This is a genomic window from Clostridium sp. SM-530-WT-3G, assembly GCF_012843905.1.
In the GTDB taxonomy this organism is placed as follows: Bacteria; Bacillota; Clostridia; order Clostridiales; family Clostridiaceae; genus Clostridium.
Genome location: NZ_JABAGC010000005.1, coordinates 1 through 57,671 on the forward strand (window position 1 = coordinate 1; position 57,671 = coordinate 57,671).

The 57,671-nt window shown below is 28.4% G+C and carries 58 protein-coding genes and 1 other annotated feature (1 of these 59 running past the window's edge); of the genes, 53 read left to right on the forward strand and 5 right to left on the reverse strand.

Annotated features, from left to right (window positions below; all coding sequences use genetic code 11):
* Positions 1 to 287: 287 nt before the first annotated feature.
* From HF850_RS03310 to HF850_RS03375, 14 genes are all read left to right on the forward strand, one after another.
* A complete protein-coding gene (locus tag HF850_RS03310) occupies positions 288 to 761 on the forward strand; it encodes a hypothetical protein (RefSeq protein WP_169104063.1) in 474 nt (157 codons plus the stop codon).
* Positions 762 to 804: 43 nt separating this feature from the next.
* Positions 805 to 1,659, forward strand: coding sequence for a site-2 protease family protein (locus HF850_RS03315; RefSeq protein WP_169104064.1), 855 nt, complete (start codon positions 805 to 807; stop codon positions 1,657 to 1,659).
* A gap of 252 nt (positions 1,660 to 1,911) precedes the next feature.
* Positions 1,912 to 3,777, forward strand: coding sequence for a TIGR03960 family B12-binding radical SAM protein (locus HF850_RS03320; protein ID WP_169104065.1), 1,866 nt, complete (start codon positions 1,912 to 1,914; stop codon positions 3,775 to 3,777).
* Positions 3,752 to 4,453 (forward strand): TIGR03936 family radical SAM-associated protein, encoded by a 702-nt coding sequence (locus HF850_RS03325; RefSeq protein ID WP_169104164.1) that lies wholly within the window; start codon positions 3,752 to 3,754, stop codon positions 4,451 to 4,453. Before HF850_RS03320 ends, HF850_RS03325 begins: the two co-directional genes overlap by 26 nt.
* 155 nt (positions 4,454 to 4,608) lie before the next feature.
* Entirely contained in the window at positions 4,609 to 6,057 is a 1,449-nt protein-coding gene (locus HF850_RS03330; RefSeq protein ID WP_169104066.1) for an Rne/Rng family ribonuclease, read from the forward strand.
* 149 nt (positions 6,058 to 6,206) lie between these two features.
* Positions 6,207 to 6,518 (forward strand): 50S ribosomal protein L21, encoded by a 312-nt coding sequence (gene rplU / locus HF850_RS03335; protein WP_169104067.1) that lies wholly within the window; start codon positions 6,207 to 6,209, stop codon positions 6,516 to 6,518.
* Positions 6,519 to 6,522: 4 nt separating this feature from the next.
* Positions 6,523 to 6,909, forward strand: a complete 387-nt coding sequence (locus HF850_RS03340; RefSeq protein WP_169104068.1) for a ribosomal-processing cysteine protease Prp — start codon at positions 6,523 to 6,525, stop codon at positions 6,907 to 6,909.
* Between the two features lie 4 nt (positions 6,910 to 6,913).
* Complete coding sequence (gene rpmA, locus HF850_RS03345) at positions 6,914 to 7,213, forward strand: 50S ribosomal protein L27 (RefSeq protein ID WP_169104069.1); 300 nt, start codon at positions 6,914 to 6,916, stop codon at positions 7,211 to 7,213.
* A gap of 485 nt (positions 7,214 to 7,698) precedes the next feature.
* Positions 7,699 to 8,988, forward strand: a complete 1,290-nt coding sequence (obgE, locus tag HF850_RS03350; RefSeq protein ID WP_169104070.1) for a GTPase ObgE — start codon at positions 7,699 to 7,701, stop codon at positions 8,986 to 8,988.
* A 91-nt stretch (positions 8,989 to 9,079) separates the two neighbouring features.
* Positions 9,080 to 9,382: a ribosome assembly RNA-binding protein YhbY gene (gene yhbY / locus HF850_RS03355; RefSeq protein ID WP_169104071.1), complete on the forward strand. Its 303-nt coding sequence runs from the start codon at positions 9,080 to 9,082 to the stop codon at positions 9,380 to 9,382.
* A gap of 256 nt (positions 9,383 to 9,638) precedes the next feature.
* Entirely contained in the window at positions 9,639 to 10,241 is a 603-nt protein-coding gene (gene nadD / locus HF850_RS03360) for a nicotinate-nucleotide adenylyltransferase (RefSeq protein ID WP_169104072.1), read from the forward strand.
* 17 nt (positions 10,242 to 10,258) lie between these two features.
* A complete protein-coding gene (gene yqeK, locus HF850_RS03365) occupies positions 10,259 to 10,834 on the forward strand; it encodes a bis(5'-nucleosyl)-tetraphosphatase (symmetrical) YqeK (protein WP_169104073.1) in 576 nt (191 codons plus the stop codon).
* 176 nt (positions 10,835 to 11,010) lie between these two features.
* Positions 11,011 to 12,273, forward strand: coding sequence for an LCP family protein (locus tag HF850_RS03370; protein WP_169104074.1), 1,263 nt, complete (start codon positions 11,011 to 11,013; stop codon positions 12,271 to 12,273).
* Positions 12,274 to 12,363: 90 nt separating this feature from the next.
* A complete protein-coding gene (locus tag HF850_RS03375; RefSeq protein WP_169104075.1) occupies positions 12,364 to 13,266 on the forward strand; it encodes an RluA family pseudouridine synthase in 903 nt (300 codons plus the stop codon).
* A 17-nt stretch (positions 13,267 to 13,283) separates the two neighbouring features.
* Here the strand turns inward: HF850_RS03375 and HF850_RS03380 are convergent, their stop codons facing one another.
* A complete protein-coding gene (locus tag HF850_RS03380) occupies positions 13,284 to 14,531 on the reverse strand; it encodes a D-alanyl-D-alanine carboxypeptidase family protein (protein ID WP_169104076.1) in 1,248 nt (415 codons plus the stop codon).
* Between the two features lie 452 nt (positions 14,532 to 14,983).
* Between HF850_RS03380 and HF850_RS16105 the strand changes: the two genes are divergently transcribed.
* The 12 genes from HF850_RS16105 to HF850_RS03440 all read left to right on the forward strand — a co-directional run bounded on the left by HF850_RS16105 (position 14,984) and on the right by HF850_RS03440 (position 23,812).
* Entirely contained in the window at positions 14,984 to 15,406 is a 423-nt protein-coding gene (locus HF850_RS16105) for a helix-hairpin-helix domain-containing protein (RefSeq protein ID WP_347564398.1), read from the forward strand.
* 300 nt (positions 15,407 to 15,706) lie between these two features.
* A complete protein-coding gene (locus HF850_RS03390; protein ID WP_169104077.1) occupies positions 15,707 to 16,414 on the forward strand; it encodes a hypothetical protein in 708 nt (235 codons plus the stop codon).
* A gap of 21 nt (positions 16,415 to 16,435) precedes the next feature.
* Positions 16,436 to 16,813 carry an RDD family protein gene (locus tag HF850_RS03395; protein WP_206151579.1) on the forward strand — a complete coding sequence of 126 codons (378 nt, stop codon included), beginning with the start codon at positions 16,436 to 16,438 and terminating at the stop codon, positions 16,811 to 16,813.
* Positions 16,814 to 16,941: 128 nt separating this feature from the next.
* A complete protein-coding gene (rlmD, locus tag HF850_RS03400; RefSeq protein ID WP_169104078.1) occupies positions 16,942 to 18,309 on the forward strand; it encodes a 23S rRNA (uracil(1939)-C(5))-methyltransferase RlmD in 1,368 nt (455 codons plus the stop codon).
* A gap of 520 nt (positions 18,310 to 18,829) precedes the next feature.
* The gene (locus HF850_RS03405) at positions 18,830 to 19,909 is read left to right on the forward strand and encodes a glycosyltransferase (protein ID WP_169104079.1); all 1,080 of its coding nucleotides are present in this window, start codon (positions 18,830 to 18,832) and stop codon (positions 19,907 to 19,909) included.
* Between the two features lie 80 nt (positions 19,910 to 19,989).
* Positions 19,990 to 20,583, forward strand: a complete 594-nt coding sequence (locus HF850_RS03410; RefSeq protein ID WP_243159390.1) for a polysaccharide deacetylase family protein — start codon at positions 19,990 to 19,992, stop codon at positions 20,581 to 20,583.
* Positions 20,584 to 20,682: 99 nt separating this feature from the next.
* Positions 20,683 to 21,381 (forward strand): iron-sulfur cluster repair di-iron protein, encoded by a 699-nt coding sequence (ric, locus tag HF850_RS03415; RefSeq protein WP_169104080.1) that lies wholly within the window; start codon positions 20,683 to 20,685, stop codon positions 21,379 to 21,381.
* A 35-nt stretch (positions 21,382 to 21,416) separates the two neighbouring features.
* The gene (locus HF850_RS03420; RefSeq protein ID WP_169104081.1) at positions 21,417 to 22,223 is read left to right on the forward strand and encodes a DUF438 domain-containing protein; all 807 of its coding nucleotides are present in this window, start codon (positions 21,417 to 21,419) and stop codon (positions 22,221 to 22,223) included.
* A 386-nt stretch (positions 22,224 to 22,609) separates the two neighbouring features.
* Positions 22,610 to 22,783 carry a hypothetical protein gene (locus HF850_RS03425; protein WP_169104082.1) on the forward strand — a complete coding sequence of 58 codons (174 nt, stop codon included), beginning with the start codon at positions 22,610 to 22,612 and terminating at the stop codon, positions 22,781 to 22,783.
* A 13-nt stretch (positions 22,784 to 22,796) separates the two neighbouring features.
* Positions 22,797 to 22,940: a spore coat associated protein CotJA gene (locus tag HF850_RS03430; RefSeq protein ID WP_243159391.1), complete on the forward strand. Its 144-nt coding sequence runs from the start codon at positions 22,797 to 22,799 to the stop codon at positions 22,938 to 22,940.
* Positions 22,941 to 22,967: 27 nt separating this feature from the next.
* Positions 22,968 to 23,219 carry a spore coat protein CotJB gene (locus tag HF850_RS03435; RefSeq protein WP_169104083.1) on the forward strand — a complete coding sequence of 84 codons (252 nt, stop codon included), beginning with the start codon at positions 22,968 to 22,970 and terminating at the stop codon, positions 23,217 to 23,219.
* 14 nt (positions 23,220 to 23,233) lie between these two features.
* Positions 23,234 to 23,812 carry a manganese catalase family protein gene (locus HF850_RS03440; protein WP_169104084.1) on the forward strand — a complete coding sequence of 193 codons (579 nt, stop codon included), beginning with the start codon at positions 23,234 to 23,236 and terminating at the stop codon, positions 23,810 to 23,812.
* 65 nt (positions 23,813 to 23,877) lie between these two features.
* Here HF850_RS03440 and HF850_RS03445 read toward each other — a convergent pair whose 3' ends face one another.
* A complete protein-coding gene (locus HF850_RS03445) occupies positions 23,878 to 24,051 on the reverse strand; it encodes a hypothetical protein (RefSeq protein WP_169104085.1) in 174 nt (57 codons plus the stop codon).
* A 340-nt stretch (positions 24,052 to 24,391) separates the two neighbouring features.
* Between HF850_RS03445 and HF850_RS03450 the strand changes: the two genes are divergently transcribed.
* From HF850_RS03450 to HF850_RS03480, 7 genes are all read left to right on the forward strand, one after another.
* Complete coding sequence (locus HF850_RS03450; protein WP_169104086.1) at positions 24,392 to 25,054, forward strand: peptidylprolyl isomerase; 663 nt, start codon at positions 24,392 to 24,394, stop codon at positions 25,052 to 25,054.
* A 273-nt stretch (positions 25,055 to 25,327) separates the two neighbouring features.
* Positions 25,328 to 27,250 carry a PrkA family serine protein kinase gene (locus HF850_RS03455; RefSeq protein WP_169104169.1) on the forward strand — a complete coding sequence of 641 codons (1,923 nt, stop codon included), beginning with the start codon at positions 25,328 to 25,330 and terminating at the stop codon, positions 27,248 to 27,250.
* 6 nt (positions 27,251 to 27,256) lie between these two features.
* Positions 27,257 to 28,432: a sporulation protein YhbH gene (gene yhbH / locus HF850_RS03460; protein ID WP_169104087.1), complete on the forward strand. Its 1,176-nt coding sequence runs from the start codon at positions 27,257 to 27,259 to the stop codon at positions 28,430 to 28,432.
* A complete protein-coding gene (locus HF850_RS03465; protein WP_169104088.1) occupies positions 28,433 to 29,803 on the forward strand; it encodes a SpoVR family protein in 1,371 nt (456 codons plus the stop codon).
* Positions 29,804 to 30,060: 257 nt separating this feature from the next.
* Positions 30,061 to 30,603: a rubrerythrin family protein gene (locus HF850_RS03470; RefSeq protein ID WP_169104089.1), complete on the forward strand. Its 543-nt coding sequence runs from the start codon at positions 30,061 to 30,063 to the stop codon at positions 30,601 to 30,603.
* 15 nt (positions 30,604 to 30,618) lie between these two features.
* Entirely contained in the window at positions 30,619 to 30,948 is a 330-nt protein-coding gene (locus HF850_RS03475) for a hypothetical protein (protein ID WP_169104090.1), read from the forward strand.
* Positions 30,949 to 31,016: 68 nt separating this feature from the next.
* The gene (locus tag HF850_RS03480; RefSeq protein WP_169104091.1) at positions 31,017 to 31,382 is read left to right on the forward strand and encodes a hypothetical protein; all 366 of its coding nucleotides are present in this window, start codon (positions 31,017 to 31,019) and stop codon (positions 31,380 to 31,382) included.
* A 64-nt stretch (positions 31,383 to 31,446) separates the two neighbouring features.
* Here the strand turns inward: HF850_RS03480 and pssA are convergent, their stop codons facing one another.
* The gene (gene pssA / locus HF850_RS03485) at positions 31,447 to 31,974 is read right to left on the reverse strand and encodes a CDP-diacylglycerol--serine O-phosphatidyltransferase (protein ID WP_169104093.1); all 528 of its coding nucleotides are present in this window, start codon (positions 31,972 to 31,974) and stop codon (positions 31,447 to 31,449) included.
* 319 nt (positions 31,975 to 32,293) lie between these two features.
* On the opposite strand from pssA, the gene HF850_RS03490 reads away from it, so the two are divergent.
* Positions 32,294 to 33,175 (forward strand): YegS/Rv2252/BmrU family lipid kinase, encoded by an 882-nt coding sequence (locus HF850_RS03490; protein WP_169104094.1) that lies wholly within the window; start codon positions 32,294 to 32,296, stop codon positions 33,173 to 33,175.
* 50 nt (positions 33,176 to 33,225) lie between these two features.
* Positions 33,226 to 33,882 (forward strand): hypothetical protein, encoded by a 657-nt coding sequence (locus HF850_RS03495; protein WP_169104095.1) that lies wholly within the window; start codon positions 33,226 to 33,228, stop codon positions 33,880 to 33,882.
* A 76-nt stretch (positions 33,883 to 33,958) separates the two neighbouring features.
* Here HF850_RS03495 and HF850_RS03500 read toward each other — a convergent pair whose 3' ends face one another.
* Together HF850_RS03500 and HF850_RS03505 are read right to left on the reverse strand one after the other, a co-directional pair.
* Complete coding sequence (locus tag HF850_RS03500; RefSeq protein WP_243159392.1) at positions 33,959 to 34,468, reverse strand: hypothetical protein; 510 nt, start codon at positions 34,466 to 34,468, stop codon at positions 33,959 to 33,961.
* A gap of 265 nt (positions 34,469 to 34,733) precedes the next feature.
* The gene (locus HF850_RS03505; RefSeq protein WP_169104096.1) at positions 34,734 to 36,716 is read right to left on the reverse strand and encodes a YgiQ family radical SAM protein; all 1,983 of its coding nucleotides are present in this window, start codon (positions 36,714 to 36,716) and stop codon (positions 34,734 to 34,736) included.
* 598 nt (positions 36,717 to 37,314) lie between these two features.
* Here HF850_RS03505 and HF850_RS03510 point away from each other — a divergent pair.
* From HF850_RS03510 to gpmI, 18 genes are all read left to right on the forward strand, one after another.
* On the forward strand, positions 37,315 to 38,565 hold the full coding sequence (locus tag HF850_RS03510; protein WP_169104097.1) for a CBS domain-containing protein: 1,251 nt from the start codon (positions 37,315 to 37,317) through the stop codon (positions 38,563 to 38,565).
* Positions 38,566 to 38,664: 99 nt separating this feature from the next.
* Positions 38,665 to 38,897: a binding site (T-box leader), on the forward strand.
* 204 nt (positions 38,898 to 39,101) lie between these two features.
* Positions 39,102 to 40,013: a cysteine synthase A gene (gene cysK, locus HF850_RS03515; protein WP_169104098.1), complete on the forward strand. Its 912-nt coding sequence runs from the start codon at positions 39,102 to 39,104 to the stop codon at positions 40,011 to 40,013.
* A gap of 41 nt (positions 40,014 to 40,054) precedes the next feature.
* The gene (gene epsC, locus HF850_RS03520) at positions 40,055 to 40,645 is read left to right on the forward strand and encodes a serine O-acetyltransferase EpsC (protein WP_169104099.1); all 591 of its coding nucleotides are present in this window, start codon (positions 40,055 to 40,057) and stop codon (positions 40,643 to 40,645) included.
* An 11-nt stretch (positions 40,646 to 40,656) separates the two neighbouring features.
* Positions 40,657 to 41,646, forward strand: coding sequence for a tRNA epoxyqueuosine(34) reductase QueG (gene queG / locus HF850_RS03525; protein ID WP_169104100.1), 990 nt, complete (start codon positions 40,657 to 40,659; stop codon positions 41,644 to 41,646).
* A 255-nt stretch (positions 41,647 to 41,901) separates the two neighbouring features.
* Complete coding sequence (locus HF850_RS03530) at positions 41,902 to 42,606, forward strand: lysophospholipid acyltransferase family protein (RefSeq protein ID WP_169104101.1); 705 nt, start codon at positions 41,902 to 41,904, stop codon at positions 42,604 to 42,606.
* 10 nt (positions 42,607 to 42,616) lie between these two features.
* Positions 42,617 to 43,252, forward strand: a complete 636-nt coding sequence (gene nth / locus HF850_RS03535; RefSeq protein WP_169104102.1) for an endonuclease III — start codon at positions 42,617 to 42,619, stop codon at positions 43,250 to 43,252.
* Positions 43,253 to 43,388: 136 nt separating this feature from the next.
* On the forward strand, positions 43,389 to 44,294 hold the full coding sequence (locus HF850_RS03540; protein WP_169104103.1) for a D-alanine--D-alanine ligase: 906 nt from the start codon (positions 43,389 to 43,391) through the stop codon (positions 44,292 to 44,294).
* 122 nt (positions 44,295 to 44,416) lie between these two features.
* Entirely contained in the window at positions 44,417 to 45,355 is a 939-nt protein-coding gene (locus HF850_RS03545) for a glycoside hydrolase family 25 protein (RefSeq protein WP_169104104.1), read from the forward strand.
* A 162-nt stretch (positions 45,356 to 45,517) separates the two neighbouring features.
* Positions 45,518 to 47,080, forward strand: coding sequence for a VanW family protein (locus tag HF850_RS03550; RefSeq protein WP_347564396.1), 1,563 nt, complete (start codon positions 45,518 to 45,520; stop codon positions 47,078 to 47,080).
* Between the two features lie 200 nt (positions 47,081 to 47,280).
* Complete coding sequence (locus HF850_RS03555) at positions 47,281 to 47,745, forward strand: tRNA (cytidine(34)-2'-O)-methyltransferase (RefSeq protein ID WP_169104105.1); 465 nt, start codon at positions 47,281 to 47,283, stop codon at positions 47,743 to 47,745.
* A 19-nt stretch (positions 47,746 to 47,764) separates the two neighbouring features.
* Positions 47,765 to 48,601, forward strand: coding sequence for a DegV family protein (locus HF850_RS03560; protein ID WP_169104172.1), 837 nt, complete (start codon positions 47,765 to 47,767; stop codon positions 48,599 to 48,601).
* A gap of 191 nt (positions 48,602 to 48,792) precedes the next feature.
* A complete protein-coding gene (rpoN, locus tag HF850_RS03565; protein ID WP_169104106.1) occupies positions 48,793 to 50,160 on the forward strand; it encodes an RNA polymerase factor sigma-54 in 1,368 nt (455 codons plus the stop codon).
* Positions 50,161 to 50,389: 229 nt separating this feature from the next.
* The gene (locus HF850_RS03570) at positions 50,390 to 51,451 is read left to right on the forward strand and encodes a sugar-binding domain-containing protein (protein WP_169104107.1); all 1,062 of its coding nucleotides are present in this window, start codon (positions 50,390 to 50,392) and stop codon (positions 51,449 to 51,451) included.
* Between the two features lie 64 nt (positions 51,452 to 51,515).
* Positions 51,516 to 52,520 (forward strand): type I glyceraldehyde-3-phosphate dehydrogenase, encoded by a 1,005-nt coding sequence (gene gap / locus HF850_RS03575; RefSeq protein WP_169104108.1) that lies wholly within the window; start codon positions 51,516 to 51,518, stop codon positions 52,518 to 52,520.
* A gap of 137 nt (positions 52,521 to 52,657) precedes the next feature.
* Entirely contained in the window at positions 52,658 to 53,848 is a 1,191-nt protein-coding gene (locus tag HF850_RS03580; protein ID WP_169104109.1) for a phosphoglycerate kinase, read from the forward strand.
* Between the two features lie 350 nt (positions 53,849 to 54,198).
* Positions 54,199 to 54,945: a triose-phosphate isomerase gene (tpiA, locus tag HF850_RS03585; protein ID WP_169104110.1), complete on the forward strand. Its 747-nt coding sequence runs from the start codon at positions 54,199 to 54,201 to the stop codon at positions 54,943 to 54,945.
* Between the two features lie 337 nt (positions 54,946 to 55,282).
* On the forward strand, positions 55,283 to 56,812 hold the full coding sequence (locus HF850_RS03590; RefSeq protein ID WP_169104111.1) for a methyl-accepting chemotaxis protein: 1,530 nt from the start codon (positions 55,283 to 55,285) through the stop codon (positions 56,810 to 56,812).
* A gap of 151 nt (positions 56,813 to 56,963) precedes the next feature.
* Positions 56,964 to 57,671, forward strand: the 5' end (the start) of a protein-coding gene (gene gpmI, locus HF850_RS03595) for a 2,3-bisphosphoglycerate-independent phosphoglycerate mutase (protein ID WP_169104112.1). It continues 831 nt past the right edge of the window; 708 of the gene's 1,539 nt are visible here — the first part of the coding sequence; the start codon lies at positions 56,964 to 56,966; the stop codon falls past the right edge of the window.

Genomic DNA, 57,671 nt, shown 5'->3' on the forward strand with positions numbered 1-57,671 from the left:
TTACAGGATTTTAAGTGCATTTTTTATCTGTAAATATTGGTAATTTAGTTGTCAAGCGCAGTTTTTAGTGTTGAGCCGTTTTTTTATTTTATATATTTTTAATCAGTATTTGAATTTATATTATTTTGTGTAAGGAAATTTTTGATTAATAATTAATAAGTACAACTTTAAAATGTTTTGTATTTTAAATAGCTTAATCTTAAAAATAAGGACATAAAATTATTTTCATAAATGCTAAAAATTGTTAATATAATCTAATAGGGATAAATATAAACAAGGAGGATATGATGAGTAACTATATGTCTGAGTATGAAGAATACTATAAAAATATAAATAAAAAAAATAACGATAATCAGAAATCAAGGTATCTTCCTTTACATCAAAAAAATAGTAGGAGTATTTATTCAATTGGAAGAAGTAATGAACAAGTACGATATTTTTCAAAAGAGTATTGGGTTAGAAGAATAATAAGGGAACTTTCATGTGCTCTTGTTATATTGACTATATTTATATGCCTTAAATATATTAAAAATGATTATATACAAAAAGCATATATATGGTCAAAAGGAATTATAACAAGTAGTTTTAATTATGATGAAATGATTGAAGCATTTAATAATTATGAATTTGGTACATTTAGAATAAAAGAATTAAACATTGGAGGGTTTACTGTAGAAGATTTAAAGTCAGATAAGATAAATAGAAGAATAAGTAATACTATAAATTATCTAAAAAGCTTAATAAATACACAAAGGGTATAGTATGAATTTAATTATTAGTTCAGTAATAATATAGGGGTTAAAAATGAGAAAATGGCTTAAAGTATTGATGATTGAATTACTAGTTCTGATTTGGATTTCTGATTTTAATGCATCAATATTAATCAGCTTTTTATGGATAATATTACATGAGGTAACTCATATATTAGTAGCATGTAGATTTGGATGTAAATTTAACAGTATAAATATTGGTGTACTGGGAGCAAAAGCAGAATTGATAGATATTGATGAACAAAGTGAAAGAAATAAGCTTTTAATATACTTATCTGGGCCATGTTTTAATTTATTTATTTCCGTATGTATGTATTGCATATATCAATATTTTAATTATGATTTTTTTTATAAGTGCATAATTATTAATTTGTGTTTAGGAGCATTTAATTTGTTACCTGCCTATCCTCTTGATGGATCAAGAATTTTTGAAATATTATTGGTTAAAAAATACCTATATAAAAAATCGAAAAAAATAACTGAAATTATCAGTTTTAGCATTTCGGGAGTATTATTTTTATTATTTAATATAATGCTTTTATTACATAAGGTAAACATAACACTGTTCTTAGCATCTATACTTATGGCATATACAACCTTTTTAGAGAAAGAAAAGACAATGTATATTATCATGGGAGATATGTTCAAAAAGGTTAGAAAATTAAAAAATCATAACTATATGGAGAATAAATCTATTTCTATTTATTATAAGAATGGGCTTGTTAATGTTCTGACTCTAGTTGATAAAAATAAATTTAATAGTTTTTATGTGTTAAATGAAGATATGAAATTTCTTGGAATAATTCATGAAGATGAACTTATAATGGCATTAAAGGAATATGGAAATATAACTTTAGAAGATTATATAAAAATAAGAAAAAAGCACTGATATTAGAATCAAAAAGTTCAATAGAATTCTAATTATTAGTGCTTTTCTTTTATAAATTTTGAATTAATTATGACTTATTGTGGGAACAATAAGAATATTCCCATGAGGAGTTAATTGTGTTAGAATAGGGATATCAATTAAGAAGTATAATAGAGTGTTTTATACTTCTTTTATTTTTGAAAATAGGAAAATGAAGTACATGATTTACGCGTAATTAAGCTAGGCTTAATTATTTAAGGAGGAAATATATTAATGAACAGAGTTTCAGATGATATTTTATTTAAAGTTGAGAAACCAAGTAGATATACTGGTGGAGAAATGAATGAAATAATAAAAGATCCTAAAGAAGTTGATATTAGATTTGCATTTTGTTTCCCAGATGTCTATGAAGTTGGTATGTCACATTTAGGAAGTAGAATTTTATATCATACTATAAATTTAAGAGAAGATACATATTGTGAAAGAGCATTTGCACCATGGCCAGATATGGAAGAATTAATGAGAAAAAATAATATTCCATTATTTACATTAGAAACTAAGGATGCTTTAAATGAATTTGATATGCTTGGATTTACACTTCAATATGAAATGAGTTATACAAATGTTTTAAATATGCTTGATATGTGTAATATCCCTATAAGAGCATCACAAAGAGGAGAAGATGATCCTATAGTTATGGCTGGAGGCCCATGTGCATATAATCCAGAACCATTATATGATATCGTTGATTTCTTTGAAATTGGTGAAGGTGAAGAAATGATGAACGATGTCCTTGATGTTTATAAGAAGTATAAGGGCAAAGGAAAGAAAAAAGAATTCTTAAGAGAAATATCTAAAATAGATGGTATCTACGTACCTTCATTATATGATGTTACTTATAATGAAGATGGAACTATAAAAGAGTTTAAGCCTAAATATGATGATGTTCCAGCAGTAGTTAAGAAGAGAATAGTAAATAACTTTACTAAAGTTCCATTCCCAACTAATATAATAGTTCCTTACACTGAAATAGTACATGACAGAATAGTTTTAGAACTTTTCAGAGGATGTACAAATGGATGTAGATTCTGTCAAGCAGGGATGATTTACAGACCAGTAAGAGAAAAAACTAAAGAAGAATTATTAGAATTATCTAGAGAATTAGTTAAGAATACAGGATACGAAGAAATTTCACTTTCATCATTAAGTACATGTGACTATTCAGATATAAAAGGGTTAGTTCATGATTTAATGGATGAAAATCAAGAGAAAAAAGTTGGAGTTGCACTTCCTTCCATAAGAGTAGATGCATTTTCAGTTGACCTTCTTAATGAAATTCAAAAGGTTAGAAAAAGTGGATTAACTTTTGCACCTGAAGCTGGTTCTCAAAGAATGAGAGATATTATAAATAAAGGTCTTACAGAAGAAAAAATATTAGAGGCTGCAACAAATGCATTTGAAGCAGGATGGAAGACACTTAAGTTATACTTTATGGTAGGACTTCCATATGAAGAATTAGATGATTGTAAAGCAATTGGTGAGCTTGCAGAAAAAATAGTTTATAGATATAAACAAGTTCCAAAAACAAAAGGAAATAATAAGGGATTAAAACTTACAGTAAGTACATCAATATTAGTTCCAAAGCCATTTACACCATTCCAATGGGCTCCAATGGCTAGAATTGAAGATGTTAATAAGAAGATTAATGCCGTAAAGAGCTCAATTAAGAGTGGATGCATAACTTATAATTATCATGAACAAAAGACATCAGTTATGGAATCTGTGTTTGCTAGAGGAGACAGAAGATTATGTGATGTTCTTGTAAAAGCATTTGAAAATGGTGCTAAATTTGATGGATGGGGTCAATACTTTAAATATTATGTATGGTTAGATGCATTAAAAGAATGTAATTTAGATGTTGATTTCTATGCTTATAGAGAAAGACAATATGATGAAATACTTCCTTGGGATTTCATAGATATTGGAGTAAACAGAAGATATCTTGAAATTGAAAATGAGAAAGCTAAGAAAGTACAATTAACTAAAAACTGTAGAGAAGGCTGTACAGGATGCGGAATTGATGTAAACTTTAAAGAAGGAGAGTGTTTTGAAGGTGCGATACTTACTAAAATTCACTAAAGAAGAAAATATTAAATTTATATCACATTTAGATGTGTTAAAAACAATTCAAAAAAATATAAGAAGAGCAGAACTTCCAATAGAATACTCAAAGGGATTTAATCCACATATGAGTACATCAATAGCTCAGCCATTATCAGTTGGAGTATATTCAAGTGGAGAATATATGGATATGGTTTTAGAAAGAGAAATGGATGAGAATGAAATTATAGATAGATTAAATAAAACTGCACCAAGTGGAATTAAATACATAAGCGCTTTGGCTATTCCTTATGTTGAAGGTGAAAAGAAAGTACCACAAGCAATGGCTATGATTGATGCAGCAAGATATACTATAAAAATAAAATATTCTGATGTTTCTAATTTAGAAAATGAAATGAATGAATTACTTTCTAAACCAGAATGGAACACTATAAAGAAGAGTAAAAAAGGTGAAAAAGAAGTAAATTTAAAGAACTTTATAAAAGAATTAAATTTCTGGATTAAGGATGAAGTACTAGTGTTAAACACATTAATAAGTACAGGAAGCAGAGAACATTTAAGTGCAGACTTATTAGTTAAGTACATTCAAGAAAATACATCAAATGCACTTGTGGATTCATTTGTAGCGATAAAAAGAGAAGAAATGTACTTTTATAAGGGAGATAAACTAGTTCCATTATATAAGTGCGTATAAGATGCAAATACAAATATATAAATGCATATAGGATATAAGTACAGATAAACTAAGAAAAAATAAGAAACCCAAAGATTCAGTTAACAGTTAACAGTTACTTGTTAACTGACAACTGTTTTTGTCCATTGTAAATTGGGATGGAGATGTATTAAAGTATGAAAGAGATTTTTATAGAAAGAAGAGAGAAAATTCTAAGAATAGCTGTAAAATCTAATAATGAGCTTGTTGAAAGTATAGTGGAAGAAAAGGCAAATCAACCTATTATAGGAGAGATTTATAAAGGTAGAATAAAAAATATTATACCTGGAATGAATTCAATATTTGTTGACCTTGGATTAGAAAAAGAGGGCTATATGTATTATAGCGAAGAACTAAAAAGTATGAATGTTAAAAAAGGTGATGAGATTTTAGTTGAAGTCATTAAAGAACCTATTAATGACAAAGGGGCTAAATTGACTCATAAAGCATGTATTCCGGGTAAATATGTAGTTCTTAACTGTTATAGAGAGGGGATAGATTTTTCTAGGAGAATAACTGATAATAATGTTAAAAAATTCATTCTAGACAATGTAGAGCCTTTACAGAATGCAGGGATTACAGTGAGAACCGAAGGCGCAGATGTTGAAATAGATGTACTTAAGCGAGAAATAAATAAGCTATACGATGAATTTAAAAAGATAGATAAGCAGATGAAATATTCATCAAATCTTAAAAAGCTTTATGGTGAAAATCTAACTTTAAATAAAGTACTTATGAATTCAAGCTTAAATGAAAATATAAAAATTTATGTGGATAATGAAGAAGATTTTCAATATGTATCTGATTTTGTAAAAGGTGAAGAAAATTTTAAGGTTAATTTATATGATGGATATAGAAATTTATTTGATTTTTATGGAATAGAAAAAGAATTGCTAAAGCTTAGACATAATAAAGTGAATCTTCATTGTGGTGGTTCTATTGTAATTGATAGAACAGAAGCTATGTATGTAATAGACGTTAATAGTGGGAAAAACATTAAGGAAAGAAACTTTAACAAAACAATATTAGAAACAAATCTGGAAGCTGCAAGAGAAATTGGTAAGCAGATAAGACTTAGAAATTTAAGTGGAATAATTGTAATAGACTTTATAGATATGAGAGATAGAAGCCAAAGGACAGAAGTTATGGCTGTACTTACAGAAAGTCTGAAAGATGATAAAGGAAATGTTAAAATATTTCCGTTTACCGAGCTTGACCTTGTTCAAATAGCTAGAAAGAGACAAGGAAAGAGTGTATATGAATATATGGAAGAAAAATGTGATTTATGTAAAGGTAGAGGAATTATTCTGAAGTTATCATATATAGAAGGATTAATTAAAAGTGAAATAGTTAGAATGAAAGAAGAAAATTCTATAGATTGTTTCAAAATAGAAATTGATAGTGTTTATAAGGATAGAATTCAAGAAGATATATTTACTTTCATGAAAGAAATAGATGGTATTGATAAGGAAATATACTTAATGTATGTAGATGGAATAGAAGGCTATAGAATAGAACCACTATTGTTTCAAGCTCAAAAAGATAATTTAGAAAAGTATAAAGTTACTGCAATTGAAAAAGCTTAAATTGTGATTTAAAATAAATTAATTTTGCTTTACAAGTAGAGAATAATATGATATCATGGCATTTGTAAACCGCACACGTAAGGTTTTTTGTAAAACAAAGTTAAATCTTTGTACCAAAAGTGGCGAGACCGTTATGAGGAGGTGTTTTAATGTACGCAGTATTAAAAACAGGTGGAAAACAATACAGAGTTCAAGAAGGAGACGTAATATTCGTTGAAAAATTAAACGCTGAAGTTGATTCTACAGTTGAATTAAACGAAGTTTTAGCAGTAGGAACTGATGCAGGTATCAAAGTTGGTACTCCAGTTGTTGAAGGAGCTAAAGTTGTAGCTAAAGTTGCAGCTCAAGGTAAGGCTAAGAAGGTTATAGTTTTCAAGTATAAAGCTAAGAAAGACTATAGAAGAAAGAATGGACACAGACAACCTTACACTAAGTTAGTTATCGAAAAGATCGAAGCATAATATTATGATTACGGTTAAGATTAACGAAAAACAAAGTAAGATTGTTGGTTTCGTAATGGATGGCCATGCGTTATCTGATGGTAGAGATTTTTCAAGTGATTCTGCACTTGTTGGAGAGGCATTTGATTTAATCTGTAACAGTGTATCTGTTCTATCTCAAAGTGTAATAATTGGCTTGGATGAAGTTTTAAAACTAAATTCAACTTACGAAATTAAAGATGGATACCTAAAATTAGATCTTCAGGATTTTAATGCTGAAGAGCTAGACGAAGCACAAGTTTTGCTAAGAACTTTTGAAAAGAGCCTAGAAAGTGTTATTTTAGGATTTGATCAAATAGTAGGTAAAAAGAAACGTAGGGAATATATAACTTTAATTAAAGAGGAGGTGTAGTCACATGCTAATTATGAACCTTCAATTATTCGCTCATAAAAAAGGGGTAGGTAGTTCTAAGAATGGTAGAGACTCTGAATCAAAGAGATTAGGAGTTAAATCTGCTGACGGACAATTTGTTCTTGCTGGAAACATCCTTGTAAGACAAAGAGGAACTAAGATTCATCCAGGTGAAAATGTTGGAAAAGGTAAAGACGATACTTTATTCGCTAAGATCGATGGAGTTGTTAGATTCGAAAGACTTGGTAGAGATAAGAAGAAAGCAAGTGTTTACCCAGTAGACGTTGAAGCAATAGCTGAATAATTTTATTTAAAATAAAGCACTCTTAGTTTTAAGAGTGCTTTTTTAAATGTAAGTATAAACTTTTTTAAAGTGGATAAAGTTTATAGTGTATAAGTGTAATGCATAAGCTTAAGAATAGACAATGTACAATTGACAATTTATTTGTAATAATTAGATTAAATTATAAATTCAATAAGTCTAATATTAAAAGACTTATTGTGAATTGTGCATTGTAGACATAAATCATTTAGTGGTAAAGTAAAATTAAGTTGAGCATTACTTAAGTTGTGATATAATATATTATATTTTTTATAGAATATTCACTACAGATTAAAAGAACATAAGTTATTTTATTAAAAAAACAGACTATCTAAAAATTGAAAAATTTTAATAATTATTCACACTTATAATTAGAGTTATCAACAGAAGTGTTAAGTATAAAAATAAGGTCTGTGCATAAAGTAACAAAAAGAAATAAAAAAATATGTTTAGGAGAGGTGAAAAGTATGTTTATAGATAAGGTCAAGATTTTTGTAAAATCAGGAAATGGTGGAGACGGAGCTATTACATTTAGAAGAGAAAAGTACGTTCCACTTGGAGGACCAGATGGTGGAGATGGAGGAAAAGGTGGAAGCATCATTTTCAAAGTTGATACAGGAATAACTACATTATTGGATTTTAAATATAAAAAGAAATTTGTAGCAGAATGCGGTGGTAATGGAAGCGGTTCTAAATGCTATGGAAAAGATGGAGAAGATCTTATAATAAAAGTACCAATGGGTACAATTATAAGAGAAGCTGAAAGTAATAAGATAATTGCTGACCTTTCTCATAAAGATGATGAACTTGTATTATTAAAAGGTGGTAAAGGTGGTAAAGGAAATACTAAATTTGCTACAGCTACTAAGCAAGCACCACATTATGCTGAACCAGGTATGCCTGGAGATGAATTAAATGTTATTTTAGAATTAAAATTACTTGCTGATGTAGGATTATTAGGATTCCCTAATGTAGGTAAGTCAACTTTACTTTCAATGACTACAAAAGCTAAACCAAAGATAGCTAACTATCACTTTACAACATTGAAACCAAATTTAGGAGTAGTTGCTGTTAAAGGTATAGAACCATTTGTAATGGCAGATATTCCAGGAATAATAGAAGGTGCAGCAGATGGTGTTGGACTTGGAATTCAGTTCTTAAGACACATTGAAAGAACTAGACTTTTAATACATATAGTTGATATTTCAGGAGTAGAAGGAAGAGATCCTTTTGAAGATTTCGTTAAGATTAATGAAGAATTAAAGAAATATTCAGTTAAACTTTGGGATAGACCACAAATAGTTGTTGCTAACAAGGCAGATATGCTTTATGATGACAGCATATATGAAGATTTCAAGAAAAAGGTTGAAGAACTTGGATATACTAAGGTATTCAAGATGTCAGCAGCTACAAATGAAGGTGTTGATGCTGTAATGAAGGAAGCATCAAGAATGCTTAAGGAAATTCCAGTTACTGAATTAGAAATATCTGAAGAAGAAAGATATATACCACCAGAAAAGAGATTTACTTATGAAATTTCTGTTGAAGATAATGAAGAAGGAACTAAGACATATGTTATAGAAGGATCATTTGTTGATAGATTATTACATGCAGTAAATATCCATGATGCAGACTCATTAAGATACTTCCATAAGGTTCTTAGAAATAAGGGAATCTTTGATGAAGTAAGAGAATTAGGAATCAAAGATGGAGACTTTATGAGATTAAATGACTTCGAATTTGAATATGTACTTTAATCAGTGAATTTAGCCAGTTAACAGTTTTCGATTAACAGTTAACTGTTCCTTGTTAACTGTTAACTGAAAATGGGTTTTAGGAGGAAATGAAATGATTACAACAAAACAAAGAGCTTATTTAAGAGGATTAGGAAGTACTTTAACACCAATATTTCAAATAGGTAAAGGTGGAATTGAAGAAAACTTCTTAATACAAGTTTCTCAAGCGTTAGAAGCCAGAGAATTAATAAAAATAAAAGTTTTAGAAAACAGTGGGTTAGATACTAGAGAAGCTTCAGATGCAATCTGTAAAGCACTTAAGTGTGAAGGAGTTCAAGCAATCGGAAATAAGATGGTACTTTACAAACAATCTAGTAACGTTAAAAAGAGAAAAATAGAATTACCTACAAAATAATTGTAAGTAAGATTAAAAATAGAGTCATAGTATAATCTATGGCTCTATTTTTATGTAGTATATTATATAGTAATTCTACTATTAATCAATAAATATATAATATATTTCTCATGGGAAGCAACAATATTGGTATAGAGTCTATTATATTACAGAAATTTTTTATATTTAGTATATGATGATATAATATGATTAGCAAATTAAATAGTTATGGATGGTTAAAACCAAGTAATTGTTTTTACTATGGGAGGACAGAATTATGAAACGTTATGGAATAATAGGAGGAACATTTGACCCAATTCATAATGCACATTTATATATAGCCTATGAAGCAAAGGAACAACTGAATTTAGATAAAGTAATATTTATGCCTGCAGGTCAGCAGCCATTAAAAACCGAAAAAAAGGTAACACCAGCATGGTTAAGATATGAGATGGTAAGAGAAGCTATTAAGCCGTATGAGGATTTTTCTATATCTGATTATGAAATACAAAATGAAGGATTAAGCTATACATATAAGACACTAGAGCATTTTAAAAAGCTTTATAAGGATTCAGAATTATTTTTTATAACAGGTGCAGATTGTCTTATAGATATAGATAAATGGACAGAAGTATCAAAAATATTTAAAGTATGTACTTTTGTTGTCTTTTCTAGAGGTGGAATTGACACAGAATTATTACATGTACATAAGAAAAAAGCAGAAGAAAAATATGGTGGAAAAATAATTATTTTAGAACTTAAAGACCTTGAAATATCATCAACTGATATAAGGAATAGAATAAAATTAGGAAAAAAGGCTGAGTTTTTTGTTCCTGAAAAAGTTAATGAATTTATAAAGAAAAATAACTTATATAGATAGACAAGGAGAGAATTAATTTGTTATCAATAAATGAAATAAAAGAATATCTTAAAGAAAATTTAAAGCCATCACGTTATGAACATACTTTAGGAGTTGCAGAAACAGCTAAAAAACTGGCTAAATTAAATAATGTTGATGAAAAAAAAGCAGAAGTAGCTGGTCTTTCGCATGATGTTGCGAAAAACTTAAGTAAAGAAGAAATGCTTAAAATCATAAAAGAAAATAATATTAAGTTATCGTTGGTTGAAGAGAATAATATGAATTTATGGCATAGTATAATAGCGCCTATAGTTGCTAAAGGTAAATTAAATATATATGATGAAGAAATATTAGAATCATTAAGATGGCATACTACAGGAAAAGAAAATATGTCTAAATTAGAGAAGATAATATATATTGCAGATATGATAGAGCCAAGCAGAAGCTTTGAAGGTCTAGAAGAAATACGAAAAGCAACATTTGAAAATTTAGATAAAGGAGTTTATGTAGGGCTTACTCATAGTATTAGATTTCTTGTAGATAAAGACTTATTACTTGACGAAAATACTATAAAAGCAAGAAATTATTTAAAGGTATATGGAAATTTTAATTAAATAAAATGATTATTTATAATAAAAGGATACTATAAATTAATAATCAAATATATAGGGATTTATATATAAAGATTAAAACATAGTTACTTTAGATAAATACATAAGAATAATTTGTAATGTTTGTAGATAATTATGGGGTTGTGTTGTCTAACTTATAAATAAGGGGTGAGTAATAATTGGGGATAAGAACTGATAGACGTAAACATGGATTAGGTTTTAGAGTGGGTAATGATGTGAGTATTATAGAAAAAATAATATTGGGGATAATTGCGCTTATATTAACATTCATTATAGTTTTTGTTTTTTCAGGTGCAACCGCATTATTTAAAATAGGCAGTAAGACAATGCCACAGGGAATAAGTCCATCAGGAGGACCAGTAAATATATTATTACTCGGAATGGACATAGGAGATCCAGAACAGATAGATAATCAGTCAATAAAGAGAACTGATACAATAATGGTATTAAATTATAATCCATCAACAGATAAGATAAAGGTTGTATCTATTCCAAGAGATACCCTCATAACTAATAATGGTAAAAATTTGAAAATTAATGCTGCATATGCAGTTGGAGGATATCCAAAGATAAGAAGTGAAGTAGAAGAGCTTCTAGGAATTAATATAAATTATATGGTAAAGGTAGACTATAATGCATTTGTAGAACTTGTAGATGCATTAGGTGGAGTAACCATGAAAATAGATAGGAATATGATTTATGATGATGAGGGGCAGAACCTTCATATAAATTTTAAAGCTGGAGAAACAGTAAAGATGGATGGTCAGAAGGCACAAGAATTTTTCAGATGGAGAAAAAATAATGATGGAAGCGGATTTGCAAATGGAGATTTAGATAGAATTAATAATCAACATAAGTTTATTTCAAATGTTATAGATAAATGTAAGAGCCCATTTATAATATTTAGGATTCCTAAGATATTAACTGCAGTTGCTAATAATGTAGAAACTAATATGCCTTCGTTTAAAGTATTAAAATATATGATAAGCTTTTTAACTATAAATAAAGATGATATATCTATGGTGACAGCAGAAGGAACACCTAAAATGATTAATGGACAGTCTTATCTTATTTTTGATAAAAATGCTAATAAAAATATTTTGTCATCAGGAATTGTTAAAAATTCTAACGTAAGTAATACTTCAAAAGCTAATTTAAAAATTAAAATATTAAATGGTACTAAGATAAATGGATTAGCAGGAAAATTAAAAACTGAAATGATGAATTATGGATATTCAAAGATTGATACTGGAAATACAAGTCTTAGTGATAAAAGTATGATTACTTCTGATAATGATGATTATATTAAAACTTTACAGGGGGACTTAAATATAAAAAATAGAGGCAAAAAAGATAGTAAACTTGAATATAAGGATTATGATGTAGTTATAATATTAGGAAAAGATTATAAGAATTATTAGTGAATAAAGAAAATATACTTTAAGAAAAGTATGGATAAAATATAATAAATATTAGTATAAATAAACCTTGATGAGGAGTAGATTAAGTACATGAGTATTTTAGAAAAAAAAGTTACGGATATTGGTGAAGGCGTAAAAATTAGAGAGTATTTAAAAAATGAATTAGGACTATCAACTAGACTTATAAGAAGTGCATCTATTGATAAAAGAATATTTGTAAATGATGAACCTGTTAAGATGAATAGAGTATTAAATAGCGGTGAAACAATAAAGATAGATTTAGCTAAGGATGAAAGTCAAGATATTTCACCAGAAAAAATGGATATTGAAATAATTTATGAAGATGAAGATATATTGGTAGTAAACAAAAAGCCATATATGGTTGTTCATCCAACTAAGAGTTATCAAAGTGGAACTTTAGCTAATGGTGTGATAAATTATTTTCAAGAAACAAATCAAAATTGTATAGTAAGATTAGTTTCAAGACTTGATATGAATACATCAGGGCTTATAATAATAGCTAAAAATCAATATTCTCATGGAATGCTTTCGAAAGAAATGAGTGCAAATAATGTAGGAAAGAGATATCTAGCAATTGTTCATGGTATTTTAGAAAATGAAAGTGGTACTATAGATAAACCTATATATAGACCAGAAGGTACTGAATTTGGAACAAAAAGAATAATAGATGAGCGTGGACAGAGAAGTATTACACATTATAAAGTTGTAGAAAAATTTAAAGATGCTACACTTTTAGAATGTAAGCTTGAAACAGGAAGAACTCATCAAATAAGAGTTCATTTAAGCAGTATAGGACACCCTATATATGGAGATATTTTATATGGATATGGTGATAATGAGATGGATTTAATAAAAAGGCAGGCACTTCATGCATATGCTCTTGATTTTAAATCCCCAAGAACGGGACAAATACTTTCTCTAAAATCAGATCTTCCAGATGATATGAAAGAGCTAATTGAAAAGTTAAAATAGTATAAAAAAGCAGAAGTTTAAATGCTTCTGCTTTTTTTATACTTTATTCTGATTAAAAGTCCTAATCCAATACATAATGCTAAGATTCCGATACTAAAACTTATATAAAGAAGAAGATTTGATTTATTAGATAACGAAGCTTTTGAAAATGGACTCTCATATACTCTTGATTCTCCAGCAGCTAAATCAAAAGTTTCAACTTCTTGGCCATTAACTAAAATAGCTCCTTTTAAAATAGGATCACCTTCATTAAAAGATTTTTTGCTTAAATCTTCATCTTGTATTTTTAATTCTCCAGAAGAAGTACCTTCTTGTTCTTTAAGAATAGCATATCCTATATCTTTTGTAGCAACTAAAGGTAAGCGTTCTTCTTTACTTACTTCATAGTCAGTTACTACATCACCCTTGTTATATAATTTAACGAAAGAAAAATTATCAAATCCGTAATTAAATACTGACTGCATATCAAAGAAATTTTGGTCTTTATCTGTAGCATTTAAAAACGATGCTACAAGAAGGTGTCCATCTTTTTCAGCAGCAGAAACATAAGTGTGATTTGCTTTTGTAGTGTAACCATTCTTTCCTGAAATAGCATAAGGATAATAATATTTTGAATTCTTATTAATCATATAATTTTTATTATTTATAAAAATTGTTCTTGAAGGGTCGTTAATTATTGTACTAGTTGTACAAGGAGTAGTTGATAGTTCCATAAATTCTTTATTATTAACTGCTTCTTTCATAATTAATGCTAAACTTTTTGGACTTATAACATGATGAGTACCTGGAAGTCCACTTGGATTTTCAAAATTTGCATTTGTTGCTCCAATTGATTTTGCTTTTTCATTCATTAACTTGGCAAATTCAGGAATGCTGCCTGAAACATGAATAGCAAGTGCATTTGCACAATCATTTCCTGATTCCATTAGCAGACCTAAAAGAAGATCTTTTACAGTGATTTCGTCACCTTTTAAAAGCCCTATTGCAGTACCATCAATTTCTGTGAAATTTTGAGTTATAGTTACTTTTTCATCTAATGCACAATGTTCAAGAACAACTAGGGCAGTCATTACTTTAGTTGTTGAAGCAGGTTCAAAATATCCATCTTCATTTTTACCATACAGGACTTTTCCTGTTGTGGCATCAATTAGTGCACAACCCTGTGCATTTATGTCAGGACCAGCTGCATATGCATTGAGTGAATTAGTGGTTAAAACCAATATAACTGCAAAAAATATACTAAAAATTTTTAATAATCTTTCCATAAAACTCTCCATATTGTAAATTATTTTATTACCATAAAATATATTTTAACAAAAAAATAATAATTAAGCTATATAAACTTAGGTAGATTAATCTTAATAAGTATAAAATACAAAAATATGTCAAGTATAAAAATAAATTAATTCATTTATAAGCTAAATATATTTATAAAAAATGAAAGAGGGAGTATATTATAGAAATAGAAGAATTTTTTAAAGATAGAAAGAAAATAGGAATATTTGTTTTACTTTTAATAGTCATCATTTCATCTGGAATTATATATTGTACTTCTGGATATAAAGAACTAAAGAAAAACGATAATGAAAGTATTTTTATTGAAGAGGAAACTTCTGCAGAAAAAAATTATTCTAATGAGAATTATGAAAATAGAATTAGTTCTGATTACATAAAATCAAATAATTTTAATAAAGAAGAAAAGAATATTACGGTTGAAATAAAGGGAGAAGTAAAAAATCCGGATGTATATGTACTTGAAGAAAATTCTATAGTAAAGGATCTTATAGAAAAAGCTGGAGGCCTTACTGAAAATGCAGATATAAATAGTATAAATAGGGCAAAACAACTTCAAAATCATGAACTTATTTATATATATAATAAAAATGAAGAATCGAGTATTAATGTAAGTGAAAATACAGCACAATCTAGTATAAACACACAAGTAAACTCTAAGGTAAATATTAATTCTGCAACAATAGAGGAGTTAAAAACATTAAAAGGGATTGGTGAGTCGAAAGCTAATAGCATAATTGAATATAGAGAAAAAAGTGGTGCTTTTAAAAGTATTGAAGATATTAAAAATGTAGATGGAATAGGTGAAAAAGTATTTGAAAAAATAAAAGATAGTTTAACAGTATAGGGTTAAAAGTTTATTTTTTATATTTATAATGATGTAATATAATTTGGATATTAATTGCAACACGTACTAAAAGAATATATAATTAGAATGCTATATAATGCTATATTATATAGAAATATAAATTTTAATATAATATTTTACTAATAGTGCTAATTAAAAGTAAAAACTGACACAAAGTTGTAATAGAATAATGTTAAAATTGGGATGTTGATGTTGTGCAGGTTATTAATTAATAATAGTATTTTAATTAGTAATTATTTATAAGTAATTTGGACTTATGAGCCAAGGGGGAGTTATTTAGTGTCTAAGAAGATTTTAAGTATAGTTATGAGTATGGTTGTAGCAACATCATTAGTTGGCTGTGGTAGTAAAAGTTTAGACAGCATAAAAATTTTTGGAAGTGAAAATCAAGTAGAATCTAGCGATGCAGAAACATCACAGGAAGATTCACAAGTAGAAGGTGAATGGTCAAAAAATTATACTTTAGATGAAACTAAAAATTTATATCAAAAAGAATTGAAGAAGATGGAAGAAATAACTGATCAATTTGGAATAAAATATTCTACAGATGAAGTTATTAAGAATTATGATAATGTATATATAACAGAAGATTGCATGTATTATGATAATGAAAATGCTCAAGCAAATAGGATTTCCAATATGTCTTTTGGATTAAAGCTTTATGGAAAGGATTTGGAAAGTGGAGTAATTGAATTAAAATTATTATTAAATTTTGACTCTGAAAATGCAATTAAAAATAATGATTTTGATTTAGGAAAAACATCATTTGCTAAATATATAGCAGCATTTACAGGTGAAGAAAATAGAGATTATTCAAGTATAAATAATGAAATAATAGGAAAACTTAAAGCAGGAGAAAATGAAGTTAAGATAAATAATACAATTAATGGCTTAAAAGAAGAAATTATAGCTAATAAACAATGTATTTTTTATAAATTGTCTACAAAGAAATATGTGTTTGCAGATGCAGAAATGAGTATGGAATAGACTTCAAGGGGGGAATTTTTTTTGAAAAAGGATAAAGTAATAGAAAATGAAACCAAGGAAAAAGAAACTTTAAATACAGAAGTTACAGAAGAAATTAGTAGTGAAGTTGAAAAATTATCTACAAATGAAGATGATTTAGACTTACAAGAAAATTCAGGAACAGGAAAAGAAATTTTCTCTAATATATTAGACCAGCTTATATTAGCTGCAATATCATCAGTATTAGTTGTAATCATTGATTTTGCTTTAAATGCTGTTGGATATAGATTTGTAAGAGATAATGGTGCAGTAGTAGGTGCCGGAGCAATCATATATTTTATATTAAATTGTATCTATACACCATTAATGGCAAAAACAAAAGAAAAAAAGACTATTGCAAAGAGGATATTAAGTATATAAAATTAAATTAAATATTAAGATTAACAGATTGGTTTATACGTAAAACAGTAGTAACCAATCTGTTGTCATGATTAGAAGTTTTTTATTAAGTAACTTATAGAAGAAATTTTAGATGATAGGAGTAAATAATGAAAAGAGGAAGCGACTTACAAGTTAAAATAGAAAAATTAGAATTTCCATCAACAGGTATAGGTCATGCGGAAGATAAAGTTATCTATGTCAAAAATGCATTTCCTGGGCAAACTATAACAGGAAGAGTCAAAAAGAAAAGAGAAGAATATGCAGAATTAAAATTAATGTCTGTAGATGAAAAGGCTCCATATGAAATAGAAGCACCATGTCCACACTTTGGAGTATGTGGAGGATGTTCGTCACAAAGCATTCCATATGAAAAGCAATTAGAATTCCTAAGTGATGAAGTAAAAGCTTTATTTGATGAAGCAGATGTTTCGACTGGAGAATATCTAGGAATCCAAGGAAGCCCAGAACAATTTGAATATAGAAATAAAATGGAATTTACATTTGGTGATGAAGAAAAAGGAGCTCCACTTGGTGTAGGAATGCACATGAGAGGAAAATCCTTTGGAATAGTTACAGTAGATAAATGTATGCTTGTAGATGAAGATTACAGAAAGATAATAAAATTAACAGTAGAATATTTTAGAGAACAAAACTTACCTTATTATAGAGTAATGAAGGGTGAAGGATATTTAAGACATTTAGTTATAAGAAAAGCTAAGAATACTGGAGAACTTTTAGTGAACTTAGTAACTACAACACAAATAGATTTTGATTTAAGCGATTATGTAAAATTACTTAGAAATCAAAGTTATTTAGGAACTTTAGTTTCAATAATACATACTGAAAATGATTCAAGATCAGATGCAGTTATACCTGAAAAGGTAAATGTTCTTTACGGAAAAGATTATATAAGAGAAAATCTTTTAGGGTTAGAATTTAACATATCACCATTCTCATTCTTCCAAACTAACACAAAGGGAGCTGAGCAGCTTTACTCAATGGTTAGAGAATTCATGGGGGATAGTGAGAATAAAGTAGTATTTGACCTTTACTGTGGTACAGGAACAATAGGTCAAATAGTAGCTCCAAAGGCTAAAAAAGTTGTTGGGATAGAACTTATAGAAGAAGCTGTAGAAGCTGCAAAAGAAAATGCTAAGCTTAATGGTCTTAATAACTGTGAATTTTTAGCTGGGGATGTAGCTGAAATAATTAAGACTGTAAAAGATAAGCCAGACATAATAATCTTAGACCCACCAAGAAGTGGAGTACATCCAAAAGCATTAGATTACGTAATTAAATTCAATGCACCAGAAATAATCTATGTTTCATGTAATCCTAAAACTTTAGTTACTGACCTTAAAGTTTTAGAATCAAAGGGATACAAGATAGTTCAAACGAAGGTAAAGGATATGTTCCCAAATACTCCTCATGCTGAGACAGTTGTTAAACTTATAAAGAGCAAAGCGATAAAATAAGTTTTTTACAAATGTCCATGCAAGGACTATCCAAGAAATGAACCTGTAAGGTGAAATTGATTGGAAATAGTCTACTGCTGAGACAGTTGTTAAACTTATAAAGAGCAAAGCGATAAAATAAGTTTTTAATATAGGGTTATTAATAGTATTTGAATAGTTTGTTTTTTGAAATCATTACAATAATTTGCCACCATAAAATTTCGATTGGTGGTAAATTTTTTTTTGTATATTATTAAAATTATTAACAGTAGTATAAATTTATTTTATATTAAAGTAATTATTTCAAGTTATTTTACACCAGTGTTAAAAATAATATAAGTAAAAATAAAAATTTTTGACAAAAATCTTAAATAAGAGGAAGTTTTTACTTGTGTTAATTCGACAAAAATAAATATTATTCGGAGTTTAATTGGATAATTTTAATATTTTTTATATAAATATAATATTTTTTTTGAAAAAATGCTCTAAATAATGTATATTAATTACTATAGTATACTGCGTGGAGGAAAATACTTGGAATATGAATATAGTGATTTTAACTGGAAAGTTTGGTAATGGCCATATGTCAGCTGCTGAGTCTGTATATGAAGAAATATTAGATTCAGAATCAAATTGCAATGTATATATAGTAGATATTATTGAATATATGTTTCCCACATTTAATAAATTTATTTATAAAATCTTTGATTTTATTGTAGGAAAGCATTCATCAATATATAATTTTTTTAGTAAAGCATCAGAAAAGAAGCCGAGGATTCCTTTTAAGAAAATAGCTTTATATAAGATAGAAGAATTATTAAATCAGTATGATGTGGATTTTATAATAGCGACAATGCCAATATGCCCACAATATATATCTGAATACAAAAAAGTAACAGGATCTGATATACCATTATGTACATATATAACGGATATATTCCCACATCCATATTGGTTAGCAGGTAATACAGATTTATATTTTGTTGGAGACCATAAGACTGAAGAAGAATTAGTTTCAAATGAAGTGAAACCTAAAAATATACTAGTATCAGGAATACCAGTAAAGCAAAAATTTAAAGAAACATATATAAAAAAAGATACAACAGAAGGTACTAATGTGTTAATTATGGGTGGAGGGTTAGGAATAATTCCATCAATAAGTGGATTTATAGACAAGTTAAATAATGCTAAGAATATATCTATTACTGTAATTGCTGGTAAAAATAAAAAACTAATTAACTATTTAAAAATTAATTATCCTCAAGTTAATGTTGTAGGTTATACGAATAAAGTAGATCAATATATGAAAAAGTCTGATTTATTGGTTACTAAGGCTGGAGGAGTAACAACATTTGAAGCGATAAGTACTCAGACACCATTGTATGTAATCAAGCCTTTTTTACAGCAAGAAGTAGGAAATGCAGAATATATTGAACATAATAATATAGGTAGAGTTGCATGGTCAGATGATATTGATATTGCTGAAGATATCTTGAATGTTATTAAAGATAAAAGACTTTTAAATTTAATGAAAAATAACATGGTAGATGTACAGCAAAAATTTAATAAAACATCTCCTATAAAAGCTTTTTATGAAAGGAATGATATAAAGTGCTGCTAAAATTTGTAATCGTAATATGTCTTATATTTATTTTAATATATAGTGTTGGAGTGACTTTTTTATGCAGAATGTCAAATGCTATGAAAAAAAATAAAACATCTGATATATATATCACATTTGATGATGGACCAGATCCAAACTATACAAATAAACTTTTAGACTTATTAAAAAAATATAATATAAAAGTTAGTTTTTTTGTTGTTGCTAAGTTTGCAGAGAAAAATCCAGATATTATATCTAGAATGAAAAACGAAGGACATTTAATAGGATTCCATTCATTAGAGCATAGAAATTCTTTATGGCAGACTCCAAAGTATACTAAGTATGATTTTGAAGAAAGTATAAAGATATTAGATAAATTATCAGTAGATGTACATTATTTCAGACCACCTTGGGGATGTTTTAATATATGTACATTATCTCAAATAAAAAAGCATAATTTAGTACCAGTTTTATGGAATGTTATGGTTGGAGACTGGAGTGGTAGTACTACATCTGAAATAATAGCTAATAAACTTATTAAGAGAACTAAACCTGGAGATATAATATGCCTTCATGATGGAAGAGGAAAGAATGAAGCGCCAAGTAGAACTATACAAGCCTTAGAAAAAGTGATTCCATATTGGATTTCTAAGGGGTATACTTTTAAAACAATAGATAAATATAAAAAATAAAAAATTATTTGAAAATTTGATTCAAAGCACATTTTTATTTTTATCTTTTTTATATAATGAACCCATAGAGAAGAGATTAAACCATTTGGAGGGATTAATATGAAAAAGAGAATAAATAAAAATTTAAGTTTAGGTGAATGTGTTATTATGTATCCACCTATAGTTGATAAATTTAATGAAATTGAATTAGATTATTGTTGTGGTGGAAAATCAAACTTAGAAGAAGCATTAAAAGAAAAGAACATTGATGTAGATAAATTCATTGAAGAAGTAAATGCTGAATTTGAAAAATTCCAATTTGATAATACTCAATATGTAAATTGGGAAGAAAAATCTTCAGAAGAGTTAATTGACCATATAGTAAATACTCATCATGCTAAAACTTATGAATTATTAAAAGAAATTGATCCATTATTAGTAAAAGTATTTAAGGTTCATTTCTATCATATGCCTGAAGGATTAATAAAGATTCATAAGCTTTTTGGAGCACTTAAGTGTGAATTAGAAGAACATTTAATAAAAGAAGAAAGAATTCTATTCCCAAATATGATTAATTTTGATAACACAGATGATGCAGAAGAAAAGGGAAGAATAGAAGAAGAAATAAAAATGTTTATAAGCGAACATGAAGCTGCTGGAGATATACTTAAAGAATTAGCAAAAATTACAGATGATTATACTGCTCCAGAATGGGCATGCGCAAGCTTTAAATTAATGTACTTAAAGATGCATGAACTTGAAAAAGATTTATTTGTTCATATACATAAAGAAAACAATATATTATTTAAGAGATATTAATAAAAAAATAAATTATTGGCATGGAGGTGAGTAATATGGAAAATAAGACAATTGTAATAGGTAATGGCGTAAATGGAGCTGTTGATAACCAAAGGATAAAAGAACTAACAGTTGTTTTAAGAGAGTTAAATGAAAAGGGAATAACGGATGAGTTAAGAGAAAAGGGATTAGACCTTGTTAAATCTATAAGTCCTTTAGAACTTTCAATTGCAGAACAACAGTTAATAGAAGAAGGAACGGATCCTAGTGAATTAAGACATTTATGTGAAATTCATATGATGGTTTTAAAAGGCGAACTAGAAAAGTTACAAAGCAATATATCAAAGGGACATGTATTATATACCCTAATAGAAGAACACGAATTAATTTTAGGGTTTTTAAAGGAATTAGAAGAAGTAACAAATATAATATTAGCTTTAGATAATTATGATGAAAATAGAGAAGAGTTTGGAAGAGTAACTGAATTAATTACTAACATACTAGATGCAGAGCCACATCATAAAAGAGAAGAAGATGTTTTATTCCCAGAACTTGAAGTAAAAGGTGTTACAGGTCCAACTAGAATAATGAGACTTGAACATGATGATTTAAGAAAAAAGAAAAAAGAATTAAAGAAATTAAGTGAGTCTGTTTCTGATTTAGACTTTGAAGAGTATAAAAAAGAATTAAAAAGACTTTCGAATGCGATTTGCTTTGAATTAAAAGATCATATTTTCAAAGAAAACTATATATTATATCCTACAGCATTAGAAACTATTGAAAGTGAAGCTAAGTGGGATGATATGAAAAAAGAATGTGATAAGATGGGATATTGTAGTTTTACTCCTGAAGATTGCAGATAATAAAAATAATTTATATAGTTAATAGTAAGAGGGTTATCAGAGTAACTAATTTACACTTAGTTATTCTGACAGCCCTCTTGTTTAATTTAATAATATATAAAAGTATTCTCCATGACCACCGTATTGATTTTGAATTATACCGTCTATAATTCCTGTACTTGTAACTAACATAATATATTACCTCCTTTTGTTTTCAATAGAAATCATAATAATGAAGATTAACCTTTTCTTCTAATTTAGATAATAATATTACGCTTAAACATGATCTCCATAAAATTATAGGTTCCCATTTATCTTAATAATATCATTTATTAGTTCTAAAGAACATGTATAATTTTGATTTATTTCCAAAATTATTAGTTTCAAAACATGAAATTACTCGATTTTTGGATGAAAAAAGTGATAATAGCATCTTATTTTATATAGATAATGGAGTTACCGGAATTGAAGTAAGTGAAAAATGCTTGAGAAAGAATATAAAGAAGATATCTAATTTTACAACAGTTAAATATGTAACATTTTTATGTGTTATAGAGTATTATGAAATATACTCATTATGAAAGGATGATATATATGTCTAAATGTGAGAAATTAGAATATGCTCGTGCATATATAGTTCTTCAAAAATATGAAAATCTTTACTCAATAAGTGAAGCGTTGTGTAGAGGCACATTATTTGCAGATTTATATAGACCTTATAAAAAGAATAAATGCTAATTTAGAAGATAAACGAAGGAGATAACTATGGATGTACAAAAATTAACTTATGAAATACAAAAATTACAGTTTGCAGCTGTAGAATTAAATCTTTATCTTGATAATTTCCCAAATAATAAAAAAGCTAAAGAAGATTATCAGCAAGTTTCTAAGAAATTGAATGAATTAATTAAAGAATATGAAATATGCTATGGTCCATTAAAAAATTTAGGTGCTACATATATTCAGAATCCAGAGAAATGGGTAAATCAGCCTTGGCCTTGGGAATTATGTGATTAAGGGGGATTTTATTAATGTGGTATTATGTTAAAAAATTAGAGTATCCAATAAATTTAAAATGTAATGATCTTAGAATGGCTAAATTTTTAATGTCTCAATATGGAGGACCAGATGGTGAATTAAGTGCAGCTCTTAGATATTTAAATCAGAGATTTACTATGCCAACAGGTAAATCAAAAGGATTATTAACTGATATTGGTACAGAAGAGATGGCTCATGTAGAAATGATTGCTACTATGATTTATCAGCTAATGGATAATGCTTCTGTAGAAGATATAAAGAAAGCTGGTCTTGCAGGGCACTATACTGATCATGGAAAAGGATTATATTATTCAGATGCACAGGGAAATCCATGGACAGCAACTTATATACAGAATAAAGATGATGTAATAGCTGATTTGCATGAAGATATGGCTGCTGAACAGAAAGCAAGAGCAACTTATGAATGGCTTATTAATTTGACAGATGATCAAGACATAAAAGAAATATTACGTTTCTTAAGACAAAGAGAAGTAGTTCACTATCAAAGATTTGGTGAAGCACTTATGAATGTACAAGATCATTATGATAAAAGAAAGCATAAGGACTATTAATAATAAAAATTATTTTTATAATATAGAAAAGAAGGCCTAATTTTAGTGTTAGACCTTCTTTTTTACTAGTCTTGATAACTAGATAATTGTTGACATGCACTATTAATTGAGTCTATAGCAGATTGAATTTTTGCTTTATTATCAGCTTTTTCAGCAGAAGATAAAGCTTGTTGTAATGAACTTGTTGTATTTTTTAGTGTAGACATTGATGAATCTACGTAATCTTTTGCTTTTGCCATGTAAAACATCTCCTTAAATTGTTGTCATAAATAGTATGCTTATGAATTAATAATATATTCCATGTTAAAAAATGAAGACTTTCATATATTAGGATGTATAGTTATTTATTTCGATAAGTTATACTCCAAAATTTATTTTTGTATAGTGGAACTTATTAAACAAAAGAATGTGAGTCTAGTTTCATTAAATATTAAAATATTTATATTAATATGGCTATAATTTAGATTATTCTATCCACTAGATTTGACTTAAAATAAAAAACTTTTTAAAATATATGTAATTATAAAAATTGTAAAAAGTTGAAATTTAATATGAGGAAAAGGATAAGGTGAATAGAATATGAAAAGGTTTTTGAAATTAATATTATCAGTTGTATGTATTTTTCCTATGATTCTTATGGGCTGTGGTAATTCTTCTACAAGTACAAAAACAGAAAATACAACAACTAATGAAGTAACGAAAAGCTCTGATGAAGAGAATAAAAATCTTCCAATAGCAACAATTGAAGTTGAGGATTTTGGAACTATTGAAGCAGAATTATATCCAGAAATTGCACCAAATACTGTGAATAATTTTATTTCATTAGCTAATAAAGGGTTTTATGATAATCTTACATTTCATAGAGTTATAAAGAATTTTATGATACAAGGTGGAGATCCTAATGGAAATGGTATGGGAGGTCCAGGATATGCTATAGAAGGTGAGTTTACATCTAATGGATTTGCAAATTCTTTAAAACACACTGAAGGAGTTCTTTCTATGGCAAGAACTAGTAATCCTAATAGTGCAGGAAGTCAATTTTTTATAATGACAGGATCAGCACCTAATCTAGATGGGGAGTATGCAGCATTTGGTAAAGTTATATCTGGAATGGATGTTGTTGAAAAAATATCAGAAGTAAAGACTGATTCTCATGATAAGCCAGAAAAAAATGTAGTTATTAAGTCAATTAAGGTTAATACTAAAGGTGTAGACTATCCAGAACCTAATACTGTAAAATAATATTTCTATATAACTTATAACTGAGTTAATATGAAAAATAGATTAAAATCAATTATGTTGAATTATCAATTAAAAAATAGAAAATAAGGTTTTTAAGTAAATAAAAAGAATTGAGTTTTTGCTCAATTCTTTTTTTATTTATGAATAATATAACATAATAATTAATATAAGTAGTTATAAGATAAATTTTTAAATTTAGATAACTGAAAAAAATAGTCATACTGTAACCTTTTAGATGAATATATTGTAATTAGGAGGGGAGTGTTTATGAGTATGAACTTTAAGGAATTTATAGAAACAGATAGAGAAAGATCCAATAAAGAAAAATTTGAAGGAACTTTTCTTGAATATCTTGATATCGTTAAGGAACACCCTGAAATTGTTAAATTAGCACATAAAAGAATTTATGACATGATTATAAGTAAAGGCGTTGAAGAATTAAAGGGTGAAGAAAATCCACGTATTAGAAAGATATATGGAAATGATGTAATAAGAAAATATGGTTTCTTTAAAAATGAATTTTATGGAATTGATAAGGTTATTATGAAACTTGCTAATTATTTTAAATCAGCAGCCATGAAGGGTGAAGAAGCTAGACAAGTTTTGTATTTGGTAGGGCCTGTTGGTGCAGGTAAATCTTCTATAGTAGAAAGTTTAAAATCAGCAATAGAAGATTGTGAACCTGTATTTGCATTAAAAGGATGTCCAATGCATGAAGAACCTCTTCATTTGATTCCAAAGCATTTGAGACCAAAATTTGAAGAAATGCTTGGAGTTCAAATAGAAGGAGATTTATGTCCAGTATGTAGATATAAATTAATGCATGAACTAAATGGTATGTATGAAGATTTTCCAGTAGAGAGGACAGGATTTTCTATAAGATCAAGAAAGGGTGTAGGTGTTGTACCACCAGTTGACCCTAATAATCAGGATACTTCAATACTTACAGGTTCAATTGATATTTCAAAAATGGATTTATATTCAGAAGATGACCCAAGAATATTCTCTTTAAATGGTGCTTTTAATGTTGGTAATAGAGGACTTGTTGAATTTATTGAAGTATTTAAAAATGATGTTGAGTATCTTCATACAATTATTACTGCTACTCAGGAAAAATCAGTACCATCACCAGGTAAAGGTTCAATGATATATTTTGATGGTGTTATTGTTGCCCATTCAAATGAAGCTGAATGGAATAAATTCAAGTCTGATCATACAAATGAAGCTATATTAGATAGAATTGTTAAAATAGAAGTTCCTTACTGCTTAGAACTAGATGAGGAAGTTAAGATTTATCAAAAGATTCTTAGAAAGAGCAATTTCAAAGCTCACATAGCACCTCATACTATTGAAGTTGCCGCTATGTTTGCAATTCTTTCAAGGTTAGTTCCATCTGCAAAAGTTGATGCTATGACTAAGCTTAAGATTTATAACGGCGAAGAAATAGTTGAAAAAGGAACTACTAAGAAGATAGATATAACTGAACTTAGAGAAGAAGCAGGTCAATATGAAGGTATGAAAGGTATAAGTACTAGATTTATTATAAAAGCTATTGATAATGCACTTTCAGAATCAGAATATGATTGTATAAACCCATTGAGTATAATGGAAAGCATGATAAAGTCAGTTAAAGAATTAGATATTGCTTCAGATGAAAAGAAAAAATATCTCGGATTTATTCAAGATAATGTTAGAAAAGAATATAATAAGATTCTTGAAAGAGAAATTACAAAAGCATTTATTCATTCGTTTAGAGAACAGGCTGAAAGTCTTTTCAATAATTATATAGATAATGCAGAAGCTTATGTTAATAAGAGCAAGATAAAAGATGCATCTACAGGTGAAGAACTTAACCCAGATGAAGACTTTATGAGAAGTATAGAAGAGCAGATTGGTGTTTATGCAGCTTCGGCTAAGGGATTTAGATCAGATGTAACTTCTTATATGTTCTACATTATAAGAAAGGGTGGAAAACTTGATTATACATCATATGAACCATTGAAAGAAGCAATAGAAAAGAAACTTACTGCTTCAGTTAAAGATTTATCTAGAATTATAACTAAATCCAAAGTAAGGGATAAAGAACAGGCTGAGAAGTATAATTCTATGGTTGAAGAAATGAAGAAAAACGGCTATTGCCTTCACTGCTGTGATGTAATATTAAAATATGCTGCTAATAACCTATGGAGAGATTAAAGAGCCATGGCTATTTTTAGAGACTATACAAATAATCAGATTGATCATGATAGATCCATAGAAGATAGAAGAAGGCATAGACAATTAGTAGAAAAATCTATAAAAGAAAACCTAGGAGATATATTATCAGAGGAAAGTATTGTTGGAGAAAGTAAAAATAAGAAATTCAAAATTCCTATTAAGGGAATTAAGGAATATCAGTTTGTATATGGAAGAAACTCTAAAGGGGTAGCAACTGGAGTTGGTGATGAACAACGTGGAGATAAAATTGGAAATGGAAAGAAACAGATGGCACAAGGAAAGCAGGGTGCTGGAAATCAAGAGGGTGATGATGTTTATGAAACAGAAATTACACTTGAAGAACTTATGGACTATATATCTGAAGATTTAGATCTTCCTAATTTAGATAAGAAAAAATATTCTGAAATAATAACTGAAACGAGTGGCAAAAAGAGGGGATATCAGCTTCATGGTATAAGGCCAAGACTTGCAAAGAAAAAGACTGTAATGACTAAGATAGCTAGAAAACAGGGCAAGAAAAGAGCTCTAAGAGAAATGGATATGGAAGATGAATTAGAAAGATTTCCATTTAGAGAAGATGATCTTAGATATTACAGAGTAAAGATGAAGCCTAGAAAAGAAAGTAATGCTGTTATGATATTTATAATGGATGCATCAGGTTCAATGGATGTTACTAAAAAATATCTTGCTAGATCGTACTTTTTTGTATTGGCTACTTTTTTGAAGAGAAAATACAATAATATAGCTTTCGAATTTATATATCATACAACTGTAGCTAAGCGAGTAGATGAATTTGAATTCTTTCATAAATCAGAATCGGGAGGAACATATATATCTAGTGGAATAAAGGAAGCTTTAAATGTAATAGAAGAAAAATATCCTGTTTCTGCATGGAATATATATAGCATATATGCAAGTGATGGTGACAACTGGTCTGAAGATAATGAAAGAGCAATTGAAGCTGTAAAAAAGATATGTGAGGTAAGTAATTTATTTGGATATGCAGAATTACTTCCATCCACATATACTACAACAATGTATCATAAATTTAAGAAAGAAATAGATAATCCCAAATTTGTTCCTGTAATAATAAAAGAAAAAAAAGATTTATGGGATGCACTTAAGATTATGTTAAGGAAGGAGTTAAAGGAGGAAGAGTAATTGAAATATAGTATAAGAGATCTTGAAAAATGGAATGAAAAAATAGAAGCTAAAGTTCAAGAATATGGATTAGATTATTATCCTCAAGAGTTTGAGCTTATTGGTTTTAATGAAATGATTGGTTATGAAGCTTATGTTGGAATGCCATCAAGGTATCCTCATTGGAGCTTTGGTAAGTCATATGAAAAAAGCAAAACACTCTATTCCTTAAATCTTACTGGTCTTCCTTATGAAATGGTAATAAATTCAGACCCATGTCTTGCATATCTTATGAAAGATAATACTCTACTTTTGCAAATATTAACTATGGCTCATGTGTATGGACATAATGATTTTTTTAAGAATAATAGATTATTTAAACAGGCTACTAATGCAAAGTATACTTTAGAAATGTTTAATTTAGATGCAAAGATTATACGCTCATATATTGATGACCCTAGTATTGGGTATGTTAAAGTAGAGAGAATTTTAGATGCTGCTCATGCAATAAGATATCAGATAGGTAGATCAATCGGGGTAAAGGAACTTTCAGATGAAGAGATAAAGAAAAATATGCTTGATGAGTATGAATATAAAAAAGAAAATAGGAGCATACTCGATGTTTATGAAGAGATAGAACCTCCTAATGTAGAAAAAATTCCATTAGAGCCTGATGATGACGTTATGGGATTTATAATAGAGCATGGATCTCTTTCTGAATGGGAAAAATCAATTTTAAAAATTGTTAAGAGAGAAACAGAGTACTTTATTCCGCAGATAGAAACTAAGATAATGAATGAAGGATGGGCAAGCTATACACATTATAATATTTTAAAGGAGCTCGATCTTCCACAAGATCTTCATTTAGAATTTTTAAAACGTCATAATGATGTAATTGCTCCAATGATAGGTGGTTTGAATCCATATTATATAGGTTTTAAAATATTTGAAGATTTAGATAAGAAATATGGAAAAGATAAAATATTTGAAGTAAGAGAGATAGAAAGGGATTCATCTTTCTTGAGGAGGTATTTAACTAAGGAACTTTGTGAAGAGTTGAATTTATTTGAGTATAATCATAGAACATTTGATACAGTAATAGAAGAAATATCTGATGAGGAAGGCTGGAAGAAGATAAGAGATACATTAAGCTATACTTCAGGTATGGGGAATATTCCATATGTTAGAGTAACTGATATGGATAAAAAGGATTATACTCTTACTTTAGAAAATATTTTTGATGGAAGAGCATTAGAATTGTCTTATGCAAAAGAAACTCTTAGATATGTTCAGGAGCTTTGGGGACATAGGGTAAAATTAATAACAAAAGGAACAGATAATCAGGAGATAATTATAACTTGTGATCAGGATAAAAAGATTACAATAGATTAGTAATATATTTTTTTAATTCCCTACACTTTAAGTGAATGATTTTATGTAAAGTGTGGGGAATTTTAATTTTGAAGGAATTAAATAGACTGCATGAGCTGAAAAGTTTTTTATAACAGTATACATATATAGTATTAGAAACAAAACTTTATGAGAAATATTACAGAATTTGATTTTATCAGTTTTAACGTATGTGTAACTGAATAAGAAAAATATGAATAATATATAAAGATATAAAATAATACTTAGGAGATTTTAAGATGAGCCTTAAGGGTAGCAAAACTGAGAAAAATTTATTAAAGACATTTGCTGGTGAATCAAGAGCTAGAAATAAATATAATCTATATGCAGAAAAAGCTAAATCAGAAGGATATATGTGGATTGCTGAAGTGTTTGAATCTATTGCTTTAAATGAGTATGCTCATGCAAGAGAAGTATATAAGAGGTATTTAGATAGAGTATGCTGTACAAAAAATAATCTTATAGAATCAGCAATTAGTGAAGCTGAAGAAAGTAAAGTTGTATATAAAAATTTTGAAAATATGGCTAGAGAAGAGGGGTTTGATGAAATAGCTGATTTTTATAAAGAGCTTCAAGAAGTTGAAGAAAGTCATAAAGAAAAATTTCTTGATTTAGCTAAGAGGGTAAAGGATAATATGATTTTTGCTTCAGAAAAGAAATCATATTGGAAATGTTTAAATTGCGGGTATATATATGAAGGTTGTGAAGCACCTGAAAAATGTCCATTATGTAGATATCCTAAATCTTATTTTAAAAAATTGAAAGGTAAGGATTGCAGGTAGGAGGGCAGTAAACTAATGTTATATGAATATCCTGATGAATTTATAGTTCCCATAAACTATATTGATACTTTTGAGAATACTGTTAGAAAATATGAAATAAAAAGTGATAAATGTACTATGAAATCAGAAGTAAAGGATTTGACATCAGATAAACAAAGAAAAATCATTGAAGAACATAAATTGAAAAAAGTCTTTAGAGATAGTGAAGAGAGTGAGGACATGTTAGAAGATTTTGTTGATATGAATGTAATGAGCGAAAATTATAAGGACTATTATTTAGAAAATACTAATATATATTCGGATATAGATGATGAATATGCTAACAATGAAATTAAGAAGAAATAATATTAAACCATGGAATTGAATCATATAAATATAATAATTGGTATAAAAATTAAAGGAATTAAGATAATATGAAGTATGATGATTTAGCAAAAAATCAGTATAATGATATAGATAATTTAAGCAGATTATTAAAAAGTTATGTGGATTCTTATAGACTGCTTATTGCAGGGGCTGCAGAACTATATAATATAAATTTAGCTAAAAAAAGTGATGTAAAAAAAGCATTAGAAAGGGTAGATGGAGTAGGATCCCTAATTGATAATCTAGTAGATTCTCTTGATAAATGTGAAAGTGCTTATTTAAAATACTGTAAAATTAAAAATCAATATATGTCAGTAGCTACAGTTAAAGATCATATTTTTACAGAGATAGATAATGAACTTAATTTTCAAAATTCGTCATCAAGAGATGACGAAGATTGTGATGATGAATAGTTAGTTGAAAAAATAAAACTCTGATTCATTTATGGATCAGAGTCTTACTATAATAAATTATATTTTATACTTTTTTTAATTTTAATGTACTTACCATTAAATAAGAACCAATAATCATCAATATTACAACGATAGATGAAGGTACTGATACCTTTAATTCTAAAATAAGCAGATTAAATAGTGCCATAAAGCATCCAACTATTGTTATTGGAACACCTGTAAATACACCATCAAATGTAGCTGTATTATATCTAGCCAATCTAAAAGCACCACATATTGGGAAAACAAGTAATATTATATATCCAATTATCCCTTTTGGTCCTAAATTAGAAAACTCATATAATGTATATGTTAAGATAGATGGGGCCACTCCAAAAGAAACTAGGTCAGCTAAAGAATCTAATTCTTTTCCTAGATCACTGGATACTTGTAAGAAACGTGCAATACGTCCATCATATCTATCTACCAAACCTGCTAATAAGATAAAAATGCTTGCCATAGCATAATTTTTATTCATTACTGATAATATAGATACAATTCCACAAGATAAATTAATAAAGGTAAATAGGTTTGGAATACAACTTTTCCTCATAAAATCACTCCTAGAATTATAAAAAATACTTACAAAAATTTATTATAGCATATATATACAAATAATATAAGGCATAAATAGATTTTTAATACCAATTTTAGGGTGAAAATAATCAAATTAATCACAATATATATACTATAAGTGAACATACGTACATTGGCTTTAAATGTATATTTGCTAAAATCTCGACACTTAGAAAATATAATGCTATAATACTTTTTATGTTGTATTTAAATGAAATTTGGAGTAATATATTTTTCATATATTTGTGATATGTAATTTTAAAAGATATTTCTATGTTAGGAGGTAGATTTATATTTTGAAAAAGGTAAGATTTATATACAATCCATATTCAGGAGAAAATAGTATAATAAGCGAATTAGATAGTATAGTTAAAATGCACCAGGAAGTTGGACTAACTATAGTTCCATATAGAATTCAAAGAGGAAGGAACTTAGAAGAAGCATTAGATATAGTTGATGAAACATATGCTTATATATTAATAGCTGGTGGAGATGGAACTGTGGATTCAGTAGTCAATGCCATGGAAAATAGAAACATAGACCTTCCAATAGGAATATTACCAGTTGGGACTGCAAATGATTTTGGAAAGTTTATCAATATGCCTGCGGATATACAAGAAGCATGTAAGCAAATTTTGGATTCAAAACCTATATTAGCAGATGTAGGTAAAATAAATGATAAGTATTTTATAAATGTAGCAAGTACAGGGTTATTTACAGATGTATCACAAAAAACAGATGTTAATTTAAAAAATATAATTGGTAAGGCTGCATATTATTTAAAAGGTTTAGAGGAGTTGCCAAACTTTAGAAAGTTAAAAGTAAAGATTACATCAAAAGAATGTACTTATGATGGCGAAATGTATTTATTACTTGTTTTTAATGGAAAAACTGCTGGAAACCTTAATTTAGCAACGCGAGCTGAAATTACAGATGGAAAACTAGATGTAATTATATTTAAAGCAGTACCTATAATTGAAATATTACCTCTATTTATTAAACTTTTAAAGGGAGAGCATTTAGATTCTAATAAGGTTATTTTCTTTAAAACAGATGATTTGTATGTTGAATCCTATGAAGATATAGTAACAGATATAGATGGAGAAAAAGGACCAGATTTTCCACTTAGAATTCAATGTGTAAAAGGTGGAATCAAACTTTTAGGTATAAAAGAATAATTAATTTAATACATATAAGTAACAGGAATATGATTGGAGTGAAAACTTTCATGAACTTTGCATATTATATATTTTTGTTACTTATAATTTTTTTATCCTTTTTTACGTTAAAAAGAAATTTAGAAGTATCACCTAAGAAGATAAAGATATATTTAACATTTGTAATTACATTATTTTTATTAAGACATATAGGTCTTTTCATGCTATGTATACTTCAAAGTAGTAATATAATATATTATCTTAAACCTATAATATATTTAAATCATATAACTATGCCGTTAATTGTTTTAGCCATAACCTATGTTTATTTAAGGTCTGAAATATTAAAATTTACAGGAAGCTATATAGTAATGGGTATAGTAGTTTTGATATATATTTATATAATAAAAGTATCTAAATTAACTATAGAAGTAAGTCAGATATATGGGTTTATAGTAAATATAAGCAAAGAAACGGAGATGTATTTATTATCATTAATTCTTATGGGAATTATGATGGTTTTAAATGTAGTACTATTAGATAAACCTTATGCAAATAAAACAGGAATATGGTTTATAATAGTTTCAATTGTAGTAGTTATGTTAGAAGAAGTAATTATATTAGGAGGAATAAAGGTATTTCCATACTCAGTTATTGGTGAACTGATCTTCTTAATAATTATTAATTTCGTATTGAATGGATTTGAAAAATTAAAGAGAATTGAGTAGTTTTTAAGAAAGAATAACAGTTAACAATTTTGTGAAAGTTTTATGATATCGTAATTTGTTAACTGTTAATTTTTTATTACGAACTATATTCAGATAATTTGCCAGAGTATATGAGATCTAATCCAGAAATAGATTTAAAATCATAAGGTCTCATTAAAGTAAAGTGCTTTTCAAATTCTACTACTTTGGCCTCTTTGAGAACATAAGCAACAAATTGTGAACATACATAGTGATATTGTCTTTCAAAAGGAATATTAAAAAGCATAGCGACAAGTCCAGCAAAATTATAACGATATTTATTTTCGTTATCTTTAAATTTTTGAATTGATTTTTCTAAAATATCATACTGTTCTTCAGTAATTGATAGACGATAAATTTCACATAAAGTATTATCTTGTATTTTATAAATTCCACTATTAATATCTTCTTTTACAAAGCCAGCAATCAACGGAATGTATAAATTTTGACGTGCAAAACTATACAGAAAGTCCAAGTTTTCATCTAATGCAATTGAAGCATGATTATAAGGAGCACGAGTAAAAAATTGAAGTATTCTTGAACAGCCTGTATTAGTCTGGCTTAACATTATATAGATATTTTTTTTCATATATTCCCTCACTTTAAAACCATAAATATATTTTAAAAATAATGCTTGTCCTATTATTTTTGCATATTTATATGATAACTTATTTATTACTAATATAAAGATATTTGCTACAAAAAATGAAAAAATTACAGATATATGGAAGTATGGGAGCTACACATTACAATTATCGTATAATAAAGTAAAAAATAAAGAATAAACTGTTTGAAAATATCAATTAACAGTTTATCCTTAGTTATTTTATATATTAATAAGTTGTACGTCTCTTATTAGAATTTCTTTTACTAGAATTTCTTGATGGTTTTGAGTTTGACGCTTTTTTACTTCTATTTGAATGTCTATCTGAAGAATTTTTAGATGTATCTGATTTACTGCTAGAATTATTTTTTGATTTATTATTTTTATGTTTTCCTTGGTAACCAGTTTTACCAGGAGCAAATCCAATTAGACAATCTTTACCGTTTCCGATTAAATCTTCTCTATGAGCTTTAATTAAAGCTTTTTTTACTTTGTTGTAGTTTTTAGGTACAGCAAACTGGATTAATGCTCTTTGCATATCCTTTTCTTCTTGAGTTTTTGGAGTATACACCTCTTCTCCTGTAAGTGGATTAACTCCAGTATAATAAATAGTAGTAGAAAGACTACCAGGAGTAGGGTAGAAATCTTGAACTTGCTCAGGAGTATATCCCATTTGTTTTATGTATTGTGCAAGTTCTATAGCTGCATCTAAATCTGAACCAGGATGAGAAGACATTAAATAAGGAACTAAGTATTGTTTTTTATTTAGTTTCTTGTTTATTTCAAAATATCTTTTTACAAATCTATCGTAAACTTCTCTTGATGGTTTACCCATTTGGTTTAATACTTTAGGAACTACATGTTCAGGAGCAACTTTTAATTGACCGCTTATATGATGTTCGCATAATTCATGGAAGAATGCTTCATTTTTATCGTGAATTAGATAGTCATATCTTATACCAGAACGTACGAATACTTTTTTTACCCCTGGAAGATTTCTAACTTTCTTTAATAAAGATAAATATTCAGTATGGTCTATTATAATATTTTTACAAGGCTCTGGGAACATACATTGCTTTCCTTTACAAGTACCATATACTTCTTGTTTCTTACATGCTCTATGTCTAAAGTCAGCAGTTGGTCCACCAACATCGTGAATGTATCCTTTAAAATCAGGTAATGTTGTTAATAGCTTTGCTTCATTAATTATAGATTCCTGGCTTCTATTTTGTATAACTCTTCCTTGGTGGAATGTTAATGCACAAAATGAACATGAACCAAAACAGCCTCTATGGCTGATAATTGAAAATTTAACTTCTTGAATAGCTGGAATTCCACCTTTTTCTTCATATATAGGATGATAAGTTCTAGTATAAGGAAGGTCATATGCCATATCCATTTCTTCTTGTGTTAAATCTTCTTGAGGTCTATTTTGAACTAAATATCTATCACCATGCTTTTGTATTATAGTTTTACCTATAATAGAGTCTTGTTCATAATATTGAAGTCTATAAGCTTCATTGTAAGCTTTTTTGTCTGTAGATACTTCTTCAAAAGATGGAACTATAACAGCATCTTTAATGTTAGAAATATCATTAGTCATATAGCATGTTCCACGTATATTTGTTATATTCTTTATGTTTGCTCCATATCTAAGCATATCTGCAATTTGGGTTACAGTTTTTTCACCCATTCCATACATTAATAAATCTGCCTTACAGTCTACAAGGATACTTCTTCTTACTTTATTATCCCAGTAATCATAGTGAGCAAATCTTCTTAAACTTGCTTCAATTCCACCAATAGCTATTGGAACATCTTTAAATGCTTCTCTTATCCTATTACAATAAACAATAAGAGCTCTATCTGGTCTATGTCCTGCTTCTCCACCAGGAGAGTATAAGTCATCTCTTCTTACTTTTTTAGCAGTTGTATAATGGTTAACCATTGAATCTATATTTCCAGAGTTAACAAGGAATCCATATTTAGGTCTTCCAAGTTTTTTGAAGTCTTCAGCACTATGCCAGTCTGGCTGTGCTATTACACCTACTGAAAATCCTTGAGATTCAAGAGTTCTTCCTATTATTGCAGTTCCAAATGAAGGATGGTCTACATAAGCATCCCCAGAAACTATTATAAAATCTAATTGATCTATGCCTCTATCACGCATATCTTCTTTGCTTATAGGTAAAAATTCTTTACAAAGTTTCATATATATAATTACTCCAATTCTTAAAGATTTTAGAATAAAGTTTTTAAAATTAAAATAGTAAGTAGTATTTACTAAAATTAAAAAAACAATTTCTAATTTGTATATTTAATAACTTTTTGCTTTATCCAAAAACTATAAATTTACTAAAAATATTTAAAAAAATATGAATATTAAATTTTGAGTCTTAATGTATATTAACATAAGCATAATTAGTTTACAAACAATAATGAGTGGTATGTATTCCAAAAAAATAAGCAATAGTTAAATATAAAAATATAATATTAAGTATAGAAAATATTATTGCCTTTTATAATGTATGTAATATAATAAATAAGAGGCAAATTACGTTATTTAGAAAAATATACGTGATTTATTAAAAAACTGCTTTTATATGAGCATATTTTTAAGTTGCTATTAATTTTTTGAGTTAAAAGGAGTGTAAATGATGGAGGGTGGACCTCAGAATAGTAAATATCATACGAAAAAAATTAAATATTTATCAGAGAGAAGCCATTTATCAATCATTAGTCTCAATTAATATATTAGTTAAACTTTAATTTAACCTGCTTCTCTCTGTGTAGAAGTAGGAGGAATCTTTATGAAGAAATTAACCATGTTTCTATATACAAATATCTTAAATAGGAAGGTTTATGACGAATTTAATGATGTTTTGGGAACTTTGAAAGATGTGTATGTAACTACAGAGGAAGGATATCCAAGAGTAATTGGATATAAATTAAAAAAAGATGGAGTTACTTTTCATTACGAATTCAGATATATAGAGTTTATAGAAAAAGATGGAAAAGTAAAGATAAGAACTAAAGGGAGTAAAGAAATACTTCCTATGAGATATACTTATCTTCTTTCAGAAAATCTACTAGATAAAAAAATAGTAGATATTAATGGAAAGCAGGTTGTACGTGTTAATGATTTAAGAATTGCACTTATTGCAGGTGAGTATAGAGTCGTAGGAGTTGAAATAGGAACTTTTGCACATTACAGAAGATTAGGTATTGCTGGTTTTATGAAAGTTATTTATAAGATATTAGGAAAGAGTACTGAAGATACTGTTTTAAGATGGGACGATGTTGAGTCTGTTGAAATGGTAGATAACAACTTAAAAATTTCTGTACCTTATAAGAAATTATCAAAGATGCATCCTGCAGATTTGGCAGATATATTAGAAAATCTTGATACTAACTCAAGAAAGCAAGTTTTGGAATCATTAGATGAAGATTTAGCAGCAGATACTCTTGAAGAAATAGATTCTGAATATAAGGGAGCTATAATAAAAGAATTATCTGACAGTAAGGCAGTTGAAGTACTTGAAAATATGCCTAGTGATGAGATTGCGGATTTGCTTGATGATCTAGATGAAGAAGAAAGAGAAAAAATTCTTATAAATCTAGAAAAAGAAGATGCAGATGAAGTAAAAGAACTTTTACAGTACGAAGATGAAACTGTTGGTAGTATAATGAGTAAGGATTTTATTTCTGTTAATTTGGATATAACTGTTGGAGATGCAATAGATCTATTAAAAGAAATGAAACCAGATGAAGAAGTTATGTATTATATATATATTACAAATGAAGAAGATAAAATTGAAGGGGTAGTACCTATAAGAGATTTAATAATATATGATACTAATACTAAGATTAAAGAAATAATGGATACTACAGTGACACATGTGCGACATGAAGATGAAATAAATGAGGCAATAGAAGCAGTGGCTAAGTATGACTTAAACTGTGTGCCTGTAATAGATGAAGAAGAAAAGCTTGTAGGGATAGTAATAATTCATGATATAATAGATGAATTTTTATATCCTTTATGGAAAAAGAAAAATTAAATATGTGGTCAACACTTTATGAAAAAAATCGTAAAAGTGTTGACTTTTTTTTTATTTTGAATATAATAAATATATAAAGTTTATCAAAACACTCAGAATTAAAAAGCTGTGAAAAAGGAGAGTAGCATAAAGGAAGCTTAACAGAGAGAAAAGAAAGCTGAGATCTTTTCATGTGGGAATTTATGTGAAGTGCCCTTTGGAGTTGAAACTTGAATTATAGTAAGGTTCTCCGGGTTCACCCGTTATAGTGATATTGCATGTTAGTGCTGAATTAAAGTGAGGTTTATTTAACCTAATTAGAGTGGAACCGCGGATGTTACTTCGTCTCTATAATATAGATATTATAGAAGATGAGGTTTTTTTATTATATAAATTTAAATTATTAGTGCACAAATAATTTACATTAGATTAAAAGCATATAAATTTATTATTACAATTTATACAACAAGATTTTTAAGAACTATGATTTAAAATTAATATTTATAAAAATAATTAGAACCAACTAATATAAATAAGATTCAAGGAGGATTATGGGTATGATTTATAATGGAGTTTTAGATTTAATAGGAAATACACCAATTTTAAAGGTGAATAATTTAATTAAGGATGAAAATATTGCAGATGTTTATGTGAAATTAGAAAAGTTTAATCCAGGTGGAAGTGTTAAGGATAGAGCTGCACTAGGAATGATAGAAAGAGCAGAAAAAGAAGGATTATTAAAGGAAGGATCTGTAATTGTAGAACCTACTAGTGGAAATACAGGTATAGCACTTGCTTTTATAGGAAAATTAAAAGGATATAAAGTAATTATTGTAATGCCTGAAACAATGAGTAAGGAAAGAAGAGATTTAATAAAGGCATATGGAGCTGAATTAGTATTAACAGAAGGTGCTAAAGGAATGAAAGGTGCCATTGAAAAAGCATTAGAAATTGGAAGTGGTGATGGATATTTTATACCACAACAATTTGAAAATATAGCTAACCCAGAAAAACATTATGCTACTACTGCAGAAGAAATATATAAGGATATTCCAGACTTAGATGCATTTGTTGCTGGTGTTGGTACTGGTGGAACAGTAATTGGAATTTCTAAAAGTTTAAAAAAGAAAAATTCTAATATTAAAACTATAGCAGTTGAACCAGCAACTTCACCAGTATTAAGTGGAGGAAATCCAGGAGCGCATAAAATACAAGGTATAGGTGCAGGCTTTGTTCCAAGTATTTATGAAAAAGAATTTGTAGATGAAATTATTAAAGTAGAAGATAAAGACGCATTTGATACAGCTAAAGCTTTTGCAGATAAAGAAGGTGTGCTAGTTGGTATATCAGCAGGAGCTGCAATATATGCAGCAATTGAAGAAGCTAAAAAGCTTGGAAAAGGTAAAAAGGTTTTAGCAATGGCTCCAGATGGAGGAGAAAAATATATATCTATGGGACTATTTGATTAGTATAAATTAGGCTGAATTATACGAGAGGAGAGAATATAGCTGTGTTTAAAAGATTAAATTATGATTTACAAAGAATATTAAATGAAGATCCAGCAGCTAAAAGTAAAATAGAAGTATTATTATTATATCCATGCGTTCATGCTTTAATAGCATATAGGTGTTCACATTTTCTTTATAAGCATAAAATGTTTTTTTTATCAAGGTTAGTATCACAGATATCACGATTTTTTACAGGTATAGAGATTCATCCGGGAGCAACCATAGGAAAAGGTCTATTTATTGACCATGGAATGGGAGTTGTTATTGGTGAAACAGCAGAAATTGGTGATAATGTTACTATATATCATGGAGTAACCCTTGGGGGAACAGGAAAACATACTGGAAAAAGACATCCTACAATAGGAAATAATGTTCTTATAGGAACAGGTGCAAAAGTATTAGGTCCAATTAAAGTTGGAGATAATGCAAAAATAGGAGCAAATTCTGTTGTCCTTCACAATGTACCAGAAGGAGCTACAGCAGTAGGAATTAGAGCAAAAAATATATTGCCAAACAGACCAAAGGCATCTATTATTGAAATAAAAGATATTCAAGGTAGAAAAAGAAAAATATTTAATGATATGGTTATTTAGAGGAAAAAAGCATGGGAGTAAAACAAGATATAATAAATTATTGCCTTTCTTTAGGTATAGATTCAGTAGGATTTATTAAAGTAAGAAGATTTGACGAGTTAAAAGACTTTTTTAAATATAGAAAAGAAAAAAAATTAGAAAACGAGTTTGAGGAAAGTGAATTAGAACTACGTATTGATGCAAATAAGTGGTTTGATGGGGGGAAAACTATAATATCTATAGCTTTTCCCTATCTTTATGTGAATAATAATATTCAAAATGGATTTTCAGTATATACAAGAGGAATAGATTATCATTTTGTAGTAAATAAATATTTAAATGAAATATGTAAGATAATTGAAAGTTATGGTGGGAAAGCAAAGGGATTTGTTGATAGTAATTCACTACCTGAAAGATATCTTGCTTATATTTCAGGAGTTGGATTTATAGGAAAAAACAATTTAGTTATAACAGAAAAACATGGTTCATATACTTTTTTAGCAGAAATCATAACAGATTTAGAAATATATGATGAAGATAAACGAACATTTGATGAAATAGACTTATTTAAAGAATGTGGTGAATGTAATATATGTTATAGTGAATGTCCAACTAAAGCTATAAATCCAAAAATGAAAAATTGTAATATATGTCTTTCATATATTACTCAAAAAAAAGAACTTGAAGACTGGGAAATCCAAAAGCTTGATGGTAGAGTTTTTGGTTGTGACAGCTGCCAGCTTAAGTGTCCTTATAATGAAAAGGCTGAAAATTCAGTTATAGAAGAATTTAAAGCCATGGATTTTATGAATGAAAATAATGAAGATTTTATAATAAATATGGGCAATAGTGAATTTAAAGATACTTTCAAAAAAACTTCATGTGGCTGGAGAGGAAAAAATGTATTAAAAAGAAATACAATGATAAGAAAGGCATTGTATCTAAATGATGGTGAAATAGAAAAAATTAAATTTGAATCACCATATTTAAATGAATATAGAGATAGAATAATTAAAAAATAATATAAATATTAAGTTACTTATATTTTATGATACATGTATTGTAAAGTTAGAGTAAATATTTTACAATTATATCATATAGAATACTGCATAGAGGTAATATTACTGATTATAAGATAAAGTGTTAAAAACGTGATATGGCCTTGTTAATTGCAATTAAATATAAAAGTATATATAATATTATGAGTAATTTAGATTTCAATAATTATATTACATAATTAATTATAATAAATATTCATTTAAAGGGAGTGGATAAGGGTGTTATCTCCAATAGTAGTGAGGATTCTGAAAATATTACCAGATGATATGCTTGTAAAGTTTGCTAAAAGGCTTACAGATGGATATATAAATAAGTATGCCAATTTAACTGTAAATGGATTAGAAAATATAGATGAAGTTAAAAAGCCAAGGATATTTGTGTGTAACCATTTAAGTAATTCGGATGGTATTGTACTAAATAAGATTCTTAAAGAAAAAAGCGACCCATATTTTATAGCTGGAAAGAAGTTATCTGATGATCCGGTAACAAGAATAGGAACAAAACTTGTTAAAAATATAACTATTACACCGAATTCAGCAGATAAAGAGGCAATTACTAAAGTTGTTAGGGCATTAAAAGATGGTAGTGATATATTAATATTTCCAGAAGGAACAAGAAGTAGAACTGGTGCTATGATAGAAGGAAAAAAAGGTGTACTATTATTTGCAAGAATGGCAAAGGCGGAAATAATACCTATTGGAATGAGTGGAACTGAAAAACTTCTACCTATAAGTAAAAATGGAGATATGGGAGGAGAAAAGTGGCATTATTCAGATGTCACTATAAATATAGGAAATAAAATTGAATTCCCTGTACGAGAAAAGGGAGAAGATAAACACGAATATGAAGATAAATGTATGGATATACTAATGAGAAGTATAGCAAAACTTCTGCCTGAAAGTTACAGAGGAGTGTATAAATAAGGAGAAAAATATGAAAGCAAGGACAAAGAAAATCGCTGAGATTTTAAAAGAAACATATCCAGATGCACAGTGTGAATTAAATTTTAAAACTCCTTTTCAATTATTAGTAGCAACTATATTATCAGCACAAACAACAGATAAAAAAGTTAATGAAGTTACAGAAACTTTATTTAAAGATTATCCGGATGTGGATTCTTTCTTAAAGCTAACTAATGATGAATTAGAGGAAAGAATAAAGCAAATAGGTTTATATAGAAATAAATCTAAGAATTTAATATTAATGGTGAGACAGCTTAAAGAAAATTTTAATGGAGAAGTTCCTAAAACTATGGAAGGAATAATGTCTCTTGCAGGAGCGGGAAGAAAAACTGCAAATGTTGTACTTTCGAATGCTTTTGGCATTCCATCAATAGCTGTGGATACTCATGTATTTAGAGTATCTAATAGGCTGGGACTTGCTGATTCAGACAATGTTCTAGAAGTAGAAAAGCAGTTGCAGAAAGAATTTCCTAAAAAAGAATGGACTTTAATGCATCATGTATTGATATTTCATGGAAGAAGATGTTGTACTGCTAGAAATCCTAAATGTAGTCAGTGTCCAGTAAATTATTTATGCAAATATTATAAAACAATACAAAAGGAATAAGTTTTATATAGAATTACTAAAAATAAAACCACGGTTAATAAAATTTAAATTAATTGTGGTTCTTTCATTTACAGAGTTATTTTATTAATATATAAATATAATGAAATGTAGTTTAAGCTTGGAGGTTAGTTAATAAATGAAAGTTGGAGTAATAATGGGCGGTATTTCATCTGAAAGAGAAATATCATTAAATAGTGGAAGATCAATAGTAGAAAATATTAATAAAGATAAATATGAAGTTGTATCAATTATAATAGATAAAAAAGAAGATATTATTAATAAAGTTAAGGATATAGATTTTGCTCTTTTAGCATTACACGGTCAATTTGGTGAGGATGGAACAGTTCAATCAGTACTTCAAACACTTGGAATACCTTATTCAGGATGTGGTCCATTAAGTAGTGGAATGTGTATGGATAAGGATGTCACTAAATCAATTCTTAAGGCATCAAACATAAGAACTGCACCTTGGATTAACTTAACTAAGAATGATGAAATAGATTATGAAAAAATAAATGAATTAGGATATCCTGTAGTTGTAAAACCAACTCATGGAGGATCAAGTGTTGCTACATTTGTAGTAAAAGAAGAAAAAGAAATTGAAAACTGTGTAAAAGAAGCATTTAAATGGGATTCAGAAGTGATGATTGAAAAATTTATTAAGGGTGATGAAATAACTTGCCCTGTATATGGAGATAAAATGCTTCCTGTAATAGCAATAAGGCCTAAAGCAGAATTCTTTGATTTTGCATCAAAGTATAATGATGGTGGGGCAGAAGAAGTTGTTGTTGAATTAGAAAAAGAATTACATGCAGAAGTAGAGAGAATGGCATTATCTACTTATAAAGCTTTAAAGTGTGAAGTTTATTCAAGAGTAGATATGATAGTAACTAAAGAAGGAATTCCATATATATTAGAAGTAAATACATTACCAGGAATGACAAAGAACAGCTTAATTCCAAAGAGTGCTGCAGCTCTTAATATTGGATTTGCAGAATTAATAGACATGATTATAGAAGATTCAATGAAAGTTAGTAGATAATTTAAAATCTGTTTTACAAAATTACTTATAATTTGGAAAGTATATTTCCAGATTATAAGTAATTTTTTTATTTATAAATTAATAATTATATGGTAGAAAAGTATTTTTGAGTTGGAGGCATTATGCAGAATAAAAATGCAAAAAGTCTATTTGGAATAGATATAAATGAATATACCCAAAGTGTACAATTCAATATCATAGCAACTAAAGTAGATTTTTTATATTTAAGATCTTCTGGTTCAGGATCAGGAAGATTCAGAGTAGATAAAAAATTTTTAAATTATGCAAAAGAAGCTAGAAATTATGGAATACCTGTAGGGGCATATCACTTTGGAGTACCTTCATATGATCTTACTGATGCAGATAGGCAATGTGATGATTTTATAAGTACACTACAAAGTGGATTTGGTGAAAAAGATTATGGAGATTTACTTCCAGTATTAGATATTGAGACTCCAGTTGATAAAAGTATCTCAACTAAAACACTTATTGATTGGATAGATAGGTTTAGAAAGAGATTTGAAAAAAAGACAAGAAGAAGACTTATGCTTTATACTGGATTATTTTTTATTGAACTGTATAATAATTTTTATATTAAAGGAAAAGGATATCCACTAAAAAATATGCCTTTATGGATTGCTATGTATACAAATGTTCCTATAAATCCAAGAATTCCGCCAGATATTGGAGGATGGACACGGTGGAGAATTTGGCAGTATAGTGAAGGACAGAAAGTTACAGGTGTTGGAAACCCAGTAGATGCAAATTGGGGACCAGATAATATAGATTTGTTAATTCAGCCAGATATAATAAGTGGATTAAAAGCTAGAATGGAAAAAGGAAAAATATATGTATCTTGGAATAAGAACACCAACATAGATTTACTTGGATATAATATATTCTTAAATAATGAATGGGTAGGAACAGTAGATAAAGATAAGACAAGTTATACTATAAAAGAAGTAGGTAAAGTTAATCCAAATAAGTTGTCAGTTACTATAGAAGCATTTGATTATGATGGAGAGACTTCAAAAATCAGAGCCAAGGTACAGGTTAGCTAGAAATTGATAGACTATATGTGATATTCACGCTATCATATATAAAGTAGAATATGATATAATAGTAGTATTGATGGCAATTTGCAGAGCAGTGTAGATTGTCATCAATTATGTATTAATAAATTTACATATTTTTATAAATTCTTTGGAAGGGGAAGGCAATTAGTGAGAAGTAGTTATGAAAAAAAAACTAGGATTTCCAAGAAGAAATCAGCTAGAAGAAAGGGGATACTTATTTCTAGTGCAGCATTAGTAATTGTATTAGCTGGGATGTCAGCTTACTACATATCTGTAAATAATGCTATTGAAAAATGGAATGATAAAATATACCCAGGGGTTATGGTTCAAAACATAGATATTGGAGGGATGACTAAAGAAGAGGCGGAAGCAAAATTAAAGTCAGAGCTTGTTGGTCCAATAAGTGATAAAAAGCTTAAAATTAATGTACAAGATAAAACATTTGAGTTGGTTTATTCAGATATAGATCCAGATTATGATTTAGATTCTACAGTTGATGAAGCTTATAATTTTGGGAAAGAATATGGAATAGTACATAAATATGCAGCTATTAAGGGTAAGAAAAAAGCTGATATAGAAATGAAATTTAGTTATAATGATGATAAACTTAAAGATTTTGAAAAAAATTTAATAAATGAAGTAAGCGAGTCTCCTAAAAATGCTACTCTTTTGATAAAAGGAGGAAATATTTCAGTAGAACCGGAAGTAGATGGTATAACTATTAATGAAGATCAACTTGATTCAACACTTAAAGAAGCTATAAATGGAATAGTGGGTTCTGAAGAAACTGTAGTAGTTGAGCCTGAAGTGACAAAAGCAGAGATTACATCAGAAGATTTATCCAAAATAAATGGAGTTATAGGATCATTCTCAACAAGTTATGGTACTTCAGCACCAGGGAGATGCAGTAATATAGAATTAGCAACAAAAAAAATTAACGGAACAATTGTTATGCCTGGAGAAGTATTCAGCTTTAATGAGGTAGTTGGTCCAAGAACAGAAGAAGCAGGGTTCAAAGAAGCAGGAACATACGTTGGAAATAAAGTAGAGCCTGGCATTGGTGGGGGTATATGCCAAGTTTCAACAACTTTATATAGGGCAGTTATGAGATCTAACATAAGGTCAACTGAAAGAACAAATCATTCTATGTCTGTTGGATATGCAACACCAGGATTAGACGCAACAGTTGCATATGGATATTTAGATTATAAATTTAAAAATACATACGATTTCCCAATCTATATTCAAGGAATAACAGGCGGAAAAGTTGTAACATATAACATATATGGGGATCCAAGTGCATTAAATGGAAAAACTTACGATATGGCAAGTGATATATTAGAAACATTACCACCAGAAACAAAGATTGTTGAAGATAATACTTTAGAACAAGGGAAAGAGATTAATGAAGGTGGAGGAATGACTGGATATAAGACAATTGCATATCAGATAACATATGAAAATGGTGTAGAAACTAAGAGAGAAATAGTTTCTAGAGACACTTATGCTAAAGTTGATGTAGTGGTTAAGAAAGGAACTAAACCACTTGCTCCAGCTAATGATACAACACCTCCTGCTGATGGAAGTACAGCAGAACCAGAAAATGCTGCAGTAGGTCCAGTTAATTCTAATAATACTAGTACAAACGTTAATGCAAATGCTACTACAAATACTAGTAATACAGCTGGAAATTCTACTTCTATAAATTAAAGATGAAAATTGAAATAAATGTACAGATTATTTTATAATACTGGAATAAAGACAGATTTAAAATAAAAATGTACATTTATTTTTCTGATAAATTATTATAAGTAAACTGTGAAATGAAATTTTGACTTGTAATAAACCATATAGTATAATTTTAAGATAAACTAGAGATTATTAACAAGAAAATTAAAGAAGGTGAAACTTTGAATTTAAATATAGTATTGTATCAGCCAGAAATACCACAAAATACAGGAAATATTGCAAGAACTTGTGTATTAACTGATAGTAAATTACATTTAATTAAACCACTTGGATTTGATATTGATGAAAAGCATGTAAGAAGAGCAGGATTAGATTACTGGGATCAGTTAAATTTAGAGATACATGAGAGTTATGAGGATTTTCTAAATAAGTATGGAAGTGAAAGAATCTTTTTAGCAACTACTCATGAAAAAGGAACTCATTATGATGAAATTGAATTCCAAGAAGGAGATTTTATCATGTTTGGAAGAGAAACATGTGGAGTGCCTGAGGATGTACATGAGAGACATAGTGGTTTAAGAGTACCTATGATAAAATCAAGTACTAGAAGTTTAAACTTATCTAATACTGTAGCAATAGTAGCTTATGAAGCATTAAGACAATTAGGATTCCCAAATATGAAATAAATGAAGAGGAATGAAGATGATGGAAAAGATAAAGATTATAACAGACAGTACTGCAGATTTACCACAGGAATTATATGATAAATATGATATAGAAGTTCTTCCAGTAGTAATTAACTTTGGAGAAGAAAGTTATTTTGATAGAATTGATATTAATGCAGAGATGTTACTTAATAGACTGAAGACTGAAAAGGAACTTCCTACTACAGGACAGATAATTCCAAATAGATTTATTGACTGCTTCAATAAATATTTAGACCAAGGATATAAGATTATTGCAATTTTAATGTCATCAGTAATGAGTGGAACATATCAATCAGCATGTATTGCAAAGAATGCTATTGAAAGTGATGATATATTCATAGTTGATTCTCAAAATATAGCACCAGCATTAGGAATACAAGTATTAAAAGCATGTACGCTTTTAGACCAGGGTTATAGTGCTGAAGAAATGGTGGCTGAATTAGAAGATAAAAAGTATAAAGTAGAAACAAGAATGTGTTTTGAATCATTAGATAATCTTATTAAGGGTGGAAGAATATCCAAAACAGCTGGAGTTGTAGGAACAGTTTTAGGAGTTAAACTTGTACTAAATATAAAAGATGGAATAATGTCAGTGAAAGACAAGGTTAGAGGAAGTAAAAAGGCATTTAAAAAGATAATTAGTGACTTTGAAGAATGCGAATTAGACCCTAGTGTTCCAGTTTTATTAGTTTATGCTAGTGATATAGAAATAAAAAAAGATTTTGTAGAATATCTTGAAAACAATAATATAAATTATATAGAATGTCCACTTGGATCTACTGTATGTGTTCATTCAGGGCCTGATTGTTGTGGATTAGTGTTTTTAAAGAAATAATAATTATTAAAATGAGAGTTGGTAATATTTACTTTTTAGATTGTAATATTATCTGCTCTTTTTTTGTAAATAATTATAAGGATACTTGAAGCAATAGTAAAAAAAAGGTTATACTAGAAATATAATATATAAGGGGATTAGATGTATTTTGTGAATACGTTTAAATTATATTGTAGATAAGGGTGGGGATTATGGATTTAGACTATAATTTAGAAATTAAGCAGGAACAGAAAATGATATTAACTCAAAATATGCAGCAATCAATAAAGCTTTTACAGATGTCTATGTATGACTTAAGAGAATATATTGATAATCAGTATTCTGAAAATCCAGTATTAGAAATGGAGGAATCGCAAACAGAAAATGATGAGTATATTAAAAATAAATCTATAATAAAAGATTTTATTTATGATATTGATGGAGATGTTGATAGAAGTGAAATAAATTATTCTAAAGATGAACAAGTATCGCTATTAAATTTTATAGAAAAGAAAAAATCATTAAAAGAGTATCTTTATGAGCAACTTGTAGAAGTTGATGAAAATCCATATAAAATTGGAATAGCAAAGTATATAATTGAATCTCTTAATTCAAGTGGATATCTTGAAATTAAAACAAGCGAAATAGCAAAAGAGATTAAAAGTTCAAAGTTTGATGTTGAAGAAGGGTTAAAAATCGTACAGTCTTTAGAGCCATATGGAATTGGAGCTAGAAATATTCAAGAGTGTCTTCTTATTCAAAGTATGAAATTAAATATTTTAGATGATATTATAAAAGAGATGATTTTATATCATTTGGAGGATATAGCCCAAAATAAGTATGATGCAATAGCTAGAAAGTTTAATATATCTATAAGAGAAGCACAAAGATATGGTGATTTAATAAAAAAACTAGAACCTAAGCCATCAAGAGGATTTTTTACAGGTGATGAGGTGAATTATACAATTACAGATGCAGAAATAAAAAATATTGATGGAGAACTATATATAATAATGAATGACAGTGTATTGCCACGGCTTACAGTAAATAATACGTATAAAAGTGCATTAAATGATAAATTTGATATGGAAACCTGCTCGTATGTAAAAGAAAAGATAAATAAGGCAGTTTTTTTGATAAAAGCTATAGAACAGAGAAAGAATACTTTATACAAGGTATTAGAATGTCTTATAAATGAACAAAAAGAATTTTTTATTAAGGGACCAGAATATATAAAAGTACTAACATTAAAAGATGTAGCACAAAAAATTAAATTCCATGAATCAACTATAAGCAGGGCAATAAAAGATAAATATATATTAACAAGTTATGGTACTATTAAGATTAAAGATTTATTTTTGGGAAACATTAAATATAAAAATAATGAGAATATAATTCCTGTTAATATAAAAAATGAGATTAAAAAAATCATATCTATGGAAAATAAGAATAAGCCACTATCAGATCAAGCTATAGCTGATTGTTTAAAAGAAAAAAATGTACAAATTTCTAGAAGAACAGTGGCAAAATACAGGGAGCAATTAGGTATAAAAGCATCAAGTATGAGAAAAAGAATTTGAGGAATAATATTTATATTGATTAGATTGATATCAAATTTGTTTGAGTTTTATCAATCTAATCAATATAATGAATAATTATGATGCTAAAAAGGGAAAAGGTTTGAATTTATTTTTAAATAGAGATTTTTTTCTAATATTGAAAAAAATTTTGCATAAGGGGTTTAAAATTTTAGTAAGGTGATTTATAATAATATATGTGGGACATAATTAAATTTATATGGGACATACAATGACCAAAGGAGTGTTTAAGTTGCAGGAAATATTAGAGTTGCAAAAGAAGATAGTTCCTGAGCTTGTAAATACATTAGAAAAGAGGTATAACGTACTCAGAACAATCTATCATAATCAACCTATTGGCCGAAGAGTTCTCGCTGAGAAATTAGATGTAGGTGAGAGAGTAGTTAGAACAGAAATAGGATTTTTAAAAGAACAAGATTTAATTGATGTAAGTGCTGCAGGAATGACAGTTACTAGCGATGGAGAAGAAATTATTGTCAAGCTTAAAGATTTTATTCATGAGATAAAAGGTTTATCAGAAGTTGAAGATAGAGTTAAGACTTTACTTAATTTAAACAGGGTAATTATTGTTCCAGGAGACGTTGATAAAAACCCACTCGTTGTGAAAGACTTAGGTAAAGCATGTGCAAACTATGTAAAGGATGTACTTCATGATAATTCTATAATAGCATTAACAGGAGGAAGTACTCTTAAAGAAGTTGTAGAAGCATTTCCTAAGATAAATAATTTCTCAAATGTGCAAGTAGTTCCAGCTAGAGGTGGTATGGGTAAAAAAGTTGAAACTCAGGCTAATACACTAGCAGCTTCTTTAGCTAAAAAGTTGAATGCTACTTACAAAATGCTTCATGTTTCGGAAAACTTAAGTTTAGATATAATTGATAATTTACTTAAGGAAGAAGCTGTTAAAGGAGTAATAGATACTATACATAAAGCAGATGTTTTAATGTATGGCGTAGGTAATGCAGTTCAAATGGCCAGAAAAAGAGGAGTACCACAAGAAGAAATTGATAATTTAATTCAGAATGGTGCAGTTGGAGAAGCATTTGGATGTTATTTTGATAAAGACTCACATGTTATAACAGAAACTACCGCTATTGGAATAAAAATTAATGAAGCAAGAAACATCAAAACGCATATTGCTGTAGCTGGTGGGAAAAATAAAGTGGAGTCCATAATAGCAACTGAATACAATGACTCTACTGGTGTGCTGGTGACGGATGAAGCAACAGCAAAAGGAATTTTAGAAAGACTAGAAGAGCGATTCGGTTATTAAATTGTTTGTAAAATTTTTTTATAAAATTTTTAAAATATAAAAGCATTATTAGGAGGTAATTGATATGGTAAACGTAGCAATTAATGGTTTTGGAAGAATAGGAAGATTAGCTTTAAGATTAATGATGGAACAACAAGATAAATTTAATGTTGTAGCTATCAACGATTTAACAGATGCTAAAATGTTAGCACACTTATTTAAATATGATTCAGCTCAAGGAAGATTTAACGGAGAAATCGAAGTTAAAGAAGGAGCTTTCGTAGTAAACGGAAAAGAAATCAAAGTTACTGCAAATGCTAACCCAGCTGAATTACCATGGGGAGAATTAAATGTAGATATCGTTTTAGAATGTACTGGATTCTTTGCTTCAAAAGAAAAGGCTTCAGCTCACATCGCTGCAGGTGCTAAGAAAGTTGTTATCTCAGCTCCAGCTGGAAACGACCTACCAACAGTAGTATTTAACGTAAATCATGATATATTAAAAGCAGAAGATACAGTAATCTCAGGTGCTTCATGTACAACTAACTGCTTAGCTCCAATGGCTAAAGCATTAAACGATGCATTTGGATTACAAAAAGGATTCATGACTACAATCCACTCATACACTAACGATCAAAATACTTTAGATGCTCCACACAGAAAAGGTGATTTAAGAAGAGCTAGAGCTGCTGCAGCTTCAATCATCCCTAACTCAACTGGTGCTGCTAAAGCAATCGGATTAGTTATCCCAGAATTAGCTGGTAAATTAGACGGAGGAGCTCAAAGAGTTCCAACAATAACTGGTTCATTAACTGAATTAGTATGTACTTTAGACAAGAAAGTAACTGTTGATGAAATCAACGCTGTAATGAAAGATGCTGTTACAGAATCTTACGGATACACTGAAGACGAAATCGTATCATGCGATATTATCGGAAGCAGCTTCGGATCATTATTCGATGCAACTCAAACAAGAGTTATGGAAGTTAATGGAGAACAATTAGTTAAAGTTGCTTCTTGGTACGACAACGAAATGTCATACACTAACCAATTAATCAGAACTTTAGGATACTTCGCTAACTTAAAGTAATTTGAAATTAATTAGAACATAAAGTTATTGCGCAAACTTATGTCAAAGTAAATAAGTCTGGTTTTGTAGTATAAGGCTATAAAGCCAGACTATTTTAAAATTATCGAATAAAAAATAGTTTTTTGAGGTGAATTTAAATGAATTTCAATAAGAAGACAATAGAAGATATCGATGTAGCAGGAAAAAAAGTATTAGTAAGATGTGACTTCAATGTGCCATTAAAAGATGGAGTTATAACTGATGAAAATAGATTAAACGGAGCACTTCCAACTATAAAATATTTAGTTGATAATGGTGCAAAAGTTATACTTTGCTCACATATGGGTAAACCAAAGGGAGAACCAAAGCCAGAATTATCTTTAGCTCCAGTTGCTAAGAGATTAAGCGAAATGCTTGGTAAAGAAGTAAAATTTGCTCCAGATGACAACGTTGTTGGAGAAAATGCAAAAGCTGCAGTAGCTGCAATGAAAGATGGAGATGTAGTATTATTAGAAAATACTAGATACAGAAAAGAAGAAACTAAGAATGGTGAAGAATTCTCTAAAGAATTAGCTTCTTTAGCTGATATATTCGTAAATGATGCATTCGGTACAGCTCACAGAGCTCACTGCTCAACAGTTGGAGTAACTGATTACTTAGATACAGCTGTATGTGGATACTTAATCCAAAAAGAATTAAAATTCTTAGGAGATGCTATTGAAAATCCACAAAGACCATTCGTTGCAATATTAGGCGGAGCTAAAGTTTCTGATAAGATTGCTGTTATTAACAATTTATTAGATAAAGTTAACACTATCATCATTGGTGGAGGAATGGCTTACACATTCTTAAAAGCTCAAGGATATGAAATAGGAACTTCATTAGTTGAAGAAGATAGACTTGAATATGCTAAAGAAATGATTGCTAAAGCTGAAGAAAAAGGAGTTAAATTCTTATTACCAGTAGACCATAGAGTTGCTACTGAATTCAAAGATGTTCCTGCAACAATAACTGAAGACCAAAACATTCCAGCTGGAAACATGGGATTAGATATTGGACCTAAGACTGAAGCTTTATATGCTGAAGCTATTAAAGATGCTAAGACAGTTATCTGGAATGGACCAATGGGTGTATTCGAATTCGAAAACTACAATAAGGGAACAATTGCAGTAGCTAAAGCTATGGCAGAAGCTGATGCAACTACTATAATTGGTGGTGGAGATAGTGCTGCTGCTGTTAATATATTAGGATTTGGAGATAAGATGACTCACATCTCAACTGGTGGTGGAGCTTCTCTAGAATTCTTAGAAGGTAAAGTATTACCAGGAATAGCTGCATTAAACGACTAATTTAAAAAATAAATTTGAATTAGATAGTTATATATTTTTATAGATTAGAAGTTTTGATTTACAGTTAATGAAATATTATAGTAATTACAAAAGTATTTAAAATTAATAATATTATTGTGTATGGTAAATTCGACGGGATTTTAGAGGTTTTCGGCCAAAAACTTCATCATTACATAATAATGAATTATTGATTAGAAAATATTAAATAACCATGGAATATAGATTTAGCGGTAATAATGAACTTAAGAGAATCTGATCAATTCTCTTAAGTTCATAAAACTAATAATACATAAAAACAAAATGATATCTAATTTATTGTATTATAAATTATAAATTATGAGGTGGATACAATGAGAAAGGCAATTATAGCTGGAAACTGGAAAATGAACAAAACTGTTGATGAAGCAGTTAAAATGATTGAAGAATTAAAACCATTAGTAAAAGATGCAACATGTGATGTAGTAGTATGTCCTACATTTGTATGCTTAGATGCTGTTAAAAAAGCATGCGAAGGATCAAACATAAAAGTTGCTGCTCAAAACATGCACTTTGAAGAAAGTGGAGCATTCACAGGAGAAGTTGCTCCAGGAATGTTAGAAGCAATGGGAATTGACTATGTTATCTTAGGACATAGTGAAAGAAGAGAATATTTCAACGAAACTGATGAAGCATTAAATAAGAAAGTTAAAGCTGCATTTGCTCATAACTTAACTCCAATCCTTTGCTGTGGAGAAACTTTAGAACAAAGAGAAGCTGGAGTTACAGATGACTTTATAGCTTGCCAAATAAAAGTTGATATGGCTGGATTAACTAACGAACAAGCAGCAAAAGTTGTTATAGCTTATGAACCAATCTGGGCTATCGGAACTGGAAAAACTGCTACTAAAGAACAAGCAAACGAAACTATTTCTGCTATAAGAAAAGTTGTAGAAGGAATGTACGGAAAAGAAGTTGCTGATGCTATAAGAATCCAATACGGCGGATCAGTTAAACCAAACACAATAAAAGACCAAATGGCTATGTCTGATATAGATGGAGCTTTAGTTGGTGGAGCTAGCTTAAAAGCTGAAGATTTCTCAGCAATAGTTAACTACTAAAATATATCAATTACCTAAAAAAATAGAGCTTTTGAAGTTTAACTTCAAAGGCTCTATTTTTTTAGTTTTTTTTATAAACCAATTAAAAATTAATAATTAGTGATTGATGGAATAGGCAATAAATTTTGATGATAAAAATTTAATTATTCTAACGATATAAAAATAGAAATACATAAAAAAATGGATAAAAATGTATTATTGATAAGTATATAAATAAATTATTTTATCAAATATACATGAAGATAAATAGAAATTTATAAAAAAAATTTAGTTAAATTGAGATTATAATGTTTTAATGGTATAATATCTCATAAATAAATCATAAAGGAAGGAACATATGAAGAGTAATAAAGTATTATTAAAGAATGAATTAAACGCAAATATATTCACAGCAAGAGTTATGAGAATGACTTGTATATTTTTGGTGGTGGCTCAACTATTAAATTATTTGAATATATTTACAGTGACAAAGTCAGTAATGACAGCAACAGTTATATTAGGAATTATAATGCTTCTTATACCAACATTGATGGTTGATGTACTAAAGTTAGAAAAAAATTATGTGAAATACGTAGCGCTTACATGTTCTGTAATAGCTATTGGGATACTTAATGTAACATTATCTCATCATGTAATATTATTATTTTTATTCCCTTTAACATTATCTTGTTTGTATTTTTCAAAAAAAATTACTTTTGTGGTTTTATGTGAGATAATAGTAGTAACAATTATTTCTCAAATAATGGCGTTTTTATTTAATTTCACAAAGGATAATAATATAGATACGGTAATGGAATTGGTGTATTTTGGATTGGTACCAAGACTTATGGAAGTTTTGGCGCTTGCATTAATATTAATACATATTAATGCAAGAACATCTGTATTATTAAAAAATGTTATAGATTCGCAAAGTAAAAGCGAAGATATGATTGATGAAATGAAAAATGTTTCAGAAAAATCAGCAGATATGTCAAAAGAGTTAATTCAAAGTTTAGATATATTATCAAAAGTTACTAGTGACATATCTTCTACTAATGAAATGATTGTATGTAATTCAAAAGAATTAAGAAATGGATCTTCAGAGGCTATTATACATATAAGCGAGGCAAATAGTAATATTGACCATATAAATAATGGAATAGTAGAACTTTCAAATGAAAGTAGAAGTGTATATGATTTGTCAAATGATGTTAAAAGAATAACAATGACTAATTCTGAAATGATGAATATAGCAGCTGAAAAAATGGTTACAATAAATGAAAGTACAAATGATACTAAGGAAATAATAAATATTTTAGGTGATAAATCTAAGGAAATAGTAGGGATTGTTAATCTTATAAGTGAAATATCATCTCAGACAAATTTATTAGCACTTAATGCAGCGATAGAATCTGCAAGGGCAGGGGAAGCTGGAAAAGGTTTTGCGGTAGTAGCTGAAGAAGTTAGAAAATTAGCTGAAGAATCGCAAAATGCAGTAAGTAATATAGATAACATAATTAAAGAGGTTATAGTAAATACTAATAAAGCAGTACGATCAATGGATAATAATGCAGAATTAGTTAATAAGGGCCTTGAATCTATGGTACAAGCTAAAAAATCATCAGATGAAGTTTTACTAGCAAATGAACAAATGAGCATGAGGCTAGAAAAAATACAGAAAATTACCGAAAATGTTATGGTAAGCAGTAGTGATATTGTAAATATTGTTGGACAAGTTAGAAGTATATGCAATAGAAGTTTAAATGGAATAGAAAGCGTTTTTGAAGCTACTAATGGAGAGGGTGAAGCAATTCAGAAACTAGTTGAATTAGTATCAGTTATTGAAAGAATAACTGATGAATTAAAAATATTAGTTGAAAGAAATTAAAATGCCTAGGTCATATATAATATTTTTTTCGCATATATTATAAGTTAAGTTGCAATAAATCGCGAAAAATAATATAATTAAGTCGTTAAAATGTAGATAAAATAACGAAATGTTTTATGATTTAAAAAAGAAAATTTGGAGGGATAGGAATATGTCAAAGAAGCCAGTTATGTTAATGATATTAGATGGTTTTGGAATAGCACCAAAATCAGAAGGAAATGCTGTAGCTTTAGCTAAAAAACCTAATTTTGATAAATTAACTAAAGAATATCCAACTGCACAATTACAAGCTAGTGGATTACAAGTTGGTCTTCCAGAAGGTCAAATGGGTAACTCAGAAGTTGGACATTTAAATATAGGGTCAGGTAGAATAGTATACCAAGAATTAACTAGAATAACTAAAGCCATTAATGATGGAGAATTCTTTGAAAATGAAGCTCTTAAATTAGCTATGGAAAATGCAAAGAAACCAGGAGCAGCATTACACTTAATGGGTCTATTATCTGATGGTGGAGTTCACTCTCATATAGATCACTTAAGAGGACTTTTAGAATTCGCTAAAAGAGAAGGCGTTCAAAATGTATATGTTCATGCATTTATGGATGGTAGAGATGTTCCACCTTCATCAGGAAAGGAATTCATTGAAAAGACAGAAGCTATGATGGCTGAAATTGGAGTAGGTAAAATAGCTACTGTAAGTGGTAGATACTATGCAATGGATAGAGATAATAGATGGGAAAGAGTAGAATTAGCTTACAATGCTATGGTTTTAGGTAAAGGTGAAACTGCTACAAGTGCAGTAGAAGCTATTGAAAACTCATACCATGATAATAAAACAGATGAGTTCGTATTACCAACA

Coding starts and splice junctions, on each gene's coding strand:
- HF850_RS03590 (WP_169104111.1), top strand. CDS start 55,283: ATGAAGAGTAATAAAGTATTATTAAAGAATGAATTAAACGCAAATATA.
- yhbY (WP_169104071.1), top strand. CDS start 9,080: ATGATTACAACAAAACAAAGAGCTTATTTAAGAGGATTAGGAAGTACT.
- rlmD (WP_169104078.1), top strand. CDS start 16,942: ATGAAAAGAGGAAGCGACTTACAAGTTAAAATAGAAAAATTAGAATTT.
- HF850_RS03340 (WP_169104068.1), top strand. CDS start 6,523: ATGATTACGGTTAAGATTAACGAAAAACAAAGTAAGATTGTTGGTTTC.
- HF850_RS03495 (WP_169104095.1), top strand. CDS start 33,226: ATGAACTTTGCATATTATATATTTTTGTTACTTATAATTTTTTTATCC.
- HF850_RS03375 (WP_169104075.1), top strand. CDS start 12,364: ATGAGTATTTTAGAAAAAAAAGTTACGGATATTGGTGAAGGCGTAAAA.
- HF850_RS03315 (WP_169104064.1), top strand. CDS start 805: ATGAGAAAATGGCTTAAAGTATTGATGATTGAATTACTAGTTCTGATT.
- pssA (WP_169104093.1), bottom strand. CDS start 31,974: ATGAGGAAAAGTTGTATTCCAAACCTATTTACCTTTATTAATTTATCT.
- rpmA (WP_169104069.1), top strand. CDS start 6,914: ATGCTAATTATGAACCTTCAATTATTCGCTCATAAAAAAGGGGTAGGT.
- queG (WP_169104100.1), top strand. CDS start 40,657: ATGGGAGTAAAACAAGATATAATAAATTATTGCCTTTCTTTAGGTATA.
- HF850_RS03580 (WP_169104109.1), top strand. CDS start 52,658: ATGAATTTCAATAAGAAGACAATAGAAGATATCGATGTAGCAGGAAAA.
- yhbH (WP_169104087.1), top strand. CDS start 27,257: ATGGCTATTTTTAGAGACTATACAAATAATCAGATTGATCATGATAGA.
- rpoN (WP_169104106.1), top strand. CDS start 48,793: ATGGATTTAGACTATAATTTAGAAATTAAGCAGGAACAGAAAATGATA.
- HF850_RS03380 (WP_169104076.1), bottom strand. CDS start 14,531: ATGGAAAGATTATTAAAAATTTTTAGTATATTTTTTGCAGTTATATTG.
- HF850_RS03475 (WP_169104090.1), top strand. CDS start 30,619: ATGTTATATGAATATCCTGATGAATTTATAGTTCCCATAAACTATATT.
- HF850_RS03445 (WP_169104085.1), bottom strand. CDS start 24,051: ATGGCAAAAGCAAAAGATTACGTAGATTCATCAATGTCTACACTAAAA.
- HF850_RS03410 (WP_243159390.1), top strand. CDS start 19,990: ATGAAAAAAAATAAAACATCTGATATATATATCACATTTGATGATGGA.
- HF850_RS03405 (WP_169104079.1), top strand. CDS start 18,830: ATGAATATAGTGATTTTAACTGGAAAGTTTGGTAATGGCCATATGTCA.
- nadD (WP_169104072.1), top strand. CDS start 9,639: ATGAAACGTTATGGAATAATAGGAGGAACATTTGACCCAATTCATAAT.
- tpiA (WP_169104110.1), top strand. CDS start 54,199: ATGAGAAAGGCAATTATAGCTGGAAACTGGAAAATGAACAAAACTGTT.
- HF850_RS03420 (WP_169104081.1), top strand. CDS start 21,417: ATGGAAAATAAGACAATTGTAATAGGTAATGGCGTAAATGGAGCTGTT.
- HF850_RS03505 (WP_169104096.1), bottom strand. CDS start 36,716: ATGAAACTTTGTAAAGAATTTTTACCTATAAGCAAAGAAGATATGCGT.
- HF850_RS03440 (WP_169104084.1), top strand. CDS start 23,234: ATGTGGTATTATGTTAAAAAATTAGAGTATCCAATAAATTTAAAATGT.
- HF850_RS03500 (WP_243159392.1), bottom strand. CDS start 34,468: ATGTTAAGCCAGACTAATACAGGCTGTTCAAGAATACTTCAATTTTTT.
- HF850_RS03545 (WP_169104104.1), top strand. CDS start 44,417: ATGCAGAATAAAAATGCAAAAAGTCTATTTGGAATAGATATAAATGAA.
- HF850_RS03320 (WP_169104065.1), top strand. CDS start 1,912: ATGAACAGAGTTTCAGATGATATTTTATTTAAAGTTGAGAAACCAAGT.
- HF850_RS03540 (WP_169104103.1), top strand. CDS start 43,389: ATGAAAGTTGGAGTAATAATGGGCGGTATTTCATCTGAAAGAGAAATA.
- HF850_RS03480 (WP_169104091.1), top strand. CDS start 31,017: ATGAAGTATGATGATTTAGCAAAAAATCAGTATAATGATATAGATAAT.
- obgE (WP_169104070.1), top strand. CDS start 7,699: ATGTTTATAGATAAGGTCAAGATTTTTGTAAAATCAGGAAATGGTGGA.
- HF850_RS03470 (WP_169104089.1), top strand. CDS start 30,061: ATGAGCCTTAAGGGTAGCAAAACTGAGAAAAATTTATTAAAGACATTT.
- HF850_RS03310 (WP_169104063.1), top strand. CDS start 288: ATGAGTAACTATATGTCTGAGTATGAAGAATACTATAAAAATATAAAT.
- HF850_RS03430 (WP_243159391.1), top strand. CDS start 22,797: ATGTCTAAATGTGAGAAATTAGAATATGCTCGTGCATATATAGTTCTT.
- rplU (WP_169104067.1), top strand. CDS start 6,207: ATGTACGCAGTATTAAAAACAGGTGGAAAACAATACAGAGTTCAAGAA.
- gap (WP_169104108.1), top strand. CDS start 51,516: ATGGTAAACGTAGCAATTAATGGTTTTGGAAGAATAGGAAGATTAGCT.
- HF850_RS03435 (WP_169104083.1), top strand. CDS start 22,968: ATGGATGTACAAAAATTAACTTATGAAATACAAAAATTACAGTTTGCA.
- HF850_RS03330 (WP_169104066.1), top strand. CDS start 4,609: ATGAAAGAGATTTTTATAGAAAGAAGAGAGAAAATTCTAAGAATAGCT.
- nth (WP_169104102.1), top strand. CDS start 42,617: ATGAAAGCAAGGACAAAGAAAATCGCTGAGATTTTAAAAGAAACATAT.
- cysK (WP_169104098.1), top strand. CDS start 39,102: ATGATTTATAATGGAGTTTTAGATTTAATAGGAAATACACCAATTTTA.
- HF850_RS03450 (WP_169104086.1), top strand. CDS start 24,392: ATGAAAAGGTTTTTGAAATTAATATTATCAGTTGTATGTATTTTTCCT.
- HF850_RS03455 (WP_169104169.1), top strand. CDS start 25,328: ATGAACTTTAAGGAATTTATAGAAACAGATAGAGAAAGATCCAATAAA.
- HF850_RS03510 (WP_169104097.1), top strand. CDS start 37,315: ATGAAGAAATTAACCATGTTTCTATATACAAATATCTTAAATAGGAAG.
- HF850_RS03570 (WP_169104107.1), top strand. CDS start 50,390: ATGACCAAAGGAGTGTTTAAGTTGCAGGAAATATTAGAGTTGCAAAAG.
- ric (WP_169104080.1), top strand. CDS start 20,683: ATGAAAAAGAGAATAAATAAAAATTTAAGTTTAGGTGAATGTGTTATT.
- HF850_RS03560 (WP_169104172.1), top strand. CDS start 47,765: ATGGAAAAGATAAAGATTATAACAGACAGTACTGCAGATTTACCACAG.